Origin of the sequence: Acidovorax sp. NCPPB 3576, assembly GCF_028473605.1 — a bacterium.
In the GTDB taxonomy this organism is placed as follows: domain Bacteria; phylum Pseudomonadota; class Gammaproteobacteria; order Burkholderiales; family Burkholderiaceae_C; genus Paracidovorax.
Map to the genome: position 1 here is coordinate 3,080,014 of NZ_CP097267.1, position 54,116 is coordinate 3,134,129.

Sequence of the window (54,116 nt, forward strand, 5' to 3'; positions counted from 1 at the left end):
GCAAAAGCCCACCAAGCCGCCGATCCCGCTGGAGGCCAACAACGGCCTCAAGAACGACAACTACACCATCGCCATGGCGCGAACCGGCAACCCGGATTCGGCCACGTCGCAGTTCTTCATCAACGTGAAGGACAACGCCATGCTCAACGCCACCTCCGAAGGCAACGGCTACGCCGTGTTCGGCAAGGTGGTCTCGGGCACCGACGTGGTGGACAAGATCAAGGCCGTGTCCACGGGCAACAAGGGCATGCACCAGAACGTGCCCGCGACGCCCGTCGTCATCACCTCCGCCACCGTGGTCAAGTAAGCCCGTCGGCACGACCACCGCCCCCAAAGAACCCCAAGGAATCCCATGAGCAACCCCCAAGTCGAACTGCACATCGCCGGCCACGGCGTCATCACCCTCGAACTCGATGCCGAAAAGGCGCCGAAGTCCACCGAGAACTTCCTCGCCTACGTGAAGAAGGGCCACTACGACAACACGGTCTTTCACCGCGTGATCCCCGGCTTCATGGTGCAGGGCGGCGGCTTCGAGCCCGGCATGAACCAGAAGGGCACCGACGCTCCGATCGAGAACGAGGCCAACAATGGCCTGAAGAACGCCAACTACACCGTGGCCATGGCCCGCACGAGCGATCCGCACTCGGCCACCGCCCAGTTCTTCATCAACGTGGCCGACAACGGCTTCCTGAACCACACCGCGCCGTCCGCACAGGGCTGGGGCTATGCCGTTTTCGGCAAGGTGGTCAAGGGCACCGAGGTGGTGGATGCCATCAAGGGCGTGAAGACCGGCCGCAAGGGCTTCCATGACGACGTGCCCAAGGACGACGTGATCATCGAGAAGGCCGTCGCCCTGTAATCGCGGCGACCGCGGCGCACCCACCCCCGCCCGCCCCGTGACCACGACCGTGCCCCGGTTCGAGGAGCTTGCCGCTCCTTCGGACTGGCGCACGGTCGAATTCATTTCCGACCTGCACCTGCAGGCCAGCGAGCCCGACACGTTCACCGCCTGGCGGCGCTATCTGCAGACCACCGACGCGAGCGCGGTGTTCATCCTGGGCGACTTGTTCGAAGTCTGGGTGGGCGACGACTGCATCGACGATGCCGAGGGCGCCTTCGAGGCCGAATGCGGCGCCATGCTGCGCGAGGCAACCCGCCAGCGGCCGGTGTTCTTCATGCACGGCAACCGCGATTTCCTCATCGGACCGCGCTTTCTGGCCCGCTGCGGCCTGACGGGGCTGAACGACCCGACGGTGCTGCAGTTCGGCGGCGAACGCACCGTGCTCAGCCACGGCGATCTGCTCTGCCTGGACGACGTGGACTACCAGCGCTTTCGCGCGCAGGCCCGCAGCACGCAATGGCAGCAGCGGTTCCTGTCCCAGCCGCTGGCCGTGCGGCGCGCACAGGCCCGCGGCATCCGCGAGCAGAGCGAGGCGCGCAAGCAGTCCGGCGACGCCGCCTACGCCGATCTGGACGGCCCGGCCACGCAGCAATGGCTGCAGGCCGCAGGCGCCCGCACGCTGATCCACGGCCACACGCACCGCCCCGCCGTGCACGCCGTGGGCCCGGGCCTGCAGCGCGTGGTGCTGAGCGACTGGGACGCGACCGCCCGCCCGCCGCGTGCCGAGGTGCTGCGCCTGTCGCCCGGCCAGGGCTTGGAACGGCTCGCCGCCGTCCCCATGTAGGCAGCATCTTTTTTCCCACCAGGGAGTGCGCAAGCAGGCCCTCCCCCTCTTTCATGCCTGCTCTCTGGAACAAACTCTGGCACCGCGTGCGCGCGGCCGTCGCCCCCGTGCCGGAGATCTCCGCCCCGCTCTGGCTGCAGACCCTGCAGCGCTATCCGTTCCTGTCCGCCCTGCCGCTGCAGGACCAGGCCAAGCTGAGGGCCTTGAGCGCCCTCTTTCTGCAGCGCAAGGAGTTCACCGGCGCGCATGGCCTGGCAGTGACCGATGCCATGGCGGTCGCCATCGCCGCCCAGGCGTGCCTGCCCGTGCTGCACTGGGGCACGCCCGCCCAGGCGCTCGACTGGTACGACGATTTCGTGGGCATCGTGGTGCACCCCGGCGAGGCCGTGGCCCGCCGGCAGTCCACCGACGAGGCCGGCGTGGTGCACGACTACACCGAGGTGCTGCTGGGCGAGGCCATGCACCGGGGCCCGGTCATGCTGAGCTGGCCGGCCGTGGACAGCGCGGGCAGCGGGCAGGACCGGGGCATGAGCGTGGTCATCCACGAGTTCGTGCACAAGCTGGACATGCGCAACGGCAATGCCGACGGCTACCCGCCCCTGCCTCCGGGCTTTCTGGGCACCACCAGCACGCAGGCAGCACGGCAAGCGTGGAGCACGGCATGGCAGCCGGCATACGACGCCTTTCGGGAGCGCGTGATCATCGCCGAGCGCTTTGGCGGCGAGTGGCCCTGGCTGGACGCCTACGGAGCGACCGCCCCGGCCGAGTTCTTCGCCGTGGCGTGCGAGGCGTACTTCGTGGACCGGGCGACGTTCGCCGCCGAGTTCCCGGGCCTGATGCCGACGCTGGACGCGTTCTACCGCCGGGGATTGTGAGTCAAAACCCCTTCACGCCCTAGATTTCATTGCCCTGGTTGCTATCATTTATATAGCAAATGCCACCCTGGCCGGCGCGGGCGCTCACAGCGCGGATTCGAACAGTTCCAGCTGCGGCGGCCCCAGGTACAGATCGCGCTTTTGCCCCGCGCCCGCGTGCGCGGCCCGGAACGCGTCGGAGCGGGTCCACGCCTCGAAATCCGCGCGCGATGCCCAGACGGTGTGCGATGCGAACAGCGTGTGCTCGGGCGTCGTGTCGCCCCGCAGCAGGTGAAAGGCCTGAAAGCCTGGCACCTGCGCCAGGTGGCTGTCGCGCTGGCGCCAGATCTCGACGAACGCTTCCTCACGGCCGGGGGCGATGCGGAAACGGTTCATGGCAACGAACATGGTGGGAAACTCCTCGAAGTGAAACAGCAGGAAGGGGGCCGCATTCAACAGCCGGTGGAAGCGCGGCACGCGCCGGCCGCAGAACGGCAACACCGCCGGCGCGCCCGTGGCGCTTCAGGGCTTGCGCGCCATCTCGCCCGTCGCGACCCGGCGGCGCAGCTCGGCCAGCACGGTTTTCATCCGCCGCTCGTTCTCCACGCCCATGCGCACCAGGATCTTCTGTCCGCTGGACAAAGCCTGTAGCTTCGGGTCGGCGAACTCGTATCGCACCCAGGGGCGCGTCGAAGGCACCTCGCCGGTCACCTTGGTGAGCTGCACCTGCACCGGACCCGTGGGCTCGGGCGCCTGCAGCAGGTTGTCCAGCGTGGCCACCAGGCGGTCGTTGAAGTAGCGGCGCGGAAAGCCCAGTTCTTCATACGCCTGCTGGAACAGCGGGTACAGCCTGGCATACAGCGCGACGGCCTGGTCCTGCGGAATGGCCTCGGCCAGCATGACGAAGGCGCGGTAGCGGCCTGCATTGGTGGCGGCGATCGTCTCGGTGTCGCCGCCCTCGCCATCCACCAGAAACCGCTGCGGCATGGGCTGCACGGGCCACAGGCGGGACGGCGCACTCTGGCGCGACAGGTTGTCCACCGTGGCCACCGCGCGCTGCACGAAACCGTCCATGCGCAGCAGCGTCGCAACCGATTCCGCCCCGACCCATCCCGTGACCGCTTCGGTCAGAGGGCGGTCCGATTCGGCCAGGGTGGGGAGCTTGGCATCGGGCGGCTGCACCGTGTCCATGGGGTTCTGGGGGCCTGAGGCCGCGGATGCGGGCGGCGTGGCGGCCTGGGACGCGGGCTGGCTGGCCACGGGCGGCAACGCCACCGGATCGGACGCCGGGCGCCCCCAGAACCACCAGGCCGCGCCCGCGCCCAGCGCGCCAGCGACCAGCACCCACGGAATCCAGGCGCGCGAAGCCTGCTGCGCGGGCCGCAACTCCACCGTGTCACGTTCAGGCATGAATGCCTCCTTTTCTCGGGTTTCGGGAAAGCCGCGGTAGAAAGACAAGACGCCCCCGCGGCCGCCCATCGATTGGAAGCGATGGACTCCGCCGGGCCGTAACGCCGTGTGACGGGACCGGACACCGATGGCATCGGCATGTCTTGGCACCGCGCGGTGGCCGGTGGAAGCCGGCCGGGGTCCATGCCAGGGACGGAGGGCCTGCAGCCCACCACCCGCCAGCCCTTCAGCGAGCGGCGTGCGGCTGCGGGTGTTCCAGGCCGCCCAGCCACCCCATGGCATCGGTCAGTTCGGCCTGCCGGATCTCATGCGCGCCGGGGTATTCGCGGTAGGTCAGGTCCAGTGAAAGCCCTTGGGCATGGTCGCGGATGGCGTGCGCGTGGGCCAGGGGAATCACGTTGTCCTGCACGCCGTGGCTCACCCAGAGCAGCTTGCCGCGCATGGCCTCGGCGGCGGCTGCAAAAGGCATTGCCTGGGGCAGCAACCGGCTGTGCCACACCATGGCGGCGTGCAGCAGTTCCGGCCGGGTGAACAGCAGGGACAAAGCCATGATGCCGCCCTGGCTGAATCCGCCCAGCACCACCCGCTCGGGCGGCACACCCAGTTGCAACGCGGCGGCTTCGACGGTCAGCGCCACCAGCGAACGGCTGGCCGCCTCCTGGGGTTCGTTGATGGAGCGGCTACCATCGGGCAGCACGGAAAACTCGAACCACGCGTGCGCTCCCGGACCCATGGTGTGCGGCGCGCGCAGGCTCACGACATGGAAGTGCGAGGGAACGTGAGGCGCCAGGCCGAACAGGTCACCCTCATTGCTGCCCACGCCGTGCATGAGCACGAGCAGCCAGGGCGAGGCGGTGTGGGGCGCGGCGGGGCGGTTCAAAAAGGGAAGCGGCAGATCAAGCATCGATAGGCGTCAGAGGGCATTTCTGCGGGGTTGCTAAAGGGGCCGAAGTCACGCCAGCTGACGAAAGTGCACGAACAGCGGGGCGCTGGTGGGAAATGCAAAGCAACAAAGCACGGGAGGCACAGCACCACTGCGTTTTCGTTTCGCTCGATGCACGGGTCCGTTCCCCATCAGGCATGAAGATTTTTCGGTTGCGCACAGATGGGGTTGCTGTCGGCCGTTCCAAGCCCTGGGAAGCCCAATCAGGGAACGAAAGAGGCGTCCAAATGGTTTCCGAACGTAGTCCACCGTTGGATGGCAGCCTGCGCACCGGAGCGCCCCGCGGGTTAACCCGCACAGACCGGTGATCGCCCGTCAGTCTCGCACCGGACCGCGCAATGCCTTGATGCCCGAGCGCACGCTCTTGGATTCCAGGCGCCGCTGTTTCGACCCGTAAGTCGGCTTGGTGGCGCGGCGGGTGCGCGGCGGCTGCGCCACGCTGGCCACCAGGGCCTGCAGGCGCTGCAGCCCGTCGAGGCGGTTGGCTTCCTGGCTGCGGTATTGCTGCGCCTTGATGACCAGCACGCCCTCCTGCGTGATCCGGCTGTCGCGCAGGGCGAGCAGGCGCTCCTTCACGCCATCGGGCAATGACGACGCCGCAATGTCGAAGCGCAGATGCACCGCGCTCGACACCTTGTTGACGTTCTGCCCGCCAGCGCCCTGCGCGCGCATGGCGGTGATCTCGACCTCGCGCTCGTCCACCTGGGGAACGAAGGCGCCTGCCGGTGCGTTCATCGGCCCGCCCGGTCTGCGGACGCGGGCTGCGCACCGTCTGCCAGCGCAGCCAGCAATGCCGCCATGAAAGCCCGAGGCTGCTCGAACTGCACCCAATGGCCTGCGTCGGGAATGAAATCCAGGCCACGGAAGTCCGGCACCACTGCCTGGAAAGCCGCCTCCAGCTCCACGATCCAGCGCTTGTAGAGCGCATCGTTGCGGCCATAAATGGCGTGCACCGGGCACGTCACCCGGGGCAGCGAACGCGCAAGGATGTCGGTGTGCGCCAGCCGGCGGCGCGGCATTCGGTCGCGCACCACGTTGGCCACATGCAGACGCAGTGCCAAGCCTTCGATGAGCGCAGGGTCTTGCAGCATCAGCACGGCCAGATTGTGGCGATGCACGTCCAGTTGCTGGTCCGCGGGCAGGTGGCGCCAACCCTTCAATTCGAACTGGCGGTTCGGCACCACGCCCATGGCGGGGGCGCCGACAACCACCAACTGCCGGGCGAGTTCAGGGTGATCGGCCAGCAGCAGCCCCGCGACCATGCCGCCGAACGAGAACCCCACCAGATCGCAAGGCTGCGGTCCCCACAGGGCGCGCATGCCAGCGCACAAAGGCTCGACCAAGGCGTCGGCATCGGCACCGACTGGCGGCAGCGCCGAATCACCGAAGCCGGGCAAGTCCGGCACCCAGACCTGATGGCCTGCCGTCATGAGGTCTTCGATATTGCGCACCCAATGGGTCCAGCTGCCACTCCCGCCATGCAGCAGCACCAGCGGCGGCCACTGCGGCGACGCCCGGCCCCACGCGTGCCAGACCAGATCGCCCTCGCCGCAGGGCGTGGTGTGCCGTGTGGCCTGGGCCTGCAGGCGCAGCACTTCGGGCGGAGCACTGCCCGGCGCCGCGGACAAAGCCGATTCGGCGCTCGCGGCAGGTGCAGGTAGCGTCACCATCCAGCCAGGCCGTCGATGGCCAGCGGATAGCCCTGCACGCCAAAGCCACACATCACCGCGCGCGCCGCGCTGGACAAATAGGAGTGGTGGCGGAAGGCCTCGCGTGCGTGCACGTTGCTGATATGCAACTCCACCAGCGGCACCCCGGTGCCCTTGACCGCATCCAGCAGCGCCACGCTGGTATGGGTGTAAGCGGCGGCGTTCAGCACCACGCCGGCCAGCTCGCCCGCACCATGCAGTCGGCCGGCTTCGTGGATCCAGTCCACCAGATCGCCTTCGTGGTTGCTTTGGCGGAACTGCAGCGCAAAGCCATGGCGCTCGCACGCCTGGGCGCACAGCCGCTCCACGTCGGCCAGCGTGTGCACGCCGTACACCGCGGGCTCACGCGTGCCGAGCAGATTCAAATTGGGTCCGTTGAGGACAAAGACGGTTTTCACAGGGCCAGCACTCCAGGCAAGGCGTTGCCGCCGATCGGCGAACGCGAACAAGCCGAATTATGCGTGGCGCTCCAAAAGAAAACGGCCCCAAAAAGGGGCCGTCGCGCTGCAGGTGCAGCCGCCAGAGGGAGAGCGGTCAGCGACCGCCGTAATAACCTCGGTCGCCTCCGTAGTAGCCACGGTCCCGGCCATGCCAGTGGCGGCCACCACCGTAATACCCGTAAGGGGCGACCACCACTGGCGGTGGGGGCGCGTAATAGACCGGCCGTGGCGGTGGGTAGTAAACGGGGGGCGGCGGTGCATAGACCACCGGAGGTGGGCCGTAATAAACGGGACGGGGGGGTGGGTAATACGCTGGCGGTGCCACCACGACGGGGTAGCCGCCGCCTCCGACACCGACCGCCACGCCGGGCGCCCCGATGCCCACAGACCAGGAAATATCGCGTGCCTGGGCGGCACCGGTGCCCGCCAGGAGGGCGAGCGCCACGCCGGCGGTGGCGGCCATGGCTGAGAGAGAGCGGCTGTTCGTCATGGAAATCTCCTTTGGATGGGAGCCACCGCCATCGCGGAACTCCCGTGGATGCTCAACGCATCAGATGACCGAAAGGATGGCACAAACCCCCTGCGATGTTGTTTCTGGACGTAGCGCGCTGTGTTTCACCCGGTAACGCCCCCGGCACCGCCGCCTAGAATGCCGCCATGAGTTCCCCAGCCCCCCTCGACCCCTCCCCCAGCGCCGCGGCCAAGCCCAGCAATTTTCTTCGCCAGATCATCGAGAGCGATCTCGCCAAGGGCACACATGCCCAGGCGCGCTGGGGCGGCACCCCCGGCGATGCGGCCCACCACGCCGCGGGCCAGCCCGACCCGGCCAAGATCCGAACGCGCTTTCCCCCCGAGCCCAACGGCTATCTGCACGTCGGCCATGCCAAGAGCATCTGCCTGAATTTCGGGCTGGCCGCCGACTACGGCGGCGTTTGCCACCTGCGCTTCGACGACACCAACCCGGAGAAGGAAGACCAGGAATACGTGGACGCCATCATCGACGCCGTGCATTGGCTCGGTTTCGACTGGCAGGCCAGCGGCGACGGCAAAGACCACCTGTACTACGCCAGCAACTATTTCGACTTCATGTACCGCGCGGCCGAGTACCTGATCGAAAACGGCAAAGCCTACGTGGACGAGCAGACCCCCGACGAGATGCGCGCCAACCGCGGCGACTTCGGCAAGCCCGGCGTGGACAGCCCCTTCCGCAGCCGCACCGTGGCCGAAAACCTCGCGCGCTTTCGCGAAATGCGCGAGGGCAAGCTGCCCGACGGGGCCGCCGTGCTGCGCGCGAAGATCGACATGGCCTCGCCCAACATCAACCTGCGCGACCCGGCCATCTATCGCATCAAGCACGCCGAGCATCACAACACCGGCAACCAGTGGTGCATCTACCCCATGTACACCTTCGCGCACCCCATCGAGGACGCGCTGGAACACATCACCCACAGCATCTGCACGCTGGAATTCGAAGACCAGCGCCCCTTCTACGACTGGCTGATGGACCGCCTCGTCGAAGGTGGCCTCATCGCCGCGCCGCAGCCGCGCCAGTACGAGTTCGCGCGCCTGAACCTCACCTACGTGGTCACCAGCAAGCGCAAGCTCAAGCACCTGGTGGACAACGGCATCGTGACCGGCTGGGACGATCCCCGCATGCCCACCATCGTCGGTCTGCGCCGCCGGGGCTACACGCCCGAGTCGATCCGCCTGTTCTGCGACCGCATCGGCGTGACCAAGGACTACAGCTGGATCGACTACAGCACGCTGGAAGGCTGCCTGCGCGAAGACCTGGAAACCAAGGCCCACCGCGGCATGGCCGTGCTCAACCCCGTCAAGCTGGTGCTGACCAACTGGGACGAAGTGATGGGCGCCGGCCACCTGGAACCCTGCACCCTGCCCGCCCTGCCCCACCCGCCCGAAGGCACCGAATCGCCCGTGCGCCATTTCACGATCGGCAAGGAGGTGTGGATCGAGCGCGAAGACTTCGAGGAAGTGCCACCCAAGGGCTACAAGCGCCTGTTCCCCGGCAACAAGGTGCGCCTGAAGGGCGGCTACGTGATCGAATGCACGGGCTGCAACAAAGGCGCGGACGGCCAGATCACCGAAGTGCTGGCCACCGTGGTGCCCGACACCAAGAGCGGCACCCCCGGCGCCGACACCGTGAAGGTGAAGGCCGCCATCACCTGGGTCGGCGTGGCCGATGGCGTGCAGGCGCAGGTGCGCATGTACGACCGGCTGTTCACCGATGCGCAGCCGGATGCCGGCGGGAAAGACTTTCTCACGCTGCTGAACCCGGACAGCCTGAAGGTCGTGACGGCCATCGTGGAGCCCTCTTTGGCGAATGCGAAGCCGAACGACCGTTTTCAATTCGAAAGATTTGGTTATTTTGTAGCTGATACCAAACTTCATTCGTTGAAGCAACCTGTCTTTAATCGAATTGCAGGATTGAAAGATAGCTGGGGACGATAGTTCACTTTTCTCAAATCTCTAATATTAAATTCAACTATGAGCAGCGATAAAGAAGACGAGTTTAGTGGCGACCTCCCCGATATGCACCCTCCAAAAGATGTGGTGGCATTCAACGAATTAAGGTCATGCGCAGATTTGTATCGACTTTACAAAGAAGGCACATTGGAGATTCAGCCAGACTTCCAAAGAGAGGTAGTCTGGAAACTGCCAGAGCAAACCGTCTTCATTGATTCTCTCATAAAGCAGTTGCCAATTCCTAGCATGTGCTTTAGCTTAGACTTCAACACGCAAAAATGGCAAGTAGTTGATGGCCTTCAAAGAATGACCAGTATTGTCAATTTTCTTGACGACCAAAAGGAGTGGAGACTTTCACGAAGAAAGGATATTCATTCAAAAATTTCCGGTAGAACAAACTTTGACATTAGAGATGGAAATCAAGATACAGCCATTCTCTACAAAAAAATACAAAACTTAAGCCTCCCAATTACCGTAATTAGATGCGATTTAAAAAAATCAGAGCACGCAGAATATCTATTTACGATCTTTCACAGACTAAATTCCGGCGGATCACGACTTAACCATCAAGAAATACGCAATTGTATTTATTCCGGCGAATTTAATGATTTATTAAAAGATTTAGATAAATCAGCGAAATGGAAATTAATAAAAAATCTTCTTCCAGGAAAAGGAAGCCGATTTAGATCACTAGAATTAATCCTACGGTTTTTCGCTTTGCATCAAAATCAGCATAACTACACAGGCACGATGCCAACATTTTTAAATGGCTTCATGCGTGAGCATCGGTACATTGATAAAAATAAAAAAGACGAATTTCAAAAACTGTTTAACGAGACAGTTGAGACCCTAGTCAAAGCAACAGATAATTCTAAAGAAAAAAAATTTGGATATATTATTTTCGAAGCCGCCTTAATCGGAATTGCCCGGAACAAAGACCGTTTGAAAAAAACAAACGATGTACTACTGGGGACGCTTTTAACAAAACTCATTAATAGTGGGGAATTGGCAACATCTACAAATGACACAAGCTCCAAAGAGTCGGTAAACGAAAGAATAACAAAAGCTCGCAGCGTTTTTGCAAACTAATTATGCTTAGCGACGCAGAATTGCAGGCTTCTTTGAGTTATCACGAGAGTATATACAATTCAGCACCTCACGATTTGCGAATTATGCTCATGAGTTCTAAATCCGCCATCTTAGAAGTGTGCGGCTGGTTAGAACAAGCAATGGATTGCATTGTGATGGAGACCGCACTAAGATGTGCAATCTCCACCAAACGACAAGAAAAAATATCCGCGAGTTATATAAAACCAACATCTGGTTTTTCATATAAACAACATTTTGAAAAAATGATAATTTCAGTTGTTGGATATAGAATATTAGAACAAGCCGAGATTGCAGTTGGCCCTCCTATATTTCTAATGGAATCATCACTGGATTATCTTGTAAAGCTTAGAAATCATTACGCGCACACACATTTCGACATCGCAAATCCGTATCCAAAAGGGCTATCCACAATTCCAAGCCCCACTGTGATGCGAACCCATGCCAACACCGCTTTTAACGGCCTTAATCTGATGGAGATTGAGCTAAAAGCATGTGGCTGTTAATTTTTCCGCTCCACAATCGATTTTCATCACATGTCCGCTCTGCAACTAGGGGCTGGTGTGCAGTCCATTGCCACGCGCGAGAAACAATCTCACCTAAGCCGTATCACTCGCCGTTTACAGCGCTTTGGCCACGCTCTACGGTGGAAGCATCACGCCCGCAGCGGCCCGTCGAGTGGCACTCAGAGCACACACTGCGTACGCGCAAGCGCATTCCGAAAAGCACCCCGACATCGACCGCCTCATGGCCTGGGCTGGTGGAACAGTCAGCTATCGCGCACGGCCAGTCCTGGCCTCCGACACGGCTACCTAAAAACACTCTGGGGGACGTCACTCGATACGTCCAAGCGATAAAAAGGCCGTCCCCCCCCCCCTCCACGGTGGCGTGGTCTCCGACGGCCAATGGCCTCGGCCCCACCATTAATTCGCCGCAGATGCCATTCGCATCTGCTTCAGCCGATAAAGCCGGACCCACTGGAGGCTCGATTGAGACACCCCTACCTTTACTGGGCCAGCGTGGCATGGAAAGCCACCGGCATCCTGGCGCTGGCAGCCTGGCTGAGCGGCTGCTCTGCCGTCGGCACGCTCAACACAGTCACCTCCAAGGGCAGCCACACCGTGCACAACGGCGTGGCCTACGGCAACCTGCCACGCCAGCGGTTGGACGTGTACCAGCCCAAGGCTGCAGCGCCCGCGGCCGGTTGGCCGGTGGCTGTGTTTTTCTACGGGGGCTCGTGGAACAGCGGCGAGCGCGCAGACTACCTGTTCGTCGGCGAGGCCCTTGCGGCGCGGGGTGTGCTCACTTTGGTGACGGACTACCGGCTCTACCCCGACGTGCGCTACCCCGAGTTCCTGAACGACAGCGCGCTCGCAGTCGCCTATGCGCTCGACCACGCGGCGCAGTGGGGCGGCAACCCGAAGCGGGTGTTCGCCATGGGCCACAGCGCGGGCGGCTACAACGCGGCCATGATTGCGCTCGACTCGCGATGGTTAGAGCCAACGGGCCACGCGCCGAGCGAACTGGCCGGGTGGATCGGGCTGGCGGGCCCCTATGACTTCTTCCCGACCGACAACCCGGATGCGCAACCGGTGTTCTTCCACCCCAACTACCCGACCAAGGCCCAGCCCATCGAGTTCGCGCACGCGGCAGCACCGCGCACTTTTCTCGCCGCGCCGGTCAACGACAAGCTGGTCAGCCCCGAACGCAGCACGCAACAGCTCGCGTCCAAGCTGCAGGCCGCTAGCGTGCCGGTCACGCTGAAGTCATATCCACGGGCCAGCCACACGACTCTGATCGGCGGTTTCGCATGGCCGCTGCGGTGGATTGCACCGGTGTTAGACGATGTGGAGGCGTTCATTCAGGCGGCACCGCCGGCTCGGTAGCTATGCCTCTACGGTTTGCACCGCCCTTTTCAGCGGGCCGGGGAATCACTCGAGAAACGATCATCGCTCCCGTCTTGCACCAGCATCCAAGAACGGTCCCAGAACGGCGTTTTGCGCTTGACGGGGTATTTGTGCCTCAGCCACCGAGGGGTTTGAAGAACAGTCACTGACCAACGCTTTCCATCGTCGAAAAAAGAAAAAACGATGGCTTGGTCTGCTTGGGTGACCTGCGGGTTTTTAAAGATGCCCGGGGTGTAGTCGGCAGAGATTTCCAGCGAATCCTCGATATGCAAGGCTGGATTCAGCCAATGGATGAAAAGCGCCTCTTCCTGCGGATTGCCTTCCGTCGTGAAAACCAGATATCCGCGTTCGTCTTCGAACTGCGCTTCCAGAACCCCGCCTTGCAGTTCGACCGTGCGTGCGCTGGGCGCATGCATTAACACGAGGGCTGGCGCTTCTTTTTCAGCCGGGCGGCGATGTTCCAACTGAAAAGCCTGCGACGGTCGGAGCGCCATCAGAAAATCCATCCAAACGAAAGATCGGCCCCCAGCGCACCCAAGGCACCGCCGACGAACACGCCCACCGTGACACAGACAGGCGCTCCCGGGCCACATGCCAGTCCAGCGAGCGCGCCGCCAGCGGCCCCGCCTGCAAACCCGCCACCGATGACCACGCCTTCACGTGCGAAGGCCTTGCCTTTGTCTTCGGCCGAAGCGATGTTGTAGATGGCGGCACCGACCGAGACGAACACCAATGCCCGACCCAATGCGGTGTAACGCATGGCCGCCGCATTGACGGAAGGCCACTGGCGCCCTGCGCTGTCGATGATTTCCAGATACACGAGGTTCTGTTGATTGGACGCCAGTGAGGTGAACGGCTTTCCGAATTTGTCTTTGGCGTACTTTTCGGTCAGGTCGGCCAAGCTCAGGCCCACCTTCTTTAGATTGATCGCTTTGGCGCGGCCGATATCGGTGGATCGCAGTCGCTGGGCTTCAAGAATGTCGTTACGAATGGATTGAACCTGCCGGGCCGCATCGTCGGGCGAAAGTGCTCCTGATGCCACCCGGGCGCGGTACTCCTGCGCCAATTGGCGGGTTTGCTCGATGTAACTCTGCCGCACTTTTCCGTCTTGAATAAAACGCTGGGCGAAGTTGGCTGTGACGGATTCCAACTGAGAAATCGATCCCTCAAGCGCTGTTCTGTCATACACGTCATTCATGGATCACCTCCCTTGCAACTTGCTTAATTGTCACGCAGTGTACTCAAGCCCAAGATGCAACGCCCGAGGAATGGCGTTGTTTATCTGCACCACGCAGCCTACAGCTGTGTCTCCAGCAAACTCGCCACCCGCTCCGCCAGCTTCTCCTTCATCGGCCGATCCAGCCAGTCCTGATACGTCACCCGCCGCGACCGCTTCAGGTCGTCCTCGAACACCACCGTCTGCCGCTGCGCGAAGGGTGCGTCGTACACGTTCAGGTTGGCCTCGTCGTTCAGGCGGAACGAGCGGTTGTCGAAGTTGGTGGAGCCCACCGACACCATGAGCTGGTCCACGATCATGACCTTGCAGTGGTACATGGTGGGCTCGTACTCGTAGATCTCGGCGCCGGCCTGCAGCAGTTCGCCCCAGGTGGCGCGGGAGGCGGCCTTGACGGTTTCGGTGTCGGTGTGTTCGCCGGGCGTGATGAGCCGGATGCGCACGCCGCGCGCCAGGGCGTCCAGCATCAGCTGCCGGGTCAGGTCGTCGGGCACGAAGTAGGCCACCGACAGGTCCAGGCTGCGCTCGGCCGAAGTGATGGCCAGGTGGTACATGAGCTGCATGCTCTCGCTGCCGCTGGAGGGCGAGCTGGAGAACATCTGCGCCTTCTGCGTGCCGCTCTGGGCGATGGCGGGAAAGTATGCCTCGCCGTGCATCACCTTGCCGGTCACCTTGAGCCAGTTGTCCAGGAAGGTGGCCTGCATCTGCGCGACCGCCGGGCCTTTGACCTGGTAGTGCGAATCACGCCAGTGATCGGGGTCTTGCGCGTTGCCGGTCCACGCGGGTGCGATGCCCACGCCGCCGGTGAAGCCCACCAATCCGTCGGTGATGAGCAGCTTGCGGTGCGTGCGGTTGTTCAGGCGGGCCAGGTTGTACCAGTGGGGCTTGTGGAATTTCTCGACCTCCACGCCGGCCGCCTTCATCTCGGTGAAGTAGCTCTCGTCCATCTTGGAGCTGCCCACCCAGTCCAGCAGCACATGCACCTTCACGCCGGCCCGGGCGCGCTCGCTCAGGGCGTCGGCGAACTGCTTGCCGATGTCGCCGGACCAGTAGATGTAGGTTTCGAAGGTGACGCTTTTCTGCGCGGCCCGGATGGCGGCCAGCATGGGCGGAAAGATCTGGTCGCCGTTGAGCAGCTCCACCACCTCGTTGCCGCTGGTGATGCCCGGGCCCAGCAGGCTGCCCATGGCGCGTTCGTACTGCGGGTGGGCGGTGGTGTACAGGCGTGGGATCTGGTGCTGCACCTTCTTCTCGCCGGCGGTGAAGTTCAGCGCGAACAGCACGATGGCGGTGGTGGCCACGAAGGTGAGTGCTACGGTGAGCAGGGTGCGGCCTGTTTTTTTCATGTGCGCGATTGTGGGTGGGCGCCGGGTGCGCGCTTGTAAGCCCACGCCTCCAACTCTGCCGGCGCACGGGGGCCGTGGCATCGCACTGCGCAGGCGTGCCGCCGGCCTGCGGCGTCAGCCGGCTTCGAAGCGGTTGCGGCCGTTGTGCTTGGCGCGGTAGAGCGCCTTGTCGGCCCGCTCCACGGTAGCGGCGTGGGGCTCGCCGGGCACGCGCTCGGCCACGCCGGCGGAGAACGTCACCGCCAGGCCCGGGGCCAGGGTCTCGAAGCCACCGCGCTCCATCTGGCCGCGCAGCCGCTCCAGCACGCGCATCGCACCGCTCTGGCCGGTGCCGGGCATGAGCAGCAGGAACTCTTCCCCGCCCCAGCGCGAGAGCACGTCGCGCCCGCGCACGCCGGCCTGGGCAATCTCGGCGAAGCGCTGGAGCACGGCGTCGCCCACCGCATGCCCGTGCGTGTCGTTCACTTGCTTGAAGTGGTCGATGTCCATCATGGCCATGGCCATCGGCGCCGTGGCGGGCTCGCCCGGCCGGCCGTCCTGCGGCTGCACCGCGGCGCCCACCGTCCAGTGCAGGGTGAGCAGATCGCCCATGGCGCGCCGATTCAGCAGGCCGGTCAGCGCATCGTGCTCGGCGAGCCTGCGGCTCAGCTCCAGCGCCTCGGTGAGTGTCGCCTTCTGCCGGGCCAGACGGCTGCGCAGGCGGCCGATGCGGATGGCCAGCGCGGCCACCGCCGTCACCACGATGAGCGAGAAGGCCCAGTGGATGGCCTCCACGCGCGGGTCGTAGCGCGGCGAATCGCCCGACGTGCGCCACAGCATGACCCCGGTCACGAGCACCAGCCAGTAAGCCATGAGCACGCGCGTCTGCCCCGCCCGCAACTGGAACATGCCGCCCAGCAGGAACAGCGGTGCCAGCAGGCCCAGCAGCGCACCGCGTGCCGGCCCGGTGATGGCATAGGCCCAGCCGAGCGCCGTGACCGCCAGCACTGACTGCAGCATGGAGAGCGACGGATCGTGCGAGGCCAGCCGCCGGCCCTGGCCGCAGCGCACGAGCACGCAGCACAGGAAGCTGGTGCCCAGCGTGAAGGCGGTCAGCGGACAGGCCTGCCTGGCGTCCACCAGCCCCAGCATCACCTCGCCCTGCTGCACCAGGGCGACCAGGCACAGCAGGCCGAACGCCAGCAGGCATTGCGACATGCGGATGCGCACCTGCTTGCTCTGGCCGAACAGCGCCCGATCGATCCGGCCCCGCAGGCCCGGGGGCGGCGGCAGGACGCCATCGGCCGCGCGGCGCGCCGGCGATCCGCCGGGCGGTGGGGAATGGGGGCGGGCGGCGGGCGGCATGGCGCAATTCAGGAGCCGAAGGGGCAAAGGCCGGAGGGCAGCGCCTGCGCCGGTGACGGCGGTGCCAGCGGACCCGGCCAAGGGCCCGCGGCAACCGGATGGCAGGGCGGAAACGGGCATGCGCGGCGCATGCAGGGCATCGTACCGGGGCCGGCGCCGCCCAGCGGCCCTGGCGTGGCCAAGGCAGGGTATCTCCCGAGCCGTCCGCGCCTGCCAGGGCTTCGGGCGAGCGCGGGCGCAGGCGCCGTCGCTAAACTGCCGGCTTCCCCTCCTCCCTTCGCCCGCGCCATGGCAGACCACCGCACTCCCCCCTCCCTTTCTCTGCAGGCCAGCCGGCGCACCGCCCTCGTGGCCACGCTGGGCCTGCTGGCCTGGCAGGGCCCCGCCCACGCGGCCAAGCCCCGGGCCGGCTCGCCTTCGCCGGAGCCCTCTCCAGCCGTCTCGCCCCGTGCATCGCAAGTGCCTGGCGGCGTGGCGCGCCTGTCGCTGGGGCCGGCGGCCACACGGCCGGTGGCGCACGTGGACGAAGGCGCGGGCGACGTGCCGGTGCTCGTGCTGGGCGATGCGATCGAGTGGACGGCCATCGTCGGCATTCCGCTGGCGGCCCAGGCGGGCGCCGCCGGGATCGTGGTGCGGGGTTCGGCCACCGAGGGCGATGCAGCGCGCAAGGTGCCCTACACCGTCGCACCCAAGAAGTACCGCGAGCAGCGCCTGAGCGTAGCGCCGCGCACCGTGGACCTCTCCGCCGAGGACAACGCCCGCTTCGAGCGCGAGCGCGAACACCAGCGGCAGGTGACGGCCGCGTTTTCCACACCGCTGCCCAAGCCGGCCGACCTGCGCATGCACGTCCCGGTGCCAGGCCCCCGGTCCAGCTCGTTCGGGCTGCGGCGCGTGTTCAACGGGCAATCGCGCAATCCGCACAGCGGCATGGACATCGCCGCAGCCAAGGGCACGGCCGTGGTCGCGCCGCTGCCGGGCAGGGTGATCGACACCGGCGAATATTTCTTCAGCGGCGGCACCGTGTGGCTGGACCATGGCGGCGGACTGCTCACCGTCTATGCCCACCTGAGCGCCATCGACGCCAGGGTGGGCGACCAGTTGCAGACCGGCGACCGCCTGGGCGCGGTGGGCGCCACCGGCCGCGTGACCGGGCCCCACCTGCACTGGGGCGTGATGCTCAACCGCACGATGGTGGACCCGGCGCTGTTCCTGCCCGTCTGAACCGGCGCCCGTTGCGCCGGGCCGACGCGGGCAGGTAAAGAACGGGCCGCTTCGCGAAGCGGGCAGCGACAATTTCCGCCTTCGATCCCCTGGCCTTTTTGGGTGATTTCCATGCGATCTTTTCTGGGTGCCGCGCTAGCGGCGATGGCGTTGCTGTGCAGCGGCTGCGCGGTGGTGGCCGTGGGCGATGCCGCGGTGACGGTGGTGGCGACCACCGTGAAGGTCGGCGCCACCGTGGTGGGCGCGGCGGTGGACGTGGGGGCGGCCGGCGTGCGCGCCGTGGCGGGCGGCGGCGACTGAAAGCCTGCGCGAACGCCACGCCCTGTCGTGCCAGTGCCCGCGGCCTTGCCCGCCCACCGCGCTATGCTTGCCGCCCCATGCCGACCCCGCCCCGCTCCCAGCGCGCTCCTGGCCCGTTGCGCTTACCGCGCCCGCCCCGGCCGCCGGCCGCACGCGCTCCCGCCCGATCCCCTGCTGCGGCTGCTGCAGCACCTGCCGCTGCCCCCGGCACGCCCCGGCTCATCCGCTTTCACAAGCCCTATGGCGTGCTGAGCCAGTTCACGCCGGAGGGGCGCTGGCGCGGGCTGCAGGATTTCATCGACCTGCCCGGCGTGTACGTGGCGGGCCGGCTGGATGCCGACAGCGAGGGGCTGTTGCTGCTCACCAGCGATGGCGCACTGCAGGCGCGCATCGCCGACCCGCACTTCAAGATGGAGAAAACCTACTGGGTGCAGGTGGAGGGCATGCCCGGCGAAGCCGCCCTGGCCGCGCTGCGCGACGGCGTGCGGCTGAACGACGGTCCCACGCGCCCGGCCCGGGCGCGCCACATGGAGCCGCCGCCCGCCGTGTGGGAGCGCGACCCGCCCATCCGCGTGCGCCAGCACATTCCCACCAGCTGGATCGAACTGGCGATCCAGGAGGGCCGCAACCGCCAGGTGCGGCGCATGACCGCGGCGGTCGGCCTGCCCACCTTGCGGCTGATCCGCGCCGCCATCGGGCCTTATTCGCTGGACGGGCTGGCGCCGGGGACCTGGCAGGCGGCGACGGTGCCCGCAGAGCCTGGGGGATAGCGCATGAATTGCTATTTAATTGATAGCAATATGCCCTAGATTTCATTGTGCTGGCGGCCTTTTTTCCGAATATTCGAGCCGCTGGCGCTTCGGGCCGGGCAGGCGCAGCACAATCGCTCCCCAAAAAGGAATGGAACCGTGAACGCCCCTGATCTTTCGCTCGAACCCGTGGAGACGCCCGAGGCCGCCAGCGCCGCTGCCGTGCGCGTGTGCCCGCGCTGCAGCCACACCCGCCAGGCCACCGATACCGCACCGGCCTGGCAATGCCCCCGGTGCGAGGTGGCCTACGACAAGGTGCTCCCCACCAGCGTGGCGGCGCGGCAAAAGCCCGAGGGCGCCCGCGCCCGGCCGGCCGCCGCCCCCGGCGACAAGCCCTGGACCCTGATCGTCCTGGCGGGCGGCGTGGTGGTGCTGATGGCGCTGATGGGCTGGAAGTGGAACCACGACAAGGCCCAGGCCGCCGAACGCATCGCCCGCGCCGAAAGCGATGCGCGCGCCCTGCAGATCGCAACGCAGCGGGAAGGCATGGAACAACTGGCCCGGCTCGGTGCGGCCGAGACCCAGTGGCGCCGCGGCCAGGGCCTGGACGTTCTGCCCACCGTGCGGGCCATGGCCCAGCAAGGGCACCTGCGGGCCATGGTGCTGCTGTCGGCCATGCTGGACGAGGGCAACGGCATCCCCAGGGACCATGCCGAGTCCATGCAGTGGCTGAACCGGGCCGCCCACCAGGGCTCCAGCCTGGCAGCGGTGCGGCTGGGCGCCATCTACCAGGAGGGCCGCGGCGGAGAACCCCGCCAGATGTCGCTGACCGAGAACTGGTACCTGCGCGCGGCGCGCCAGGGCGATGCGGCCGGGCTGTACCGGCTGGGCGATCTCTATGCCAACGGCGCGGCCACCGTGGCCCAGCGGCCCGTTGCCGCCTACATGCTGCTGGAACTGGCCGACCGCCTGGGCCGCGGCAACCCGGAAGACCCGCTCACCCTGCCCCGCTACGGGGCTGTGCACCTTCAGCTGCTGGCCCGCAGGATGGGCCCGGTCGATATCGCCGAAGCACGGCGGCGCGCCGATGCGTGGAAGCCCGGGCAGCCGCTGGACCTGTGACTGGACGCGCGTGGGCCCCAAGGCCCGGCGCCGCCGCCCCACCGTCGCTGCCCCGCCGCCCGCTCAACGGCGGCGCCACCACAGCATCAGGCCGAGAAAAACGGCCCCGGTGAGAAGGGGCATCCACGGCATGAGCCGCTCCACCGGGTTGGACGAGCGCATGCCCGACCACACCTCCAGCCGCACCCGGTCCATGCGCAGGTTGCTCACCCCTGCGAACTCCAGCACCGGCGGGACCGTGCGGTCTTCCTTGAAGCTCAAGGGCGCCGCGGCGCCGGCCATCTCCACGACCTGGCCGGCACGCACGCCCCGCGCGGCGACCTGGGGCACGGCACCCACGCGCGATGCGCCATGGATGGACCAGCCCGCCATCCAGCGCGCGCCGACATCCCCGTCGGCCAGCGCCACGCCCGAGACCCGCACCACCAGCGTGTAGGGGTTGCCGCTGCGGGGCAGCACCATCTCCTCGCCCGTCCAGGCCTGGGTCTGGGGCGGTGCGCCTGCGGAGCGGGCCGAATCGGCGGTGTCTTTCCGGTCCTGGAACAGTGCGAACTTCGCCAGCGCTTCGGCCGGCAGTTCCTGGGTTTGCACCAGGCGCTGGCGACAGGGCTGGGGTGCGCCGCTGGCCTGGGCTGGCAGCGACGCCGTACCGAGCGCGCCCAGGCCCGCCAGCGCGATGCCGGCCGCCAGGACCCAGCCACGGCGGCATGCCGCCCGCGCGAAATCGAATGGGGATGTGGATGTGTCGTGCCCCGTTGCCATGCCCTCGTGTCCTTGGTGTCGTGCGATGTCGGCCTTGCGCCGCCAGGTCCGGCGGCGCATGCGGACGGCAGTGTATCCAGTGGTTTCAGGCTGGCCGGCGAAACGCTGCTTTTTTGATAGCACAATGCCCTAGTACTGATTGTCCTGGGAGCATTTTTCACCTTGATCGCCTGCGTTGCAAGTAACCCCATACCGCATACCGAAGGGAAACTCTCAAAACCACGATTCCAGCCGGTCTGTACCCTTATAAATCAATGAGTTACGACGATCAAACTTGCAAATTCGGAGAATTTGAGAGATTCGTCTTGGTGTAGCGCTCAATAAAGAATTCTTCGAGGCCTTCAAAGGTTTTTTGCCGAGTCTGAAGTGTCCTTTATGCAGCAGCTTTAGAGGCCTTTGTCGCAGCGTTACCTCCCTTCCCGATCAAGCCGATTTCCGTCGCACAGATGCCAAGCACTTGACGGTATCGATGGATAAAGGGTACATGGCAAATTTGTAGAAACCCGTGCCCGAAGCGAAGGGAATTATTTGAAAGTTGGCCCAAATGAAATATGCTAGTGTGGCTACGCCAGCCGGCGCGATGGCAACTAAACCTACTGCTCCTATAGATGTCTCCTTGGAACGTATTCTTAAATTCTGTACGGGAAGCCGAGGCTAATCTTGGCAACCCTCCAGTGGTCTGGTATCGGGGCCAGTCGAATGCAGCATGGGGTTTAACTCCAAGCCTACATAGAACTCATGAATGGGTAAGAAAAGAAAGAATGCTATTTGAAGAGTTTAGCAACACTGCCGCAAGGCTTTTCGAAAAACGTGTTAGCGACTGGGAGACCCTATTTGATATGCAACATTATTGGATACCCACTCGTCTATTAGATTGGACGACAGTTCTGGGTGTGGCAATTGCATTTATATTGCATAGCGATTACACCAATGATAATGACAGCTCTTTGTTTTTGCTTGACCCATCAAGTTTAAATCGAAGCAGTGGTAGAAATGAGATTTTACAATTACCAGAAGATAAAGCATTCGATTACAAGGCTATCTACTGGGAAAACAGACCCGTTGCTATTGAGAGGCCACTTGCCGTTCGCCCGGCGCACATAAGCGACAGATTGAGAGCTCAACAGGGAACTTTTACGATCCACGGAAATGATGCGCTAGGGTTTGAAAAAGTCAGCAGCAGCTACCAAAAAATTGTGTTGCCGAAGGATGCGAAGGCGGAAGCGAGGGAATTTTTGCGATGGGCAAACCTGAATGAGTACACCATCTATCCCGACATTGTTGGGATGGCGGAACATATTAAGAGAAAAATTCTTTAAAAGGTCATATGCAGCTAACCAAGAAGGAGCGGGTTTTTCTCGCCAATCAATATAAAATCCTTGCCGCACTTGATCCGGATTCAGCCGGCCATTATGAGGAGTTAATAGAGATTGTAGAGCGTGGCTATGAAATATTTTATTCCGCGATTGACGAATGGTTCAGCGAAGAAATGACGGAGACTGATGGAAAATTTGTTCTCGAAATTCTTGATTTATATAGAGCGATAGAGGATGTCAAGAGAAAAACAAAGAACGCCGAACTGCTCTCTCACCCATTTGCGATTTTTCGCGGATTTGACGGAAATATTGAAACCAATGAAATGGCGTTCTGCCGTTTCCTAATTGGACGCCAAGGAAAATTTGAAGAGCAAAAACAATACATTTCCCACAATGACAATTTAAACAGTCATGCACCTATGAGTTGGAAGTATCACGCCATGCTGAATGAGGCCAATAAGCTCATAGATATTTGGCAAATGGATGCGAAAGATGCGATAAAAATTTTGAATGCCGAACGGCTGGTTTAAAAAGGTCAATTAAATGCCGACATTTTCCCAGCTTTGGGCGAATCATCCGATTATCAATGGAGATGCACCTTTACTCGATAAAGGCGTGTATGCCAATCAATGTGCCATCAATGTTTCGGCAGCCCTCCTAAACTCTGGCGTGAGCATGAGATCATTTCGTGGCGCATGGTCTTGGCAGAAAAATAAGCCGAAGTACGCCATCCGGGCAGAGGAGCTTGCTAGTTGGCTTGCCAGTGGGGCAGCGCCTCTACCCGCAACGTTAACCAAATATAGTGATGAAGAAGTAAAAAACGTCTTTGATAAAATTGCAAATAAGCAGGGCATCATATTTTTTAAGGACTACTATGGTCCAGGCATGTCTGGCGATCATATCGACTTTTATAACGGCAGTAGGCTCACGGAGCGAACCTCCTGGCTTCGCATTCATACCGGCATTTCGATTAGTGGCTTTTGGAGCGACTTTACAAAATCTAAAGCCGTGTGGCTTTGGGAGTTGCCATGAAGCGTTTTATTTATGCATTCTGCGGGGCACTTTGTGCAGGCGTTCTTTCCTTTTTATTGGTGAATGCCTTCTCACAATGGTATGGCCCTCGTTATATAAAATCCGATTCGGACATTAATTCCGCTTTTCTTTGGTCTTTGATCTTCATGGTATTTTGTTTAATTCTTGGAGCCCTATTTGGATATCGCCAAGGCCGTGCCCGCCGGGTTTGAGTGCGGGGTTGTTTCAAGATCTGCCATTCAAACTATCGGCGATGGCATTCAATGGAGTCTCGCAAAACCCGATCCCAGCCACTCTGCACCCTTATCAATCAACGAGTTACGGTGCTCGAACTTGCAAATTCGGAGGTTTTGAGAGGTTCCCCGAAGTTATGCCCACTCTCTGTGGGCCGTTCTGTGGACAACCCCAGGGACAACCCGCCGGATCGGCGCAGGCAGTGGCTTGCAGCCCGGTGCCTGCATTTTGGGCAGTGGCGGCCGGGCGCGGCCGGCGCCTTTCCGGGGTGCGGCTATAGTGCGCGGCCTGCGCGGCCCCTGCGTCCCGCCTTCATTGCATCCCCTCCCCCGCTCCGATCCCCAGTGCCCATCGCCACCCTGCTCTGCCTGGTCGTCGCCGTCAGCGACGGCGACACCCTCACCGCCCGCTGCGGCGACCGCCGCCCGATCCAGGTGCGCCTGGCCGCCATCGACGCACCCGAGCGCCGGCAAGCCTTCGGCCCCCCGTCCCGCCAGAACCTCGCCCGCCTGTGCCTGCGACAGAAAGCCACGCTGCAGACCGTGGCCCGCGATGCCTACGGACGCACCGTGGCGCATGTGCGCTGCGGCCAGGGCGATGCGGCCACGGCCCAGGTGCGCGCCGGGCTCGCCTGGGTGTACACGCCGCGCGCTGCCGCCTACCCGCAGTTGGCGGCGCTGCAGCGCCAGGCCCAGGCCAGCCACACCGGGCTGTGGTCGCAAAAGCGCCCGCGCGCGCCCTGGGACTACCGGCGACAGCACCCGCGCGGATAAACCGGTAGCATGCGGCGCTGACTTTCCCACCGTTGGAGCCGCCTGCCGCGTCCGCCCGTCCGTTCGACCGCTGGCCGGGCAAGCTCCGGACAGCCACCCTCCAGCCCCCAGCGCCGTGCCCGACCTTCCCACCGCCTCCCCCGCTCCCCCCGTTCCCGCCGTTCCCGCCATTCCCGCCACCGAAAGCGTGTACCGGCACCGAGGCTTCCTGGCCTTTCTGATCGCCCGCCTGGTGGCCGTGTTCGCCACCCAGGTGCAGGCGGTGGTCGTCGCCTGGCAGGTGTACGACCTCACGCGCGAGCCCATCGCCCTGGCCTACGTGGGCCTGGCGCAGTTCCTGCCCATGCTGTGCCTGCTGCTGCCGGCCGGCGACCTGATCGACCGGGCGAGCCGCAGGCACATCCTGGCCGCGAGCTGGTCGGTGGGCGCGGTGTGCAGCGCCCTGCTGTGGTGGCTGTCGGGGCACGGCACGGCGGGCGTGGCGGGCATCTATGCGGCGCTGGTGCTGTTCGGCTGCTCGCGGGCGTTCTCGGGACCGGCGCTGCAAAGCCTGCTGCCGCAGATCGTGCCGCGCGCCCAGCTGGCGCAGGCCATGGCCACCAACAGCATGCTGATGCGCCTGGCCAGCATCACCGGCCCGCTGATCGGCGGGTTGCTGTATGCCACCGGCGGCGCCTCGCTCACCTACCCCGTGTGCTGCGCGGGCTTCGCGCTGGGCGCGCTGCTGCTGTCGCGCGTGACGGTGGCGTATGCCGCGCCGCCCTCGCCGACGCAGGGCCGCATGTGGGACCGCTTCGGCGCGGGCATCCACTTCATCCGCACGCGCCCGATCATCCTGGGCACGATCTCGCTGGACCTGTTCGCCGTGCTGCTGGGCGGCGTGGTGGCGCTGCTGCCCATCTACGCGCACGAGGTGCTGCACGTGGGACCGCAGGGCCTGGGCGCGCTGCGCAGCGCCATCGCCATCGGCGAGGTGGGCGCGGGGCTCTTCCTGACGCTGCGGCCCTTCAACCGCCATGTGGGGCGGCGCATGTTCATCGCCGTGGCGATCTTCGGCGCGGCCAACCTGGTGTTCTCGCTGTCGCACTGGTTCCTGCTGTCGTTCCTGGCCTTGATGGTGGCCGGCGCGGCCGACATGGTGAGCGTGTACATCCGCGGCGCGCTGGTGCAGTTTTCCACGCCCGATGCCATGCGCGGGCGGGTGAACGCGGTCAACATGCTGTTCATCGGCTCGTCCAACGAGCTGGGCGAGTTCCGCGCCGGCACCAGCGCCGCCTGGCTGGGGGCCGTGCCGGCCGCGGTGGCAGGCGGGCTGTGCACCCTGGCGGTGGTAGGCGCCTGGACGCTCCTGTTCAAGCCCCTGCGCGAGGTGGACCGCTTCGAGGAAGCGAGCGAGGAACGCCAACGCCGCTGACACGGCGGATCCAGGCGGTTGACAGCGGTTACCAAAAAGTCCGCGGCCCGTCCATTTGCTCATATTTTTATAGCAACATGCCCTAGTACCTATTGCGCTGCGGGCGGTTTTGGCTTCAAGTTTTTTGTGGCCGCTGCGGATACATCTGTATCCCGGGCGTAAAACCCCGGCGGCCCCCCTTGCCGCGCCGGGCGCTGCGCTGCACCATGGGCACCGTTTTCCCCATGGAGCCCTGCCATGACCCCCTTGCCCTCCGCTTCGACCGCCCTGCCACTCACCCGCAGGCACTGGCTGGGATGGACCGCCTTGTCGCTCGCCGCCACCAGCGGCGGCGCCTGGGCCGCCGGCAGTCCGGGGGGCGCGCCACCCGGGCTGGACGACGCCGGCAGCGTGCGCCTGCTGGACCGCCTTTCGTGGGGGGCCACGGCCGCATCGCAGCAGGCGCTGGCCGAAGCCGGCACGGCGGGCTACCTGGCCGCGCAATTGCGTTCCGCTCCCGCGGCACTGCCGCCCGAGGCACAGGCCCAGATCAACGCCATGGCCATCACCCGCACCCCCATGGAAGTGCTGGCCATCGACATGCAGGGCCGCCAGCAGGCCATCAAGGACCTGCCCGACGAGGATGCGCGCAAGGCCGCGCAGGAGACCTACCAGCGCGACATGCGGGCCCTGCAGCGCGAGGCCGAGCGCCGCTTCGTGCTGCGGGCCGTGTACTCGCCCGCACAGCTGCAGGAGAAGATGACCTGGTTCTGGATGAACCACTTCAGCGTCTTCGCCGGCAAGGCCGACATCCGCGCCATGGTGGGCGACTACGAGGACCGCGCCATCCGCCCGCATGCGCTGGGGCGCTTTCGGGACTTGCTCGGCGCCACCGTGCGCCACCCGGCCATGCTGCGCTACCTGGACAACGCGCAGAACGCCGCCAACCGCATCAACGAAAACTACGCCCGCGAGCTGATGGAGCTGCACACCCTGGGAGTGGATGGCGGCTATAGCCAGCGCGACGTGCAGGAGATGGCGCGCGTGCTCACCGGCCACGGCGTGTCGCTGCGCCCGCTGGGCGAGCCGCCCCCCAAACTGAAAGCCGAGTGGACGCGCCAGTACGTGCGCCACGGCCTGTACGAGTTCCATCCCCAGCGCCACGACTGGGGCCCCAAGGAGCTGCTGGGCCAGCCGCTGCAGGGCCAGGGCATGGCCGAGCTGGACGAGGCGCTCGACCGCCTGGCCCGGGCACCGGCCACGGCGCGCTTCGTGTCGCGCAAGCTCGCCATCTACCTGGTGGGCGACGCGCCGCCGCCCGCGCTGCTGGAGGCCATGGCCGAGTCGTTCACCCGCAGCGACGGCCACATTGCCGCCGTGCTGCAGACGCTGTTCGCCAGCGCGCCGTTCCAGGCCTCGCTGGGCAAGCGGCTGCGCGACCCGGTGCAGTACGTGATGGCCGGGCTGCGCATGGGCTACGCCGACCGCGTGCTGGCCAACCCCGACCCGGCCCTGTCGTGGCTGCAGCGCCTGGCCGAGCCGCTGTATGGCCGCGCCACGCCCGACGGCTACCCGCTGGATTCGGCCGCCTGGACCAGCTCGGGCCAGATGGCCGTGCGGTTCGAGGTGGCGCGCGCGCTGGCCGGCGCGGGCGCCGCCGGGCTCTACCGGCCCGAGGGCGCGCCGCCCCCGCGCGTGGTGCCTCCCGCGCTGGCCCAGAGCGCCTACTACCGCGCGCTGGAGCCGCAACTGGCCCCCGCCACCCGCGTGGCGCTGGCGCGCGCGGCCTCGCCGCTGGAATGGAACACGTTCCTGCTCAGCGCGCCGGAGTTCATGTACGCCTGAGCGGCATGGCCGCGCCGCGCGGCCTGCCACCAGGCTTTCCCCAGAACGGTTCCCGCACGGAAATTCCATTGCTGAAAGGCAGCGCCATGACGCACTTCTTCACACCCCGCCGCTCCAGCGCTTCAGGCACCGGCCCGGCCCCCACCCGCCGCCAAGCCCTGCAGGCCCTGGCCGCGCTCGCCACGCCGGGCGTGCTGCAGGCCAGCCTCGCGGCCACCCCGCAGGCGGTGGATGCACGCTTTTTACTCGTCTTCCTGCGCGGCGGCTACGACTGCGCCAGCCTGCTGGTGCCCACCTCCAGCAGCTACTACTACGAGACGCGGCCCAACATCGCCATCGCCCGGCCGGGCGAGGCCGGCGGTGCCCTGCCGCTCACGGCCGACTGGGGCCTGCACCCGGCGCTGGCCGGCTCGCTGATGCCGCTGTACCAAAAGAACCAGGTGGCCTTCGTTCCGTTTTCGGGCACCGAAGACCTCACGCGCAGCCACTTCGACACGCAGGACAGCATCGAGCTGGGCCAGCCCGTGGGCGGCCGGCACGATTACCGCTCGGGCTTTCTCAACCGCCTGGCCACCGAGCTGGGCGCGCAGCCGCGCTGGCACGACCACCTGTCGCCCATGGCCTTCACCGACACGCTGCCGCTGGTGCTGCGCGGCGGCTACGACGTGCCCAACACCGCCCTGGGCGCCGCGGGCGCGGCCAAGCCCGGCATCGACGACCGGCAGGCCGGCCTGATCGCCTCGATGTACGGCGGCACGCCGCTGGCCGCTGCGGTGGCCGAGGGCTTCCAGACGCGCGACGAGGTGGCGCGCACCATGCAGGGCGAGATGGACGCGGCCAGCCGCAACGCCCTGAGCACCAAGGGCTTCGAAGGCACGGCGCGCCGCATGGCCCGGCTGATGCAGTCGCGCTACAACCTGGGGTTCGTGGACGTGGGCGGGTGGGACACGCACGTGGGCCAGGGCAACGCCACGGGCGCGCTGGCCAACCGCTTCGACGAACTGGGCCGGGGCCTGGCGGCCTTCGCCGACGAGATGGGGCCGGCGTGGAACCGCACCACGGTCGTCGTGGTCAGTGAGTTCGGCCGCACCTTCCGCGAGAACGGCAACCGCGGCACCGACCACGGCCACGGCAGCGTGATGTGGGTGCTGGGCGGCGGCGTATCGGGCGGGCGCATCGCGGGCGAGCAGCAGGCGCTGACGGCCACCACGCTGTTCCAGAACCGCGACTACCCGGTGCTGAACGACTACCGCGCCGTGCTGGGCGGCCTGTTCGCCCGCACCTACGGACTGTCGCCCGCGGCCCTGGCCCGCGTGTTCCCGCAGACCCGGCCGAAGGATTTGAAGCTGGTGTGAGCGCAGGCGGAAGCTGATGGTTGGGACCGGCTTCGCATTTCCAGCCCTTGCATCGCAAAGCGCACGTGCACCGGCTTGCACAGTTCCTAGAATTTTCCATCGGCCATCCAGTGCCGCTGGCCTGCATGGCTGCGGCATGGCTCCACTTCAATGGAAAAACATGGGACTTTGTGGATCTTCATTGCGAAGCAACTCTTCGCCTCGGCACGCCTACGTGTCCAGCACGCCTGCATCCCCAGCCGCAACGCCGGCGGCCTCCGACGTGGAGTCGCCGGCAATCTCGCCGCGATCCAGGGCGTCATCACCGGGCGGTGGGCTGGCACCCCGTGCATCCCTGGCGAACCAGGCGGCCACTCCTTCCATGTTGCGCGAAGAAGCATTGCGACTGCAACGCTCCGGCTATTGTGCTACCCCGTCCAGCGCTGCGGCCTTTCTTGAATCCATGCCCAAAGGCTCTGCCTACCAGGACCTTCAGGGGCCTGCGTTGGGCCGCTACATGGGTGCGCTTGCCGAAGATGTGGACGCGCTGGCCTCCCACAGCCGGCTCGGCATGCCAGTGGCCAGGGCTTGCGCCAGCGATGCCATGATGTCGGCGGTCGCTTACGGCTCCATCGGAACGCAACTCAGCCTGTCCGACCGGACTACGCTTTTGCATACGCTTTATGGCATGCGCGAGGCGGCGCGCGCGCAAGAAGAACTCAAGCCCTGCCTGCAGGGCGTGCCTGCGTTCAGAGGCATGGCGGCCCAGGAGGCATGGCGCATGGTTCTGGACCATGCCGCCTGGACCGAAGGGCCTGCGGCTGGCCTGCGCTACGAGAACGAGCCCGGCTACATGGGCGGCATGCTGGACGGTTTGCGCAAAATGCTGGTGCACCAGCGGCAGGGCCGGGAACTCGATACCGAAATGCTGGTAGATCTGCATGATGCGTGCACGGCTGGTGTATTCCGCCGGGGTGCGCTGGACCAGAACGTCCATGACGTGGATGACATTCCTTCATTCAAACCGCTGGCAGCTTCTCCCACCCGTGTGGAAGGACAACTGCCGTCCGGACTCCGCCACTGCGAGGATGTCGAATTCCATCTGGACGCAGACGTCGGCAACGTCAGCTCGGAGGGATTGAAGGAGCTACTGAAGAACGAACGTGCCATGCCGGCAGACCAGCGCAATGGCCTGTGGCTCGTCGACAGGAATGATCGCAGTGAGCGGCACCGCCTCACAGCCGCGCATCAATGGCACCCGGGCACCCATCTGGTGCGCTTGGCGACCCCTGCCCTGGACCGTAGCGACAATGCCGAGAAGGCATCGCTGATCCTGCGCGAATACCGCACGGACGTCGCCAAGGCATCTTCCGAAAAGGAAAAGTTGCGGGCCATCGCACGCTGCGCGCAGCGACTGGAGCAGGCCCACCTCTTCATGGACGGCAACGCACGGACTACGGGCTTCCTGGTCGTCAACAAGCTCCTGCTGGAAAACGGACTCGCACCCACGCTGATCGCTGATCCCAACCACTTCGACGGTCTTTCGGCCAACGAACTCGCAAAGGACATCCAGCGGGGACAAACCTTGTTCAAGCGCTACTGTGTCGCGGCTTCATGAGCGCATTGCGGCCAAGCGGAGACGGCCGCATACCCTGCATTGCAAGAAGTGCCAGTGCCCGCTCGCCGCGCCACGGCGTTCCTTGAGCATGGGTTCATCCGCCTGTGGAGCCAAACGTCCCCGACAGCAGCTCGGGCAGGCGCTCCGCCCCCATGCGGAAACCGCAGGCCTGCGCATGGCCGCCGCCGCCCATGCTCTCGGCCAGCACCGAGCAGTCGAAGTTGCGCTGCGAGCGCAGGCCCACCTTCACCTTGCCCTCCTTGCTGACGATCCACATCAGCGCGAACGTGCCGCACTGCTTGGACAGCATCTCGCCGATCAGGCTGTGGAAGGCGCCCGGGGCGTTGACCATCAGGCCCTGCTTGCCGTTGAAGGTGACCGGCTGCGCCCCGCCCGCCACGTCGGCGGCCAGGTGGCGAAACTTCTCGTCCATGGCATTGCCGCGCGCGACGAAGGCGGCGGACTGCTCGGGCGTGAATTGGGCGATGGCTTCCCAGCGCGCGAAGTCGAAGGGCTCCATGTCCAGCGCGGCCAGGTAGCCGGCGCTCTCGGGGTAGGCCCAGGCCCAGATGTCGCGGTCTTCCACGTAGCGCACCAGGTCGGGCAGCGGCGTGTCGGGGTAGAAAAATTCCCACGCCAGCCGCGCGCCGGACTTGTCCATGTCGAAATGCACCACGCCGCAGCGGCAGGCAAAGCCGGTGAGTTTTTCGGCAGCGCTCTTGTGGTGGTCCAGCATGACCAGCTTGGCGGCGCGTTCGTCGATGGCGCCCAGGATGTCCGGCGCGAAAGAGAAGTCGAGGATGTACACCGCCCGGCCCTCGAGCGCGGGCAGGTCGTCCACCGACTGCACCTGCCCGTGCGACAGGCCCACGCATTCGGCCTGGCCGCCGTAGTAGCGCCAGGCGGCCAGCGCGGCCCCGAAGCCATCGGCGCAACGGCCGTGGTACAGGATCAGGGGGTTGGGATCGTTCTTGTCCGGGTGCACCAGCAGTTGCAGGGGCAGGAGGGTTTTCTTCGTGGGGATCGTCATGGGGCGCATTGTCGGGCACCGGGCCTGGGCACTGGTGCGGAGCACCCGGGGCGGGGGCTTGGCAGCGGGAGCGGTTTGGCTGTCCAATGCCCCTGGGCCGGCGCCCGGTGCCATGCAGGCCCGCTGCCGGATGTACGACCGATCCGCAAGGAGTTTTCGATGCGCAAGCTGTCACTCTGCGTCCTGGCGCTGCTCCTGGCCGGCTGCGCCACGCGCGGCGCGGACAGCCTCTCGCTCGGCGCGCCCGGCAGCGCGGGTTATCCCGCCGACCCCGCCCGCCAATCGGCCGACCTGGCCGACTGCCAGCGCTACGCCAGCCAGATCGGGGTGGCGAGCGAGACCGTGGACGGCCTGGTCGCCGGCGCCGTACTGGCCGCCACCGTGGTCTGGGCGCTGGGCGGAAGCCGTAACGCGGTGCAGGATTCGGCGCTGATCGGCGGGGCGCTCGGCGCCACGCAGGGTGTGCAGGCGCTGGAGCGGCGCCAGGGCATCGTCGCCAACTGCATGGCCGGGCGCGGGTACGCCGGCAGCACCTACCCCGCCGTGGCCGCCGTGCCGGAGCCCAACCAGCCCGCCCGTTCTGCACACGCGGACTACACGCCCCTGCCCGCCCGCGCCATCGGCACCGACACGTTCAACGCCGAGCGCCTCGCGCGCGACCAGTCCTGCACCGCCACGCCCATGGCCTGGCTGGCCGCCAAGGGGCCGGGCTTCGAGACCTACACCGTGCCCTGCAGCAACGGCGACGCCCTGGCGATCCGCTGCGAATTCGGGCAGTGCCGCGTGCTGCGCTGACGGGCTGCCGATGGCCTGACGACTGACTGACCGACTGACCGAGCGAACGTGCCTGCCGGTGGAGTCGGCCGCCCGGATGGCGTCGGTTTGCGCGATGCACGGCATGCCCCCTATCCCTCGGAGCGGCGCTTCGCCCACCGAAGCACGGGGGTGATGGCGGCCGCCACGCCCAGCACCATGGCAAGGCCCAGCCAGGTCCATTCCAAGCCATCGCCGAAGTTTGCCGCGGCGGCGGCCAAAGGAGCGCCCAGCGCCAGTCCGCCAAAGAAGGCGGCAGACAGCCAGCCGGACGCCACGGCCGTGGCACCGAACGTGGCGTGCCGCACGACCATGCCCATGGCGATGGCGTTCAAGGCCGCCGCGCTGATGCCCATCAGCCCTGCCGCGCCCCACAGCGGCCATTGCCGCACGGGGTCCGCCAGAAGCACGCCGCCCGCCGATGCGGCGGCGATCACCAATAGGGCCAGGATCAACCAGGACTCGTCCCGAAGCCGCGCAGCCCATGGGGTCAGTACCACGCGCGAGACCAACCCGGTTGCGGCGAAGACCGCCACCAGATGGCCCGCCTGTGCCAGGGGCCACCCCTGGGCAGCCGCGTGCGCAGGCAAGGACACGATGAATGCAGACAGTGCGGCACCCACGCACCACTGGATGCCCATCAACACGGCCAGCGCGAAGTTCGGCCGCGGTGGGGCCATCGGCGGCGCCGGCCCGGCCGCGTGCTGCCGCGTCACGGCGGGAACGAACAGGGCCAGCAGCAGGCTCAGAGGGGCCATGAGACCGAGCGTCCAACGCCAGCCCCAATGGGCTGCCAGCACGGGCAAGGCCAGCCCCGCGAACAATGCGGCCACCTGCACGCCTGCCTGTTTGAGCCCCACCATGCGCGGCCTCTGACTGGGGGCCACCTGCTGCGCAATGAGCAGGTTCGTGACCGGGTTGCACAGGGCCTGCGCCACGCCGCCGACAGCGACTGCGCAGGCCAGCGCAGTCAGGCCGGGCACCCACGCCATCGTGGTGTAGACCAGCGCCACGGCCAGAAACAGCACCACCAGCCCACGGCGGGCGCCCAGCCGTGCCGTCCAGGTTCCCGCCCAGGGGGACAGCGCCGCGGCCACGCCGAAGGTCGCAGCGGTGACCCATCCCAGTGACCCGGGCGCCACGCCCAGATCGCGGCCCAGCATGGGGCCGAGCGTTCCAACGGCGTACAGCACCAGCATGGGCAACGCCATGGCGGCCGTCAGGACGGCTGCCAGCCCGCAGGTGCCGGAGCGCAGATCGGCGCCCGTGGCCTTCGACTCGGAGGCCGTGCCGGCGAGAGGGTGCATGCCAGGCCCTTTCATGAAGCGGCGGCTTCGAGGTCGATCAACTGGCGGCCCACGGAGCTGATCAGGGCTTCGTCGGCGCCATCCAGGATGCGCGTGGCCCGCGCTGAGCGAAAGATGCCCGACAACGGGGTGAGCGCACTCAAGCCTTCTGCGCCGAAGACCTGTATGGCGGAATCCGCTGCCAGTCCCAGGGCGCGGGCAGCAGCCACCTTGGCGAGATTCGCTGGCAGATCGCACCGGCGGCCGGCGTCGAATTCCTCGGCTGCGGCATGCACCAGCGCGCGCGCGCTGGTCAGCGCCAGGTGGACCTCGAAGACATGCCGCCGCACGAGCTGTTTGTCCGGCAGTGCCGCCATCGTTCCGCGCGGACTGCGGATGCGCTCGCACAGCAGATCGAAGCAACGCTGGCCCAGGCCCAGCCAGTGGCTGGAGCGCAGCAGCCGGCCCAATACCAGCCGCTGCCGCATCAGCGCCATGCCCCGGTGCGGCTCGCCGAGCACGTGATCGGCCGAGACACGCACGTTCGTGAACGAGATCTCGCACTGCCCCTGGTGCCGCCCGAGGATGTCCAGTTCGCGCTCCACCCTGAAACCGGGTGCATCGGTGGGCACCACGATCATCGACAGCGCCTGCTCTGCGGGACCATCCGGCAGCGTGCGGGCCACGACGGTGACGAAGGCAGCGCGGCCCGCGCGGCAGATGAACCACTTGCGCCCGTCGATGTGCCAGTGCCCATCGCGCAGCGTGGCCGACGTCTGGATGGTCGATGGCATCGAGCCGATGCCTTGCGGCTCGGACATGGCGTAGGCCGGCGTGGCTTGCCCCGCGGCGAGCGGCGCAAGATAGCGCTCGCGGACCAGGGGACTGCCATGCAGAAAAAGCATGTGCGCATCGACGGCGGCCTCGCTGCCGAAGACCATCGGGCCATGTTCCGATCGGCCTTCCGCCTCTGCAACAGGGACGTAGGCGGCGAGCGAGCTCACGCGCCCGCCCAGCGCGGGGGGATAGTAAGACCCCCACAACCGGGCACGCCGGGCGGCCGCGACCAGCTCGGCGGCCTTGCCTGCGGCGGCCGAATCGTCTTGATCCAGAAGGCCCTCGGCCGGAATGACGTGGGCATCGATCCATTGCCGCACTTCGCATGCCAGCGTGTTCGATAACCGTGCTTGTTCGCTCATGCGGGTCCTTTCGTGTCAGCGAGCAATCCGGAAACCCGGTCCGTTGCCCAGTTCAGCGACTTCGGCAGTCAGCACCTTCTTGTCCACCTTGCCTGCCGGACTCAGCGGCAGTTGGCGGTAGTAGCGCAGATACTCCGGCAGCTTGTTGTTTTCCAGCCCCTGCTCGCGCAGGTAGGCATTGATCTCGTTCAGGCTTGGCCGCGGCGCACCGTCGCGCATCGTCAGGCACAGGCACACCCTCTGGCCCATGTCGGCATCGGGCACGGGCACACAGGCAGCGCTCACCACATCGGGGTGGCCCGTCGCCAGCGTTTCGATCTGCACGGTGCTGATGTTGGAGCCGCCGCGGATGACGATGTCCTTCTTGCGCCCGGTGAGCAGCAGGTATCCGTCGGCATCGAAGCGCCCCAGGTCGCCGGTATAGACCCAGCCGTCGGCATCTCTGTAGCGCTGATCGAGTTCCGGCGCGTTGACGTACTGCATGGGGCTGAGCGGGCCGCGCGCCGTGATTTCACCGATATCACCGGCGCCGACCTCCCGGCCCGCCGCATCGACGAGGCGGATCGCGCACACGCTGTCGTTGGGCTTGCCGACGCTGCGCAGCACCAGCTCCAGCGGTTCGTCCAGCGTGTTGTGGCAATTCACGCCATCGGCCGAGCCATAGAGGCTGATGAAGCCGCAGCCGAATGCCTCGACACAGCGGCGGATGCTCGCACTGTCGATCACCGAGCCGCCGCTGACCATTGCCACCAGGCTGGACTTGTCGATGCGCGCCAGCAGCGGATCGGCCGCCATGCGCTGCAGCATGGTAGGGACCCCCAGGACGTGGGTGGGCTTCAGGCTGGCGATGGCTTCGATCGCGTTGGCGGTGTCGAAACGGGGAATCAACGCGATCGATCCCCCCAGCCAGGACAGCACGCCAAAAGTGGCGGTCGAGCCGAAGGAGGAGCCCAGCGGCACGAGATACAAGCCCCGAAATCCTTGCTCCTGGGGATGCAGCCGCTGCAGGAAACGCCCACGGCCGCCGAGCAGCGCATTGTGCGAATACGCGACCAGCTTGGGCTCGGACTCCGTGCCCGATGACACCAGCAGGCGCACGGGCGCGTTGGGATCCACGGCAGGCAGCGACACGGGATCGATGGCAGGGCCCTCCAGCATGTCGTCGAACGTGGACCACCCCTCGCGGCATCCGCCATCCAGCACGAGAACGCGCAGCGACAGCAGGCTGGACCGCAGCGATTCGACCAGCTCGCACAGGTCCACATCGCCATGGCTGGGCGGGACGATGACGGCGCGCGCCTGGCAGCGCCGCAGCAGCGACTCCATGTCGAGCCGGCCGCGGCCCGGCGGCAGCGGCGCCACGATCGCTCCCAGCGCAGCGACGGCCAGGTCGATGGCGCAACTGCGCCAGGAATTCGCCAGTTGGTAGGCAACGACGTCGCCGGGCACGATGCCGCGCTTGCGCAGGCTTGCCGCCAGGCGATGCGCGGCGTCCAGCAGCATGCCGTAACTGACGCTGCCCGTCGGCGACACCACGGCCGGCCTGTCGGGCTGGCGCAGGGCATGGGCTGCGAACATCTCGTACACCGAGCGGTCGGGATACCAGCCACGAAGGCTCCATTCGCGGCGCAACGATGCGGGAACGAGATCGATGATTCCGGATGCGCTCATGACCACCTCCAGGGAGACTGCACTTGGACATAGGAGGCTGGCCGCAGCGCGCGGGCCAGCCGGGGGTTTTCGGGCAACAGGGCGAGGTCTTCGGCCACCGCGATGGCCGGCACGCCGATGCGGGACAGCAAGCGTTCGGCGTCGCCCAGCGTCAACGCCCCCAGCCAGCCGGGCAGCGCGCCTCGAACCACGGCGGCGGACGCTGTTCGCGGCAGGCCGGCGGCCTCGGCCAGGCGGCCCAGCGCCGCGTCGTCGGGGCATTCCACGGCGATCTGTCCGTCTTTCACGGGGATCACGGCCTGAAGCAGGGGACCGCAGTCCGTTGCCGTCTCGTCCCCTTCCCAGCACGCCTGCAACTCGCGGGCACACAACAGGGTCGCGGCGCCCAGCAGCGAGGTATCGACGCGGCAACCCGACGGGCTCAACTGCCGGCGCAGCAGCGCGGCCGTGACACCCTGCGCGGCGACAACGCCCCCCAGCACATCCAGCACGGTGAAAAGAGATCCCCCGCGCGTGCCGGCGGCCTGCGCGACGACCGATGCGGCGCCGGAGTAGGCCTGGGCCATGAAATCAGTGCCTGGCAAACCCGGAGCAGGGCCTTCGCTACCCCAGCCGCCGGCATAGGCATAGACCAGTGCCGGATTCACCCGATGGAGGTCGCCATCGTCCAGGCCCAGTTCCAAAGCCTTGCCGGGTGCCCAGTTGTGCAAGAACACGTCCGCATCGCGGGCCAGCTCCAGCACGGCCGAGCGGCCCGCAGCGGTCCGGATGTCTATCTCTCGCACCGTCTTCAAGCGGTTCAACGCATCGAAGCGTGCCGACACCTCCCCGGCCATCGGCGGCATGCCGCGCAGCGGGTCCCCGCCCGGAGGCTCGATGCGGACCACCCGTGCGCCCAGCAGCGCGAGCAGATGGCCTGCCAGCGGTCCCTGGATGCGGCGGCACGATTCGATGATCGTCAGCCCGCTGAGCGGCAGTGATTGCGGCGACGGCAGCGGCCGGACTGCGGGTGGGCCAGGGTTCGTGGAGAATCGCCACGGCCCTTGCATCCAGAGGTCGCGGGCCCCGGGGTCCTGCGCACGTGCGGCCAGTGGCCTGACCGGACAGACCGCCATGCCGGCCTGCGCGCAACGCGCCGCGATGTCCGCGTAGGGCAAGCCGGCCAGTAGCTGCATCATGCTTGCCGGCATCGGCGACACGGCCTTGGCGTAGCGCAGCAGGAAGCCCTTCCAACCCTGCGCAGCCACGGCGGGCTCGATGCCCAGCGCTCCCCAGAAATTGCGCCAAGGCTCCGCATCCAGCGATTCGATTTCGAACACCACCCCATCGGCCGACAGGAAAGGCGGCCGATCCTGCGGCGAATGGCTGCCTGGCGACAACCTCTCCGGCGCATCGGACGCAGTGGCCCCGGCGAGGTATTGCCCGATGCACAGCAGCGCCACACCGGCCAGCGACACCTCCACCCGCGTGCTGGAGGCGCCGCGCAATTGACCCAGCGCGGCCGCCATCGCCCCTTGCAAGGCGAGCGCGGAGGTCGCGGTGCCGACGCAGTGCAGGCCGAGTGCGCGGCTGCCGCCGCTGGAGCGGCCATGCACCGCCATCAAGCCGCTGCCCGCCTGTGCCAGGAATTCGCTGCCACCGATGGCGTGGCTGCCGTCGGCCCAGGCGTGGACGGTGGCCGTCACGGCCCGCGCACCGGGTGCGACGAGATCGAATCGCAAGGCATGGTCACGCTCTGGCGAAGCGGCAGGCGCCCCATCGCACGCGATACCCAGCCGATCGGCCTGGAACCGGAGAGAGCGCACGAACGGCCCCCAGCCGCCTGTCGCGCCCGTGGCCATGCGGCCCAGGCCACAACCGGCCAGCCATGGCGTGGCCGCGGCTTTCAGCATGGGCGTGCCCCGCTGCCGCCTGCGACGGCCGGCAGGATGGTCAGCGAGTCGCCGGGGCTGACCGGCGTGGACAGATCGGCCGCAAAGCGGATGTCTTCATCGTTCACATAGATGTTCATGAAGCGATGCACCCGTCCGTTGGCGACCAGGCGATCCTTGATTCCGGGATACCGAAGGTCGATCGAGTCGATGACCTCGATCACGCTTCGGCCCGAGCACTCAACGCGCTTGTGGTCCTGCGTGAGGGGACGCAGCAGTGTGGGAATGTGGACAGTGACAGTCATGGAAATGGTTTCCTTCAGCGAGGCGGGCAATCGGAAATGACAAGCGCTTCCTCCGTGATCCGGCCCGAGACGATGCGAAAACTGCGCATCTCCGGGCTTTGTGGGTCCACAGTGGAAACAATGAGGTAGTGGGTGGCCGGGTCTGCGGCAAAGGCCACGTCGTCGCGGCTCGGGTAGGCGCGCGACGCGGTGTGCGAGTGATAAAGCACATGCGGCATCTCGCCGCGCTCGTCCAGTTCGCGCCAGACGGAGAGTTGCTCGCGCGAATCGAAGCGAAATGCATCGGTGGCGTTCGATGCATTGCGCAACGGCACCAGTCGCACGGGCGCCCCACCGGGCGGGCCGGCGATCAGCCCGCAGGCTTCGACCGGATGGTGGGCCAGCGCATGGCGCACCATGGCATCGGCCAGTTCATGGCTCAGCAGCAACATCGGGCGTTCAGTACCTGGGCAGCGACGGGTCCACCTGATCGACCCACGCCAGGATGCCGCCTTCGAGATGGCGCACGCGGGCATAGCCACGTTCGCGCAAGGCAAGCAGCGCCTGGCGCGATCGAACGCCAGACTTGCAGTGCAGCACGATGGGCGTCTGCGGGGACAGCGCAGCCAGCCACGCATCCACAGCGATCGACCCTTTGGGCACGTGCACCGATCCGGGAATGTTGACGATGTGGCGCTCCGAAGCCTCGCGCACGTCGATCAGCACGGGAGGCGAGTGGCCCTCCAGCAGCACCTTGAGTTCCGCCGCCGTGATGGCGGGAACCTCGCCGGATGGCGCCGTGCCAAAGCCGCAGAACGCCGGATAGTCGATGAGCCGGGTGATGCGCGTTCTCTGCGGATCACGGCGTATCGGCATGCAGCGCCAGGCCATGTCCAGCGCGTCATAGACCATGAGACGGCCGAGCAGGGACTCGCCCAGCCCGGTGATGAGCTTGATGGCCTCGGTGGCCATGACCGACCCGATGGATGCGCACAGCACGCCCAGCACGCCCCCTTCGGCGCACGAAGGCGCAAGCTCTGGAGGGGGTGGCTCGGGATACAGGTCACGGTAGTTCAGGCCCGAGCCGCCGGGGGCGTCCTCCCAGAACACTGACGCCTGGCCCTCGAAGCGGTAGATCGAGCCCCAGACGCAAGGCTTGCCGGCCAATACGCAGGCATCGTTGACCAGGTAGCGCGTGGCGAAGTTGTCGGTGCCATCGATCACCAGGTCGTAACCATCGAGGATCTCCAGCGCGTTGTGCGCCTCCAGCCGTTGGACATGCAGCTGTATGTTCACCAGCGGATTGAGTTCCCGAAGCGCTCGCGCGGCGCTTTGCGCCTTCGGCTGCCCGAGGTCGGACATGCCGTGGATCACCTGGCGCTGCAGGTTCGACACCTCCAACGAATCGAATTCGACGATGCCGATGCAGCCGACGCCGGCTGCGGCCAGGTACAGCAGCACCGGCGAGCCCAGCCCGCCGGCGCCGATCACGAGCACGCGGGCGGTCTTCAAGCGTCGCTGCCCGTCCAGCCCCACGTCCGGCAGCAGGAGATGGCGGCTGTAGCGGCTGATCTCGTCCGGTGTCAGTTCAGCCCGCGGCGCGACCAAGGGAGGCAGCATCATGGCTTGGCTCCCTTGGCGTCGATCCCGGTACGGGAAGAGGAGGCTTCATGCCCGGAATGCTGTCCTGCCGCGTCCATGCGGACCAGACCGTCGAAGGTGGAAAACTGCGCCCTTCGTGCAGCGGGTATGGCGCTCTCGGCCTGGGCCAGGGCAGCACTGAGCTGTTTTGCCCTGGCCTCTCCCATTCCGGTGGATTCCAGCAACTTCGCCTCTTTCAGGCCGTCGCCGCCACAGGCCGCGACCGACCACCGGCCGGCCTTGTCACGGGCCATCAGGGCGCGCCCGCCGCGCGTGCCTTGCGTCCACCCTGCAATGGCGTTCCCACCCGCCACCACCACGGGACCCACTTCCACAGGTGCGTTCGGCTTGTTCCAGGTCGAGAGAATGACCTGGCGAATGGCGGCTTCGTCCGGCGATTCGCCGGCCATGCACGTCAACGCATTCAGGAACAGAACGAGGGCCATGGCGATCCTGCCAGGCCAGAGACGGATGATTGTCATGGGTGGAATTCCTTGGGTAGTGAGGTGAAGGGAATGAGTGGGGTGAACATCGATCACAGGCTCAGGGTCACGCCCAGCTGCGCGGATCGGCCGGGCATCGGATAGCCGCTGCGGTACGCGTACCTGCGATCAGCGAGGTTCTCCAGCGCGATGAAGACCTCGCCGCGAGGACCCAGCAGGCTCGGCAGGGCGTAGGCCACGCGCAGGTTGACGACGGCGAAGCCGCCGACGCGGGAGGTGTTGCTCGATCCGTCGGATCGATCGCGGTTGAGCGTGAACATTTCGCTCTGGGCCTGCGCATCCAAGCTGGTGCGCCACGCCCGGTGCTGCCAGTTCGTTCCCAGGGACAGTACGCGGCGCGGTGCATAGGGAAGATCGCTGCGGCTCGGATTGAGCAGGGTCAGCCCGGCGAACAATGACCAGGATTTGTCCATCGAATACTGCGCCGCCAGTTCAACGCCCTTGATGCGGTAGTCGCCCAGGTTGGTGAGGCCAGGCACCGCCACGGCCGGTGGAAAAGCGAAAACGTAGCGCTGGCTCAGGCGGCTCTCAAAGACCGCCAGGTCAACGCTGCTGCCCGGACGAGGCGACCAGCGCACACCCACCTCCACGTGGTTCATGCGCTCGGGCTGCAGGCCGCGCCAACTGGTCGGCGCGCCGGCCAGTGGCGGCACGATGGCATTGAGCAATGCGGCATCGAGACCGGGATGGTTCAGCCCGCGAGAGACGTTGGCGCGCAACGACAGCGAATCACCCCGGTCGATCACCAATCCCGCATGGGGGGCACTGGAGTGCCCATAGACGCTGTGGTCATAAAGGCGCACGCCGATCGAAGGCGTTGCCTTCCAGTCGTTGCCCAGCATCACCGACTGGCTGACTGCGACATGCGGGGATGTCAGGCGCAGCGAAACGCCGTCGAACGCGGTGAAGCCACCGAACGCAAGGCTACCGCTCATGCGGTCCAGGTCGACCCCTGCGACGATCTCGCCACCCGTCCACGGCTGCAGGGTTTCCATCCACCGCAGTCCGCTGAGGCGAAATTTGCTGAGGGCATCGGCTTGGTTCGGGTTGTCGTGCCAGTTGCCTTGACCGCTGTTGTCGTAGATCTGCAGCGAACCGCGGGCATGCGCATGCTCGTGGGCGACCGAGAAGGCCGCAAAGCCGCCACGCGTATCGAATTTTCCGGTCTTCGTGGCGGGGAGTCCCTCCTGGCCGGGATCGGACACCTTGTTGTCCGCATAAAGCAGGCTCAGTCCCGCGGACCACTGTGGTGTCAATCGGTAGTCGATCCGCCCCATCACGTTGGACAGCCTGCCATCGCCATCCGGGCGACTGCCGTTGGATCGCGCCTCGCCCTGGGTCAGGGACAAACCGAAATCCCCTTGCCGCACCTGCAAGCTGGCCTGTTCGATCGTGGTGGAAAAACTGCCTGCGCTCAGGCGAGCATCCGCGGAAACGCCTTCGCGCATGGCGCGCTTGGGACTCACGTCGATCGCAGCGAAGGTATTGCCGAAGGTCTGTGGCTGCGGCCCCTTGTAGACCGTGATGCGGTCGATGCCATTCACCGGGATCAGGTCCAGCAGCGGATGATTCCAGACGCCCATATAGAACGGAATACCGTCGATGTAGGTCTTGATCTCGCTGCCCGGACGGCTGGCCCCGAGCCCGCGCACGAAGACAGCGCCCCCTTCGTCCCCGCCGAATGATCCCACCGGGTTGAATCGGGAAACGGACACGCCCGGCGTACGCCGCAAGGCAGAGGACAGGTCCAGGGCGTTGAGGTCGCGGATCTGCGCGGCCGTGACTTCGGTGGTCAGGCTGCCGAAGGCATCCGTGCGGTTGTCTTCGATGACAGGGCTGCCAACGACCACCACGGCCGGCAATGTGGAGGTGTCGTTGTCGGTCTGTGCGAAAGCCGCACCACAGCAGGCAAGCGACGCCGACAGCGAGATCACGTGAGGACGCAGTAAAGGATGTATTTTTTCCATGGCTTGGAAGGAGAACGGGTGTCGGGGTTGCCTTCGCGTTTTGCAGCGCCGGTGACCACGACGGGTCAGGGGTTCATGCACATCCGGCCGGCCCTCGGCAATGGGCCCGGCGCTTCGGCGCAACAACGCGCGAAACAGCCTGGCCAAAAAAGGGCAAGCAAAGATGGATGGTTCAGCGCTGCGTGGCGCTGCGGGCACGGTCCGCAGGCGAATGGCTGGCGAAACTCACGCCAAGCCAATGCCGCTTTAGTTGCCGAAGATCACGAAAGGAATGGAGGGCCGCGAGGCGGCAGCGGCGCGCCCAGAAGCGCCGTGATGTGCGCCGACACAAAAGGGTGCCGCGCATTGGCAGAGGGCTGGGGCAGCGCCAGCTTGTAGTGGGCCGGCGTTGCGGGCAGTGCGGCAGGCAGGCACAGGGAACAATCCAGCGCATGGTGTGCGCCCTGTTCGGCTTCGCCGCTGTCATCGACGAAAACGAGCTTCGTGCTCCCGCCATCGGAGCAAATCAGTTCCATCGCCTTGGGCTGGACCAGGGGGGAGGCCACAGCGATGCCCAGCGTCAATACGAACCACGCCAGGATCAGGCGTGCAAGCATTGAGGAGGTGCGCAGGGCATGCATGGCCGATGATTATCCTTGAGTCCCGGCAGGACTGGCGGATAAAAGTGTTTGATCGGCGTCAGTCTGGCAGAACACGCGTTGCCGCAGACCTCCGCACGAAGGATGTGCCCCGATGCCGCATTCAACGCATGGGTCCATGCTTTTGCGATTTCAGGCAGTTCCGCAGATTATTTCCAGCGCTGGCGACCGAGGACTCGGCCCTGCAAGACGGGATCGCGGGCTCAAAGCGCGGGGCGCATCCGTTCGGCCAGCTCGCCCTGGCCGCGCGCCTGCAGCGTGTCGGCGGCGCCGGCGATATCGCGCGGCTCGCGGTTCTGGCTGAGCTTGAATTTACCCACCAGCGAGGTCAGCGCGATCTCGATGCCCACGATGTGCTGCAGCAGGCCGTTGATGAACTCGGGCGACGAGTCGCCCATCTTCCACGGCCTGGGCTCGGCCGCCTCCTGCTGGCGCGTCAGGCGCGCCACGATGCGGCGCACGAAGCGCTCGTCGTCGTGCACGCTCAGCACGCCGTGGGCGTGCACCACCTCGTAGTTCCACGTGGGCACCAGGCGGTGCGACTCGTGCTTGCTCGGATACCAGTTGGGCGAAATGTAGGCCTGCGGGCCATGGAACACCACCATGACCGGCGTGCCCGTGGGGCAGCGCTGCCACAGCGGATTGGCGCGGGCCACATGGGCCGACAGCAGGCCGCAAGGGCCCTCGTCCGGGTCGAACTCGAACGGCAAATGATCGGCATCCAGGCCACCCGGTCCCTGCGTGACCAGGGTGCCCAGAGGGTGCTCGCGAATCACGTGCTGCAGCGGCTCGGGCCGGGTTTCGGCGAAATGCGGTGGAATGTACATGGGTGCGGCTTGGTCAGGGGGAGCGTTACCCGGGACTGTCGCGCACAACCGGCACAATACGAAGGGCCAGTTTTCGATCATTTCGATGGACCAGTTTCAAATCCCCTTTCATCCCGGCACCGGCCGCCGCATCTACGACCTGCTGCGCGCGCAGATCGCCGACGGAACGCTGGCCGCGGGCGCGCGGGCCCCGTCCACGCGGGCGCTGGCCGCCGACCTGGGCGTGTCGCGCACCACGGTCACCGCGGCCTATGAGCAACTGGCGGCGGAGGGCTTCTTGATCACCGCCGTGGGGCGGGCGGCCCGCGTCGCCAGTCCGCCCGCTGCGGTGGTCCCGCCGCCCTCCGCCGCCGGCCGCCGTGGCAAGGCGGCGTTGGCGCTGTCCGCCTTCGGCCGGCGGCTGGCGGGCATGGACCTGCCGGGTCTGCCCCACACGGAGCCCGCCCGCATCGACTTTCTGTACGGCGCGGTGGCCTCGCGCGACTTTCCCGCGCTGGCCTGGCGCCGCGCCTACCAGGGCGCGTTGCTGCGCCACCAGCACAGCCTGCGCTACATCCCGCCCGAAGGCGATGCCGCCCTGCGCCGCGCACTGCAAGGCTATCTGCGGCGCGCACGGGGGCTGGCCTGCGATGCCGATCAGATCGTGGTGGTACACGGATCGCAGCAGGGCATCGACCTGTGCGCGCGCCTGCTGCTGGACGCGGGCGATGCGTTTGTCTTCGAAGAACCGGGCTACCTCATGGCACGCCGCTGCTTCGAGGCCACCGGCGCCCGGCTGCGCGCCGTGCCGGTGGACGCACACGGCCTCGATACGGCCCGCCTGCCCGGCGACGGCCAGGTGCGCCTGGCCTACGTGACGCCCTCGCACCAGTTCCCATTGGGCGGCGTGCTGCCCATCGGCCGGCGCGTGGAGCTGCTGCAATGGGCACAGCGCCACCGCGCCTGGATCGTCGAGGACGACTACGACGGCGAGTTCCGCTACGGCCAGCGCCCCATCGACGCGCTTCAGTCCATCGACACCGATGGCCGGGTGATCTACATGGGCACGTTTTCCAAGGCGCTGTCGCCGCAGCTTCGCCTGGGCTACCTGGTGCTGCCCACGGCCCTGGTGGCGGTGTTCCGCCAGGCCAAGCGCATGGCCGACCGGCATGCGCCGGTGCTGGAGCAGCGCACGCTGGCATCGCTGATCGACAGCGGCGCGTACGAGCGCCATGTGCGGCGCACCCGGCGCGAGCACGAACGCCGCCGCGCCGCGCTGGCCGATTCCGTTGCGCGCTACCTGCCACCCAGTGCCGAGCTGGCGGGCACAGCGGCGGGCCTGCATGGCGTGCTGTGGCTGCCGTTCATCCGGCCGCAGGACGAGGCCGCCCTGGCCGCCGCCGCGCGCGCGCAAGGCGTGGGCATCTACCCGGTGTCGCCGCTGTTCGCCAATGCGCAGCGTGGCCGGCGGGCGCGCCCCGGCGGGTGGGTGCTGGGGTATGCCAGCCTCACGGTGGCACAGATCGACGAGGGCATCCAGATCCTGGCGGGCGTGATCGCGGCATGGGTTGCGGGCGCGCCGGCTGCGGCGCAGCGGCGTTGACTGGGGCGCACGGTGGGTCCGGTTATCCTGCGCGCCCGCGCTGTCACGAACGCGCTTCATGGCCTTCGGCCAGTCTTGGCCCTCGACCCTCCCATTTTTTCGGACTGCATGCACCCTCTGCACATCCTCTGGCGAGATGAACACCTCGTCGCCGTGTACAAGCCCGCCGGCTGGCTCGTGCACCGCACCGGGCTGGACGCGGGCGAGACGCGCTTCGTCATACAGGCGCTGCGCGACCAGCTCGGGCAGCACGTGTACCCGGTGCACCGGCTCGACAAGGGCACCTGCGGCGTGCTGGTGATGGCGCTGCACCCGGCGGTGGCGCGCACGCTGTCGCAAGCCTTCGAGCACCACGCGGTGCGCAAGCGCTACCTTGCCCTGGTGCGCGGCTGGATGCCCGATGCGACAGAGGTGCACCATGCCCTGCGCCCCGACGATGCGCCGCCGGATGCCCCCGTGCAGTCGGCCCACACCTCGCTGCGGTGCCTTGCTCGGCTGGAACTGCCCGAGGCAGCAGACCCCCGCTTTCCCGGCACGCGCGCCTCGCTGGTGGAGTCCTTGCCCACCACGGGGCGGCGCCACCAGATCCGTCGCCACCTCAAGCACCTGGCGCACCCCATCCTGGGCGATGCCACGCACGGCAAGGGCCCGCTCAACCGCTGGTGGGCCGAGCGGCTGGGCCGCCAGCGGCTGTGGCTGCACGCCTGGCACCTGGGCCTTGCGCACCCGGCCACAGGCGAATGGCTGGCGCTGGAAAGCGGGCTGCCCGACCCGTGGGCGACCGGCCCTGCAGCCGCCGCCACGGGGTCGGACATCGCCAGCGACGCGCTCGACTGGCAGCAACGGGTGCTTGCCCTGCCCTGGCAACCGCTGGGATGATCGCCCCGGCGCCGGCCGCGTCCTACCCGCGGTGTCGCCCGCGGCTGCTGGCTGGGGCCGGGCGCGGCACCGACATTGATCGGCGGCCTGCACCAACGATCCAGCGTGCAGCGCCCCGATCCACTTTTTCATGAGGTATTTCCGGATGATCCCAACACGGCCCCATCCCCGGCCCTTTTCACGGCCCTTTCCACGGCACTTTTCGCAGCCCTCTCCCCGCCCATTGCGCGGAGCCCTTCCATGACGGGCTGGTGGGAGCAGATCGCCACCACCGTGGCCTCCGAGTTTTCCGACCTGACCGACCTGGGCCAAGCCACGCGCATCGTGGTGCGCCTGGGCATCGCCGGCCTGCTGGGCGGCCTGCTGGGCTGGGAGCGCGAGAACAAAGGCAAGGCGGCCGGCGTGCGCACGCACATGCTGGTGTCGATGGGTGCGGCGATGTTCGTGCTGGTGGCGCAGCAGGCCGGCATCAGCGCGGGGGACAACAGCCGCGTGCTGCAGGGCATCGTGGCCGGCGTGGGCTTTCTGGGCGCCGGCACCATCCTCAAGGGCGACGGCGAAAGCCAGGTCAAGGGCCTGACCACGGCCGCCGGCATCTGGCTCACCGCCGCCATCGGCGTGGCGGCCGGCCTGGGGCTGGAGGCCACGGCAGTGCTCAGCACGCTGCTGGCGCTGGCGATCTTCAGCGCCGTGCCGCTGCTGCAGCGACTGACGACACGCGACAGCCACCCAGACACGAAATAGCGGGCCGCGTGGCGTGTACCATCGCGCCACGGTTCCATCCGGGGACCTGAAACGGAGCACTCCATGGCCAAAGGCGAACAGCGCAGCAACAAGATGGCGAAGAAACCCAAGAAGGACACTTCGCCCCCCAAGGAAGGGAGCGGTTCCGACCGCCCCATGCCCCCCGTCACTGCAGTGGTGCCGCGTGGCAAGTTGAAGAACAAGTAACAAGCAACGGAAAAAGTGGGAAGGCGGGAAAAGGCCTTGCGGCCCGACACGCCGACAACGGCCTGCCCTGGTTCTACAGGGCAGGCCGTTGTTTCTTCTTCTTGGGCGCCGGCCAGATCCACTGCGGCATGGCGGGTGCCTCGGGCGCGGCGGCAGGTGCGGCAGCCGCTTCGAAATGCGGCCCCGGCCCGGCCTGGGCCAGCAGGTCCTGGGCATTGCGCAGCGGGCAGTCCTTGAGCGACAGGCAGCCGCAACCGATGCAGCCGTCGAGTTGGTCCCGCAACTGCGTCAGCATGCGGATGCGGTCTTCCAGATCGTTCTTCCACGCGGCGGACATGCGCCGCCAGTCGGCCGCGGTGGGTGTGCGCCCTTGCGGCAACGCCTGCAGCGCATCGGCAATGCCCGACAGCGGCACGCCCATGCGCTGGGCCACCTTGATGACCGCCACGCGCCGCAGCACCGAGCGCGGATAGCGCCGCTGGTTGCCGGTGCTGCGCACGCTGGCGATGAGCCCCTTGGATTCGTAGAAATGCAGCGCCGACACGGCCAGGCCGCTGCGCGTGGCGACTTCGCCGACTGTCAGCTCGGGCATGGGGCCGAGTGTGGATGGGGACGCCGGCTGGGGCCGGGCGCTGGACGCGCGAACCGATTTTTCAGAGGGCATGTCGATGGCCGAAACGGGAGGTGACTGGAAAGCGGAAGGGATTGACCTCAAGTTTAGTTGAGGTTTGATACTGCCCCCTTTCCACTCCATTGCTCGCCGGCCCATGTCCCAACCCACCGCTTTCGCCCCATCCGCTGCAGCCCCATCGCACGATCACGGCCCGGCCGCCGCAGCCTACATTCCCCCGCCGGGCGGGCAGCGCGCCACCCCGCTCGCCATGGCCGTCATCAACCCGGCCGGCCTGTACGACCCGCAACCCAACGGCTATTCGCACCTGGCCGTGGTGCAAGGCGCCGCGCGCACGGTGCATGTGGCCGGCCAGGGCGGAGAGGATGCCCAGGGCCATCTGGCGGAAGGCTTCGCGCAGCAAGTGGCCCAGGCCCTGGCCAATCTGCGCACCGCGCTCGCCGCCGCCGGCGCGCAGTCGCGGGACGTGGCCAAGCTCACGGTGCTGATCGTGGACCACAGCGAGCAACGCCTGCACACCTTCGGCCAGGCACTCATGGCGATGTGGGCCGGCGCCCCCACGCCGGCCTGCACCCTGATCCCCGTGCCGCGCCTGGCGCTGGACGGCATGCTGTTCGAGATCGACGCCCTCGCCTACGTCCCCGCTGGCTGACTGGCGGCCAGCCTTCGCCATCTCCTTGCTTATCCCGCCCCTGAGAAACCCCTTCCGCATGCCAACCCCCGCCCTGCCCGTTCCCTCTTCCAGCGCCCCTGCCGCGGCTGGCCTGTCCACCCCCGTGCTGCTGTTGATGGCGGTGGCCTGCGGCCTGTGCGCGGGCGCCAACTATTTCAACCAGCCCCTGCTGCACTCCATCGCGGTGCACCTGCAGGTGTCCGAGAGCACGGCCGCGCTGACCGTCACCATCGCGCAGGTGGCGTATGCGTGCGGGCTGTTGCTGCTGGTACCGCTGGGCGACAAGCTGGAGCGACGGCGGCTGATCGCCACGCTCATGGTGCTGGCGGCGGTGGGGCTTTTTCTGAGCGGCTTTGCCGAGGGCTTTGCGCTGCTGGCGCTGGGCACGCTCATGACCGGGCTGTTCTCGGTGGCGGCGCAGGTCCTGGTGCCCATGGCGGCGGCGCTGGCCGCGCCGGGGCGCAGCGGGCAGGCCGTGGGCCTGGTGATGAGCGGGCTGCTCACCGGCATCCTGGCGGCGCGCAGCGTGGCCGGGCTGTTGTCCGGCCTGGGCGGATGGAACCTGGTGTACCGCGTGGGCGGCGTGGCCGTGCTGCTGGTGGCGGTGGCCCTGTGGTTCGCCCTGCCCACGCTGCGCAACCCCAATCCACCGAGCTACGGACAGGTCTTGCGCTCGCTGGGCACGCTGGCCCTGCGGCACCCCCGGCTGCGCAGCCGTGCGCTGCTGGGCGGGCTGTCGTTCGCTTCGGTGAGCGTGCTGTTCTCCACCATGGCCCTGATGCTGGCCGGCCCGGCCCACCGCATGAGCGACGCGCACATCGGGCTGGTGGGCCTCGCGGGCGTGGCCGGCGCGCTCATGGCCAACGTGGCCGGCCGCCTGGCGGACCGGGGACGCGAGCAGCTCACCACCCGCGTGTCGGTGCTGCTGGTGCTGGCCAGCTGGGCGGCGCTGTGGCTCGGGGGCACGTCCATCGTGTGGTTCCTGGTGGGCATGCTGGTGATCGACCTGGCGCTGCAGGGCGTGCACATCAGCAACCAGAACGTGATCTACCAGTTGGCGCCCGAGGCCCGCTCGCGCCTCAACGCGGTGTACATGACCACGTATTTCACGGGGGCGGCGCTGGGCTCGGCGCTCGGCTCCGCCGCCTGGCAGCGGGGTGGGTGGAGCGCGGCCTGCCTGGCGGGGCTGGGCATTGCAGCCCTCAATGCGGTCGCCATGGTGTACGACGCAGGGCTGGCGCGGCGCGCAGCGGGCCGGGGTTCGGCAATGCCTGCCGCAATGCCTACCGAGCAGTGACCATCGGGGCGCCGGCCTGCCGCTCTTGCATGCGGTGCCCCGGCGGCCATGGGTTCCTTCTACCGGCGCCTGATGCGCCGCAACAATTCGGGAACGGGTCCGACACGCGGCCTGCGATGGCTGCCATGTAATGGGCTTCAGCCGCCCGGCCGTCCGGCACGGGGCGGCGGACAGCCAACCAAACCACCCGAGGAGGAACCTTCCATGAAGCAACACGCCACCATCCGCGGAGAAGTCACCTACCGCGAAGGCGACGGGATGCCGATCGCCATCCCCGAGGGCCCGGTCGAACTCGCCCACGCCCCCGACAGCGTGACGCTGAGCTGGACGGCGGACAACGATGCCGCCGGCCTGGCCGCCATGCCCCGCGACCAGTACGAGCTGTATGTGAACGACGGCAAGATCCTGCCCCAGGAAGGCCACGCCGAAGAAGACCACGTGGCCCCTGCCAGCGCATAGGCGCGCCGGCCGCGGCGATGGCTCCGGCCATCCGCTGCGGTCAAAAAAACTCAGGGCACGGGGCGGGTGAGGTACACCGCCTCGCGGCCCACGATGGGCGCACGGGTGGGCATCATCACCGTGCAGCCGTCGCACAGCGCACGGATCTCCTGCGCGCCGTCGGTGGCGATCAGCTCGCCCTCGGCAAACACCTCGAACCCCACCAGCGGCCGCGTGAAGCGGAACTCCGGCGTTGTCACCATGCAGGTCTTGAGCAGTTCGTAGCGGCGTTGCGGCCCCGGCGCAGGCCGCTCGCGCTCGATGAGCCCGAAGTGCCCCAGAAAATCCAGCGCCGCCGTGGTGGCCACCTCGCCCGCCGAGCGCAAAAAATGCTGCCCGCATTCCACCACCAGCCCCGTGCCCGCACCGCCCACCTCGCCCAGGCGACCGTGCTGGATCAGCGGCGTGCCCGATCCCAGCCCGCTGGGCATGAGCAGGTGCACGCCCGGCCGGCCGATGGCGCAGGCCACCTCGGCGTTGCGCGCGAACGCGGGGTACACCCAGAAGGGTTCCACGTCCTGGCTGGTGGAATGAATATCCAGAATGTGATCGGCCGCGGCCACCACCGGGCGCAGCTCTCGGGCGCGGCGCATCTCGATGCTGTCCAGGCTGCCGTCCAGCTCGGCGGCCGACCACACGCGGTTGAGGTTGTGGTCGATCTGGCGGCTGTCGAACGGCCGGCTGCGGTCGAACGATTCGTACGCCTGCATATTGGCGAAGCTGATGGTGAGCGTGCCCTTCAACGGGCGCACGCCGCTGTCCAGCAGGTGCGTGGCGGCCACCATGCCGCAGATCTCGTTGCCATGCGTGAGCGCATTGATGAGCACGTGCGGCCCGGGCTCGCCCGAGGCGAAACGGTGCACGTAGGGGATGCCGGTGCTGCCCTCGCGGTAGGCGGACAGGTCGCGGGGCAGGACTTCGAACAGGGGCGGGGTCAGGGTCATCGCGGTGCGGCGGAGGGCGCCATCGGCTGCGGCCGCCCGTCCGGTGTGAAGGTGTGGGAAGCCAGCCATCGTAGCGGCACTGGCGGGCCTTTGCAGCGCGCAGCGCGGTATCCAACCCGCCGCGCCGGGCACCGGAACGGGGCTCTTGTACGATCGCCAGCACCGGCCCCGGCCATCGTGGCCGCCTGCGCAACCCATCCCCCTGTTCATGACCTCGCACTCCGTCACGTGGCTCCCGCTCGCGCAAGCGCATGCGCTTTGGCCCGACGGCTGGCGCGAGGCACTGGCCAGGGCGCACGGCACGGCCCCGCCGCTTGCGGACGCCAGCATGGTGTGCTGCGTGGAGGGCCCTCTTTCGCTGCCCGAACTGGCATGGGATGGGGATGCGCACTGGCCGCCCGGCGCCCTGGCGGATGCCTTGGCCCTCCCTGCCGGCACCCACGCGCCTGAGCTGCTGCTGGTGCGCGGTGACCTGCACGTGGCGGGCGCCGTCACCGCCCTCGCATCGCCCCCCGGCGCGGCGGCCCCGGCCCTGGTGGTGTGCGGCAACGCACACTGGGGGCACGCGGTGCTGGAAAACACGCCGGTGGCCATCACCGGCCATTTGCAGGTGGACGGCCTGCTGTGGGGCAGCGGCACCGATCCGGCCGAGGCAGGTGCAACAGGCCCCGGCCTGGAAGTCGGCGGCACGCTCGGCGCGCAGGTGGCGCTGTTCACCAGCGGCTACGGCCTGCGCACGGGCGGCGAACGACTGCTGGCCTATCGCTTCGGCACCGAGTTCGGCGACCAAGACCTCACCGCCTTTTCAGCGGAGCCACTGGCCGCCGTCTTCGATCCCGCATGCCTGCACGGCCTGGCCGTGGGCGAGGACGGCGGCCTGGGCGCCCTGCCCGACCGCACCGCCGTGCGGCTCGCCCTGCACGCCGGCCAGCCTGTGCTGCGCAGCCCCGACGCCATCGCCGCCGATCTGGCCAGCGACACGGCACTCTGCCAGGACGGCGCGCTGCACGCCAGCCACCTGCGCCAGTTGCTGCGCTCCCGCCTGCTCGATGCCGCCCACAAGAAAGCCACCGGCTGGTTCGGCCAGACCGACTTCATGCTGTGCCGCCAGCACGTGGACGACGAGGGCGACACCTACGGCGACGGCCTGTTCATGACCGTGTGGAAGACCTGGGACTTTCACCTGTCCATCGACGACGGCACCGCACGCCAGGGCTGGTGGCAGCGGCTGACGGCCCGCCTGCGCTCCGCACCGCCGCCGCCTCGCAGCGATGGCCTGGCCCTGATGCACCGGCGCTATGCAGGGGGCGTTCCCGGCCCCTGGGAACCGCTGGCCGAAGATGGCGACCCGGCCGCGATCCAGGCATGCCTGCTGGCATGGCGCGGTGTGCTCGGTTACGCCCGCAAGGCCGTGGCCCAGGCCCGCGCCGGGCATCCCGTGTGGCGCCGGCTGCAAGCCGCGCTGACCCCTGCGCGCATCGAGGCGCTGGCGCAATTGCCCGTGTTCACCGAGCAATACAACGACTGGTGGGGCACCGAGCGCAATGGCTGGTGGGAGGGTGACGTTTGGGTGGGCGTGCGCCAGCCGTGCATGCACGAGGGCGAGCCCTGGGGCCTGGCCCTCAAGCTGAGTTGGCGCAACGGCACCGAGGCGCCGGGCGACGCGCCCGATGACGCACACGCCGCCTACCAACTGGAGATCGAGGCCGCCGCCCCTGGCGCGCCGCCGGCCGTGCGCATCACCTGCGCCCAGCGCCAGTCCGAGCCACGCCGGCCTCTGCCACTCCACGCCGTGGACCACGCGGCGCGCCTGCTGCGCTGGTTCACGGTGCTGGAGAAGCGCCTGCATGCGGCGCACGGTGACACCGCGCAGGGCCATGAAACCCCTTGATTTGCTATTTATTTAATAGCAAAACAGACAGGCGATACTAGGGCATGGGCCTGTTTTGAATCAAAACCGGCACGCCAGGGCCACCAGCGGCACGGAACACGGTCCGGGCCTCAATCCCCGCCGCCGTCCCCGCCCCCATCGCTGTCGCCGTCGCTCTCCTGCGCCTGCGGATCGCCCTGCCCATTGCCATCGTCGCCGCCCCGGCTGCCGCGCTTGCGGCCCCGGGCTTCCTTCTTGGCGGCGCGCAGGGCCTCCTGCCGGGCGCCCTCGGCCTGCCAGACCTCGAACTCCTCGGGCGTCTCCAGCGTGATGCGGCCCAGGATGGCGGTGCGAAAGTCCGTCATCACCAGCTCGGCCGCCTTCTGCAGGTTGACGCGCCCGCCGGCCATGATGGCGCCGCGCTTGCGGGCCACGGCCTCCAGGATCTCTTCGTCCTGCAGGTCGCCCACGGCGCCCGCGGGCAGGCCCAGCTTGTAGCGCGCCTCCATCAGCGGGACGTAGTGCTGCTTGAGGTAGCCGATCAGCTCCAGCGCCACCTCTTCCTCGTCGTAGGCATTGCGGCCGATGGCGCCGCTGGCGGCCAGCTTGAAGCCGCTTTCGGGCACGGTGATGCGCGGCCACAGCATGCCGGGCGTGTCCCAGAGGTAGAAGTCGTCGGCCAGCGTGATGCGCTGCTCCAGCTTGGTGATGCCGGCTTCGTCGCCCGTCTTGGCCTGGCTTTTCTTGCTGAGCGTGTTGATGAGCGTGGACTTGCCCACGTTGGGAATACCGCAGATCAGCACGCGCATCGGCTTGGCCATGCCGCCGCGCTGGGGTGCCAGCTGGTGGCAGGCCTCGATGAGGCGCCGGGCCGGCGCGGGCTCGGAGGCATCGAGCGC

Annotated in this window: 58 protein-coding genes (2 of these 58 only partly in view); 31 read left to right on the forward strand and 27 right to left on the reverse strand. The window is 66.8% G+C overall.

What is annotated here, in order from left to right; genetic code table 11:
* The 4 genes in view from M5C98_RS14100 to M5C98_RS14115 are tightly spaced (at most 53 nt apart) and all read left to right on the forward strand, a layout consistent with a single transcriptional unit that may run on beyond the window.
* Nucleotides 1-307 carry the 3' portion of a peptidylprolyl isomerase gene (locus M5C98_RS14100; protein ID WP_272548056.1) on the forward strand. It extends 278 nt beyond the left edge of the window, so the window shows 307 of its 585 coding nt (coding positions 279-585); the start codon falls outside the window, past its left edge; it ends in the stop codon at nt 305-307.
* A 45-nt stretch (nt 308-352) separates the two neighbouring features.
* Nucleotides 353-859, forward strand: coding sequence for a peptidylprolyl isomerase (locus M5C98_RS14105; protein ID WP_272548057.1), 507 nt, complete (start codon nt 353-355; stop codon nt 857-859).
* Between the two features lie 37 nt (nt 860-896).
* Nucleotides 897-1,685 carry a UDP-2,3-diacylglucosamine diphosphatase gene (locus M5C98_RS14110; protein WP_272548058.1) on the forward strand — a complete coding sequence of 263 codons (789 nt, stop codon included), beginning with the start codon at nt 897-899 and terminating at the stop codon, nt 1,683-1,685.
* A 53-nt stretch (nt 1,686-1,738) separates the two neighbouring features.
* Nucleotides 1,739-2,560 (forward strand): zinc-dependent peptidase, encoded by an 822-nt coding sequence (locus M5C98_RS14115; protein ID WP_272548059.1) that lies wholly within the window; start codon nt 1,739-1,741, stop codon nt 2,558-2,560.
* An 84-nt stretch (nt 2,561-2,644) separates the two neighbouring features.
* On the opposite strand, the gene M5C98_RS14120 is transcribed toward M5C98_RS14115, so the two are convergent.
* The 7 genes from M5C98_RS14120 to M5C98_RS14150 all read right to left on the reverse strand — a co-directional run bounded on the left by M5C98_RS14120 (nt 2,645) and on the right by M5C98_RS14150 (nt 7,531).
* On the reverse strand, nt 2,645-2,947 hold the full coding sequence (locus M5C98_RS14120; protein ID WP_272548061.1) for an antibiotic biosynthesis monooxygenase family protein: 303 nt from the start codon (nt 2,945-2,947) through the stop codon (nt 2,645-2,647).
* Nucleotides 2,948-3,061: 114 nt separating this feature from the next.
* Entirely contained in the window at nt 3,062-3,949 is an 888-nt protein-coding gene (locus tag M5C98_RS14125) for a DUF3014 domain-containing protein (protein WP_272548062.1), read from the reverse strand.
* 226 nt (nt 3,950-4,175) lie between these two features.
* Nucleotides 4,176-4,853: an alpha/beta hydrolase gene (locus M5C98_RS14130; protein WP_272548063.1), complete on the reverse strand. Its 678-nt coding sequence runs from the start codon at nt 4,851-4,853 to the stop codon at nt 4,176-4,178.
* Nucleotides 4,854-5,207: 354 nt separating this feature from the next.
* The gene (gene arfB, locus M5C98_RS14135; protein WP_272548064.1) at nt 5,208-5,627 is read right to left on the reverse strand and encodes an alternative ribosome rescue aminoacyl-tRNA hydrolase ArfB; all 420 of its coding nucleotides are present in this window, start codon (nt 5,625-5,627) and stop codon (nt 5,208-5,210) included.
* The gene (locus M5C98_RS14140; protein WP_272548065.1) at nt 5,624-6,562 is read right to left on the reverse strand and encodes an alpha/beta fold hydrolase; all 939 of its coding nucleotides are present in this window, start codon (nt 6,560-6,562) and stop codon (nt 5,624-5,626) included. The genes arfB and M5C98_RS14140 overlap by 4 nt, the downstream gene beginning before the upstream one ends.
* On the reverse strand, nt 6,556-6,999 hold the full coding sequence (aroQ, locus tag M5C98_RS14145; protein ID WP_272548066.1) for a type II 3-dehydroquinate dehydratase: 444 nt from the start codon (nt 6,997-6,999) through the stop codon (nt 6,556-6,558). Before aroQ ends, M5C98_RS14140 begins: the two co-directional genes overlap by 7 nt.
* Nucleotides 7,000-7,135: 136 nt before the next feature.
* Nucleotides 7,136-7,531, reverse strand: coding sequence for a hypothetical protein (locus M5C98_RS14150; RefSeq protein ID WP_272548068.1), 396 nt, complete (start codon nt 7,529-7,531; stop codon nt 7,136-7,138).
* 167 nt (nt 7,532-7,698) lie between these two features.
* On the opposite strand from M5C98_RS14150, the gene M5C98_RS14155 reads away from it, so the two are divergent.
* The 5 genes from M5C98_RS14155 to M5C98_RS14175 all read left to right on the forward strand — a co-directional run bounded on the left by M5C98_RS14155 (nt 7,699) and on the right by M5C98_RS14175 (nt 12,518).
* The gene (locus M5C98_RS14155; RefSeq protein ID WP_272548070.1) at nt 7,699-9,510 is read left to right on the forward strand and encodes a glutamine--tRNA ligase/YqeY domain fusion protein; all 1,812 of its coding nucleotides are present in this window, start codon (nt 7,699-7,701) and stop codon (nt 9,508-9,510) included.
* Between the two features lie 36 nt (nt 9,511-9,546).
* On the forward strand, nt 9,547-10,614 hold the full coding sequence (locus tag M5C98_RS14160; RefSeq protein ID WP_272548071.1) for a DUF262 domain-containing protein: 1,068 nt from the start codon (nt 9,547-9,549) through the stop codon (nt 10,612-10,614).
* 89 nt (nt 10,615-10,703) lie between these two features.
* Entirely contained in the window at nt 10,704-11,138 is a 435-nt protein-coding gene (locus M5C98_RS14165) for a hypothetical protein (protein ID WP_272548072.1), read from the forward strand.
* A 124-nt stretch (nt 11,139-11,262) separates the two neighbouring features.
* Nucleotides 11,263-11,448 (forward strand): DUF2322 family protein, encoded by a 186-nt coding sequence (locus tag M5C98_RS14170; protein WP_272548073.1) that lies wholly within the window; start codon nt 11,263-11,265, stop codon nt 11,446-11,448.
* A gap of 173 nt (nt 11,449-11,621) precedes the next feature.
* Nucleotides 11,622-12,518 carry an alpha/beta hydrolase gene (locus M5C98_RS14175; protein WP_272548074.1) on the forward strand — a complete coding sequence of 299 codons (897 nt, stop codon included), beginning with the start codon at nt 11,622-11,624 and terminating at the stop codon, nt 12,516-12,518.
* 29 nt (nt 12,519-12,547) lie between these two features.
* Here the strand turns inward: M5C98_RS14175 and M5C98_RS14180 are convergent, their stop codons facing one another.
* From M5C98_RS14180 to M5C98_RS14195, 4 genes are all read right to left on the reverse strand, one after another.
* Nucleotides 12,548-13,033: a hypothetical protein gene (locus M5C98_RS14180; RefSeq protein WP_272548075.1), complete on the reverse strand. Its 486-nt coding sequence runs from the start codon at nt 13,031-13,033 to the stop codon at nt 12,548-12,550.
* On the reverse strand, nt 13,033-13,737 hold the full coding sequence (locus M5C98_RS14185; protein WP_272548076.1) for a hypothetical protein: 705 nt from the start codon (nt 13,735-13,737) through the stop codon (nt 13,033-13,035). Before M5C98_RS14185 ends, M5C98_RS14180 begins: the two co-directional genes overlap by 1 nt.
* A gap of 98 nt (nt 13,738-13,835) precedes the next feature.
* Nucleotides 13,836-15,119, reverse strand: a complete 1,284-nt coding sequence (locus tag M5C98_RS14190) for a phospholipase D-like domain-containing protein (RefSeq protein ID WP_272548078.1) — start codon at nt 15,117-15,119, stop codon at nt 13,836-13,838.
* A gap of 114 nt (nt 15,120-15,233) precedes the next feature.
* Nucleotides 15,234-16,463 (reverse strand): GGDEF domain-containing protein, encoded by a 1,230-nt coding sequence (locus M5C98_RS14195; RefSeq protein ID WP_272548080.1) that lies wholly within the window; start codon nt 16,461-16,463, stop codon nt 15,234-15,236.
* 288 nt (nt 16,464-16,751) lie between these two features.
* Here M5C98_RS14195 and M5C98_RS14200 point away from each other — a divergent pair, with 288 nt between their 5' ends.
* The 4 genes from M5C98_RS14200 (at nt 16,752) to M5C98_RS14215 (ending at nt 19,855) form a co-directional block, all read left to right on the forward strand.
* Nucleotides 16,752-17,684 carry a M23 family metallopeptidase gene (locus M5C98_RS14200; RefSeq protein ID WP_272548081.1) on the forward strand — a complete coding sequence of 311 codons (933 nt, stop codon included), beginning with the start codon at nt 16,752-16,754 and terminating at the stop codon, nt 17,682-17,684.
* 111 nt (nt 17,685-17,795) lie between these two features.
* Nucleotides 17,796-17,984: a hypothetical protein gene (locus M5C98_RS14205; RefSeq protein WP_272548082.1), complete on the forward strand. Its 189-nt coding sequence runs from the start codon at nt 17,796-17,798 to the stop codon at nt 17,982-17,984.
* A gap of 77 nt (nt 17,985-18,061) precedes the next feature.
* A complete protein-coding gene (locus M5C98_RS14210; RefSeq protein WP_272548083.1) occupies nt 18,062-18,754 on the forward strand; it encodes a pseudouridine synthase in 693 nt (230 codons plus the stop codon).
* 138 nt (nt 18,755-18,892) lie between these two features.
* Nucleotides 18,893-19,855: a tetratricopeptide repeat protein gene (locus tag M5C98_RS14215; protein WP_272548084.1), complete on the forward strand. Its 963-nt coding sequence runs from the start codon at nt 18,893-18,895 to the stop codon at nt 19,853-19,855.
* Between the two features lie 63 nt (nt 19,856-19,918).
* Here M5C98_RS14215 and M5C98_RS14220 read toward each other — a convergent pair whose 3' ends face one another.
* Nucleotides 19,919-20,617 (reverse strand): hypothetical protein, encoded by a 699-nt coding sequence (locus M5C98_RS14220; protein ID WP_272548086.1) that lies wholly within the window; start codon nt 20,615-20,617, stop codon nt 19,919-19,921.
* A gap of 608 nt (nt 20,618-21,225) precedes the next feature.
* Here M5C98_RS14220 and M5C98_RS14225 point away from each other — a divergent pair.
* The 9 genes from M5C98_RS14225 (at nt 21,226) to M5C98_RS14265 (ending at nt 30,162) form a co-directional block, all read left to right on the forward strand.
* A complete protein-coding gene (locus tag M5C98_RS14225; protein ID WP_272548088.1) occupies nt 21,226-21,936 on the forward strand; it encodes an FRG domain-containing protein in 711 nt (236 codons plus the stop codon).
* An 8-nt stretch (nt 21,937-21,944) separates the two neighbouring features.
* The gene (locus tag M5C98_RS14230; protein ID WP_272548089.1) at nt 21,945-22,463 is read left to right on the forward strand and encodes a YfbU family protein; all 519 of its coding nucleotides are present in this window, start codon (nt 21,945-21,947) and stop codon (nt 22,461-22,463) included.
* A 13-nt stretch (nt 22,464-22,476) separates the two neighbouring features.
* Nucleotides 22,477-22,965 (forward strand): type VI secretion system amidase effector protein Tae4, encoded by a 489-nt coding sequence (locus M5C98_RS14235; RefSeq protein ID WP_272548090.1) that lies wholly within the window; start codon nt 22,477-22,479, stop codon nt 22,963-22,965.
* Nucleotides 22,962-23,177, forward strand: coding sequence for a hypothetical protein (locus tag M5C98_RS14240; protein ID WP_272548091.1), 216 nt, complete (start codon nt 22,962-22,964; stop codon nt 23,175-23,177). Before M5C98_RS14235 ends, M5C98_RS14240 begins: the two co-directional genes overlap by 4 nt.
* Before the next feature lie 366 nt (nt 23,178-23,543).
* Nucleotides 23,544-23,972 carry a thermonuclease family protein gene (locus M5C98_RS14245; protein ID WP_272548092.1) on the forward strand — a complete coding sequence of 143 codons (429 nt, stop codon included), beginning with the start codon at nt 23,544-23,546 and terminating at the stop codon, nt 23,970-23,972.
* A 115-nt stretch (nt 23,973-24,087) separates the two neighbouring features.
* Entirely contained in the window at nt 24,088-25,386 is a 1,299-nt protein-coding gene (locus M5C98_RS14250; protein WP_442867183.1) for an MFS transporter, read from the forward strand.
* Between the two features lie 237 nt (nt 25,387-25,623).
* Nucleotides 25,624-27,210 carry a DUF1800 domain-containing protein gene (locus tag M5C98_RS14255; RefSeq protein WP_272548093.1) on the forward strand — a complete coding sequence of 529 codons (1,587 nt, stop codon included), beginning with the start codon at nt 25,624-25,626 and terminating at the stop codon, nt 27,208-27,210.
* An 86-nt stretch (nt 27,211-27,296) separates the two neighbouring features.
* The gene (locus M5C98_RS14260) at nt 27,297-28,565 is read left to right on the forward strand and encodes a DUF1501 domain-containing protein (RefSeq protein WP_272548095.1); all 1,269 of its coding nucleotides are present in this window, start codon (nt 27,297-27,299) and stop codon (nt 28,563-28,565) included.
* 361 nt (nt 28,566-28,926) lie between these two features.
* Nucleotides 28,927-30,162 (forward strand): Fic family protein, encoded by a 1,236-nt coding sequence (locus M5C98_RS14265; protein WP_272548096.1) that lies wholly within the window; start codon nt 28,927-28,929, stop codon nt 30,160-30,162.
* 94 nt (nt 30,163-30,256) lie between these two features.
* Here the strand turns inward: M5C98_RS14265 and M5C98_RS14270 are convergent, their stop codons facing one another.
* Entirely contained in the window at nt 30,257-31,192 is a 936-nt protein-coding gene (locus M5C98_RS14270; RefSeq protein ID WP_272548097.1) for a DHH family phosphoesterase, read from the reverse strand.
* A gap of 159 nt (nt 31,193-31,351) precedes the next feature.
* Here M5C98_RS14270 and M5C98_RS14275 point away from each other — a divergent pair, with 159 nt between their 5' ends.
* Nucleotides 31,352-31,987 carry a glycine zipper family protein gene (locus M5C98_RS14275; protein WP_272548099.1) on the forward strand — a complete coding sequence of 212 codons (636 nt, stop codon included), beginning with the start codon at nt 31,352-31,354 and terminating at the stop codon, nt 31,985-31,987.
* Nucleotides 31,988-32,097: 110 nt separating this feature from the next.
* On the opposite strand, the gene M5C98_RS14280 is transcribed toward M5C98_RS14275, so the two are convergent.
* From M5C98_RS14280 to M5C98_RS14330, 11 genes are all read right to left on the reverse strand, one after another.
* A complete protein-coding gene (locus M5C98_RS14280; protein ID WP_272548100.1) occupies nt 32,098-33,312 on the reverse strand; it encodes an MFS transporter in 1,215 nt (404 codons plus the stop codon).
* A gap of 11 nt (nt 33,313-33,323) precedes the next feature.
* Nucleotides 33,324-34,490 (reverse strand): acyl-CoA dehydrogenase family protein, encoded by a 1,167-nt coding sequence (locus M5C98_RS14285; RefSeq protein ID WP_272548101.1) that lies wholly within the window; start codon nt 34,488-34,490, stop codon nt 33,324-33,326.
* Nucleotides 34,491-34,505: 15 nt separating this feature from the next.
* Nucleotides 34,506-36,161: a class I adenylate-forming enzyme family protein gene (locus M5C98_RS14290; RefSeq protein WP_272548103.1), complete on the reverse strand. Its 1,656-nt coding sequence runs from the start codon at nt 36,159-36,161 to the stop codon at nt 34,506-34,508.
* Entirely contained in the window at nt 36,158-38,053 is a 1,896-nt protein-coding gene (locus M5C98_RS14295) for a CoA transferase (RefSeq protein ID WP_272548104.1), read from the reverse strand. The genes M5C98_RS14290 and M5C98_RS14295 overlap by 4 nt, the downstream gene beginning before the upstream one ends.
* Nucleotides 38,047-38,337, reverse strand: a complete 291-nt coding sequence (locus tag M5C98_RS14300; RefSeq protein ID WP_272548105.1) for a MoaD/ThiS family protein — start codon at nt 38,335-38,337, stop codon at nt 38,047-38,049. The genes M5C98_RS14295 and M5C98_RS14300 overlap by 7 nt, the downstream gene beginning before the upstream one ends.
* A 14-nt stretch (nt 38,338-38,351) precedes the next feature.
* Entirely contained in the window at nt 38,352-38,768 is a 417-nt protein-coding gene (locus M5C98_RS14305) for a M67 family metallopeptidase (protein WP_272548106.1), read from the reverse strand.
* Between the two features lie 7 nt (nt 38,769-38,775).
* Entirely contained in the window at nt 38,776-39,939 is a 1,164-nt protein-coding gene (moeB, locus tag M5C98_RS14310; RefSeq protein WP_272548107.1) for a molybdopterin-synthase adenylyltransferase MoeB, read from the reverse strand.
* Entirely contained in the window at nt 39,936-40,439 is a 504-nt protein-coding gene (locus M5C98_RS14315) for a copper uptake system-associated protein (RefSeq protein ID WP_272548108.1), read from the reverse strand. Before M5C98_RS14315 ends, moeB begins: the two co-directional genes overlap by 4 nt.
* 53 nt (nt 40,440-40,492) lie before the next feature.
* A complete protein-coding gene (locus M5C98_RS14320; RefSeq protein WP_272548109.1) occupies nt 40,493-42,508 on the reverse strand; it encodes a TonB-dependent receptor in 2,016 nt (671 codons plus the stop codon).
* Between the two features lie 179 nt (nt 42,509-42,687).
* Entirely contained in the window at nt 42,688-43,047 is a 360-nt protein-coding gene (locus tag M5C98_RS14325) for a DUF2946 family protein (RefSeq protein ID WP_272548110.1), read from the reverse strand.
* Between the two features lie 221 nt (nt 43,048-43,268).
* The gene (locus M5C98_RS14330; protein ID WP_272548111.1) at nt 43,269-43,892 is read right to left on the reverse strand and encodes an FMN-binding negative transcriptional regulator; all 624 of its coding nucleotides are present in this window, start codon (nt 43,890-43,892) and stop codon (nt 43,269-43,271) included.
* Nucleotides 43,893-43,977: 85 nt separating this feature from the next.
* On the opposite strand from M5C98_RS14330, the gene pdxR reads away from it, so the two are divergent.
* The 4 genes from pdxR (at nt 43,978) to M5C98_RS14350 (ending at nt 47,304) form a co-directional block, all read left to right on the forward strand.
* A complete protein-coding gene (gene pdxR / locus M5C98_RS14335) occupies nt 43,978-45,474 on the forward strand; it encodes a MocR-like pyridoxine biosynthesis transcription factor PdxR (RefSeq protein ID WP_272548112.1) in 1,497 nt (498 codons plus the stop codon).
* Nucleotides 45,475-45,582: 108 nt separating this feature from the next.
* Entirely contained in the window at nt 45,583-46,353 is a 771-nt protein-coding gene (locus tag M5C98_RS14340; RefSeq protein WP_272548113.1) for a pseudouridine synthase, read from the forward strand.
* 240 nt (nt 46,354-46,593) lie between these two features.
* Nucleotides 46,594-47,097 (forward strand): MgtC/SapB family protein, encoded by a 504-nt coding sequence (locus M5C98_RS14345; protein WP_272548114.1) that lies wholly within the window; start codon nt 46,594-46,596, stop codon nt 47,095-47,097.
* A 63-nt stretch (nt 47,098-47,160) separates the two neighbouring features.
* On the forward strand, nt 47,161-47,304 hold the full coding sequence (locus tag M5C98_RS14350; RefSeq protein ID WP_272548115.1) for a hypothetical protein: 144 nt from the start codon (nt 47,161-47,163) through the stop codon (nt 47,302-47,304).
* 73 nt (nt 47,305-47,377) lie between these two features.
* Here M5C98_RS14350 and soxR read toward each other — a convergent pair whose 3' ends face one another.
* Nucleotides 47,378-47,896 (reverse strand): redox-sensitive transcriptional activator SoxR, encoded by a 519-nt coding sequence (gene soxR, locus M5C98_RS14355; protein ID WP_272548116.1) that lies wholly within the window; start codon nt 47,894-47,896, stop codon nt 47,378-47,380.
* 289 nt (nt 47,897-48,185) lie between these two features.
* Between soxR and M5C98_RS14360 the strand changes: the two genes are divergently transcribed.
* The 3 genes from M5C98_RS14360 to M5C98_RS14370 all read left to right on the forward strand — a co-directional run bounded on the left by M5C98_RS14360 (nt 48,186) and on the right by M5C98_RS14370 (nt 50,364).
* The gene (locus M5C98_RS14360; protein ID WP_272553287.1) at nt 48,186-48,587 is read left to right on the forward strand and encodes a RidA family protein; all 402 of its coding nucleotides are present in this window, start codon (nt 48,186-48,188) and stop codon (nt 48,585-48,587) included.
* Between the two features lie 58 nt (nt 48,588-48,645).
* Nucleotides 48,646-49,905: an MFS transporter gene (locus M5C98_RS14365; protein WP_272548117.1), complete on the forward strand. Its 1,260-nt coding sequence runs from the start codon at nt 48,646-48,648 to the stop codon at nt 49,903-49,905.
* Between the two features lie 204 nt (nt 49,906-50,109).
* On the forward strand, nt 50,110-50,364 hold the full coding sequence (locus tag M5C98_RS14370; RefSeq protein WP_272548118.1) for a hypothetical protein: 255 nt from the start codon (nt 50,110-50,112) through the stop codon (nt 50,362-50,364).
* Between the two features lie 50 nt (nt 50,365-50,414).
* Here the strand turns inward: M5C98_RS14370 and M5C98_RS14375 are convergent, their stop codons facing one another.
* A complete protein-coding gene (locus M5C98_RS14375; RefSeq protein WP_272548119.1) occupies nt 50,415-51,347 on the reverse strand; it encodes a succinylglutamate desuccinylase/aspartoacylase domain-containing protein in 933 nt (310 codons plus the stop codon).
* Nucleotides 51,348-51,555: 208 nt separating this feature from the next.
* On the opposite strand from M5C98_RS14375, the gene M5C98_RS14380 reads away from it, so the two are divergent.
* The gene (locus M5C98_RS14380; protein WP_272548120.1) at nt 51,556-53,238 is read left to right on the forward strand and encodes a hypothetical protein; all 1,683 of its coding nucleotides are present in this window, start codon (nt 51,556-51,558) and stop codon (nt 53,236-53,238) included.
* A 110-nt stretch (nt 53,239-53,348) separates the two neighbouring features.
* On the opposite strand, the gene ylqF is transcribed toward M5C98_RS14380, so the two are convergent.
* Nucleotides 53,349-54,116 carry the 3' portion of a ribosome biogenesis GTPase YlqF gene (gene ylqF / locus M5C98_RS14385; RefSeq protein ID WP_272548121.1) on the reverse strand. Its footprint extends 252 nt past the window's final position, so 768 of the gene's 1,020 nt are visible here — the last part of the coding sequence; its start codon lies off the right edge, out of view; its stop codon occupies nt 53,349-53,351.

What these genes read in the sequence shown, in the direction of transcription:
- M5C98_RS14105 (WP_272548057.1), top strand. Translation starts at nt 353, where the DNA reads ATGAGCAACCCCCAAGTCGAACTGCACATCGCCGGCCACGGCGTCATC.
- M5C98_RS14115 (WP_272548059.1), top strand. Translation starts at nt 1,739, where the DNA reads ATGCCTGCTCTCTGGAACAAACTCTGGCACCGCGTGCGCGCGGCCGTC.
- M5C98_RS14120 (WP_272548061.1), bottom strand. Translation starts at nt 2,947, where the DNA reads ATGTTCGTTGCCATGAACCGTTTCCGCATCGCCCCCGGCCGTGAGGAA.
- M5C98_RS14125 (WP_272548062.1), bottom strand. Translation starts at nt 3,949, where the DNA reads ATGCCTGAACGTGACACGGTGGAGTTGCGGCCCGCGCAGCAGGCTTCG.
- M5C98_RS14130 (WP_272548063.1), bottom strand. Translation starts at nt 4,853, where the DNA reads ATGCTTGATCTGCCGCTTCCCTTTTTGAACCGCCCCGCCGCGCCCCAC.
- arfB (WP_272548064.1), bottom strand. Translation starts at nt 5,627, where the DNA reads ATGAACGCACCGGCAGGCGCCTTCGTTCCCCAGGTGGACGAGCGCGAG.
- M5C98_RS14140 (WP_272548065.1), bottom strand. Translation starts at nt 6,562, where the DNA reads ATGGTGACGCTACCTGCACCTGCCGCGAGCGCCGAATCGGCTTTGTCC.
- M5C98_RS14150 (WP_272548068.1), bottom strand. Translation starts at nt 7,531, where the DNA reads ATGACGAACAGCCGCTCTCTCTCAGCCATGGCCGCCACCGCCGGCGTG.
- M5C98_RS14155 (WP_272548070.1), top strand. Translation starts at nt 7,699, where the DNA reads ATGAGTTCCCCAGCCCCCCTCGACCCCTCCCCCAGCGCCGCGGCCAAG.
- M5C98_RS14160 (WP_272548071.1), top strand. Translation starts at nt 9,547, where the DNA reads ATGAGCAGCGATAAAGAAGACGAGTTTAGTGGCGACCTCCCCGATATG.
- M5C98_RS14165 (WP_272548072.1), top strand. Translation starts at nt 10,704, where the DNA reads ATGAGTTCTAAATCCGCCATCTTAGAAGTGTGCGGCTGGTTAGAACAA.
- M5C98_RS14180 (WP_272548075.1), bottom strand. Translation starts at nt 13,033, where the DNA reads ATGGCGCTCCGACCGTCGCAGGCTTTTCAGTTGGAACATCGCCGCCCG.
- M5C98_RS14185 (WP_272548076.1), bottom strand. Translation starts at nt 13,737, where the DNA reads ATGAATGACGTGTATGACAGAACAGCGCTTGAGGGATCGATTTCTCAG.
- M5C98_RS14190 (WP_272548078.1), bottom strand. Translation starts at nt 15,119, where the DNA reads ATGAAAAAAACAGGCCGCACCCTGCTCACCGTAGCACTCACCTTCGTG.
- M5C98_RS14195 (WP_272548080.1), bottom strand. Translation starts at nt 16,463, where the DNA reads ATGCCGCCCGCCGCCCGCCCCCATTCCCCACCGCCCGGCGGATCGCCG.
- M5C98_RS14200 (WP_272548081.1), top strand. Translation starts at nt 16,752, where the DNA reads ATGGCAGACCACCGCACTCCCCCCTCCCTTTCTCTGCAGGCCAGCCGG.
- M5C98_RS14205 (WP_272548082.1), top strand. Translation starts at nt 17,796, where the DNA reads ATGCGATCTTTTCTGGGTGCCGCGCTAGCGGCGATGGCGTTGCTGTGC.
- M5C98_RS14210 (WP_272548083.1), top strand. Translation starts at nt 18,062, where the DNA reads ATGCCGACCCCGCCCCGCTCCCAGCGCGCTCCTGGCCCGTTGCGCTTA.
- M5C98_RS14220 (WP_272548086.1), bottom strand. Translation starts at nt 20,617, where the DNA reads ATGGCAACGGGGCACGACACATCCACATCCCCATTCGATTTCGCGCGG.
- M5C98_RS14225 (WP_272548088.1), top strand. Translation starts at nt 21,226, where the DNA reads ATGTCTCCTTGGAACGTATTCTTAAATTCTGTACGGGAAGCCGAGGCT.
- M5C98_RS14230 (WP_272548089.1), top strand. Translation starts at nt 21,945, where the DNA reads ATGCAGCTAACCAAGAAGGAGCGGGTTTTTCTCGCCAATCAATATAAA.
- M5C98_RS14235 (WP_272548090.1), top strand. Translation starts at nt 22,477, where the DNA reads ATGCCGACATTTTCCCAGCTTTGGGCGAATCATCCGATTATCAATGGA.
- M5C98_RS14240 (WP_272548091.1), top strand. Translation starts at nt 22,962, where the DNA reads ATGAAGCGTTTTATTTATGCATTCTGCGGGGCACTTTGTGCAGGCGTT.
- M5C98_RS14255 (WP_272548093.1), top strand. Translation starts at nt 25,624, where the DNA reads ATGACCCCCTTGCCCTCCGCTTCGACCGCCCTGCCACTCACCCGCAGG.
- M5C98_RS14260 (WP_272548095.1), top strand. Translation starts at nt 27,297, where the DNA reads ATGACGCACTTCTTCACACCCCGCCGCTCCAGCGCTTCAGGCACCGGC.
- M5C98_RS14265 (WP_272548096.1), top strand. Translation starts at nt 28,927, where the DNA reads ATGTTGCGCGAAGAAGCATTGCGACTGCAACGCTCCGGCTATTGTGCT.
- M5C98_RS14270 (WP_272548097.1), bottom strand. Translation starts at nt 31,192, where the DNA reads ATGACGATCCCCACGAAGAAAACCCTCCTGCCCCTGCAACTGCTGGTG.
- M5C98_RS14275 (WP_272548099.1), top strand. Translation starts at nt 31,352, where the DNA reads ATGCGCAAGCTGTCACTCTGCGTCCTGGCGCTGCTCCTGGCCGGCTGC.
- M5C98_RS14280 (WP_272548100.1), bottom strand. Translation starts at nt 33,312, where the DNA reads ATGCACCCTCTCGCCGGCACGGCCTCCGAGTCGAAGGCCACGGGCGCC.
- M5C98_RS14285 (WP_272548101.1), bottom strand. Translation starts at nt 34,490, where the DNA reads ATGAGCGAACAAGCACGGTTATCGAACACGCTGGCATGCGAAGTGCGG.
- M5C98_RS14290 (WP_272548103.1), bottom strand. Translation starts at nt 36,161, where the DNA reads ATGAGCGCATCCGGAATCATCGATCTCGTTCCCGCATCGTTGCGCCGC.
- M5C98_RS14295 (WP_272548104.1), bottom strand. Translation starts at nt 38,053, where the DNA reads ATGCTGAAAGCCGCGGCCACGCCATGGCTGGCCGGTTGTGGCCTGGGC.
- M5C98_RS14300 (WP_272548105.1), bottom strand. Translation starts at nt 38,337, where the DNA reads ATGACTGTCACTGTCCACATTCCCACACTGCTGCGTCCCCTCACGCAG.
- M5C98_RS14305 (WP_272548106.1), bottom strand. Translation starts at nt 38,768, where the DNA reads ATGTTGCTGCTGAGCCATGAACTGGCCGATGCCATGGTGCGCCATGCG.
- moeB (WP_272548107.1), bottom strand. Translation starts at nt 39,939, where the DNA reads ATGATGCTGCCTCCCTTGGTCGCGCCGCGGGCTGAACTGACACCGGAC.
- M5C98_RS14315 (WP_272548108.1), bottom strand. Translation starts at nt 40,439, where the DNA reads ATGACAATCATCCGTCTCTGGCCTGGCAGGATCGCCATGGCCCTCGTT.
- M5C98_RS14325 (WP_272548110.1), bottom strand. Translation starts at nt 43,047, where the DNA reads ATGCATGCCCTGCGCACCTCCTCAATGCTTGCACGCCTGATCCTGGCG.
- M5C98_RS14330 (WP_272548111.1), bottom strand. Translation starts at nt 43,892, where the DNA reads ATGTACATTCCACCGCATTTCGCCGAAACCCGGCCCGAGCCGCTGCAG.
- pdxR (WP_272548112.1), top strand. Translation starts at nt 43,978, where the DNA reads ATGGACCAGTTTCAAATCCCCTTTCATCCCGGCACCGGCCGCCGCATC.
- M5C98_RS14340 (WP_272548113.1), top strand. Translation starts at nt 45,583, where the DNA reads ATGCACCCTCTGCACATCCTCTGGCGAGATGAACACCTCGTCGCCGTG.
- M5C98_RS14345 (WP_272548114.1), top strand. Translation starts at nt 46,594, where the DNA reads ATGACGGGCTGGTGGGAGCAGATCGCCACCACCGTGGCCTCCGAGTTT.
- M5C98_RS14350 (WP_272548115.1), top strand. Translation starts at nt 47,161, where the DNA reads ATGGCCAAAGGCGAACAGCGCAGCAACAAGATGGCGAAGAAACCCAAG.
- soxR (WP_272548116.1), bottom strand. Translation starts at nt 47,896, where the DNA reads ATGCCCGAGCTGACAGTCGGCGAAGTCGCCACGCGCAGCGGCCTGGCC.
- M5C98_RS14360 (WP_272553287.1), top strand. Translation starts at nt 48,186, where the DNA reads ATGGCCGTCATCAACCCGGCCGGCCTGTACGACCCGCAACCCAACGGC.
- M5C98_RS14365 (WP_272548117.1), top strand. Translation starts at nt 48,646, where the DNA reads ATGCCAACCCCCGCCCTGCCCGTTCCCTCTTCCAGCGCCCCTGCCGCG.
- M5C98_RS14370 (WP_272548118.1), top strand. Translation starts at nt 50,110, where the DNA reads ATGAAGCAACACGCCACCATCCGCGGAGAAGTCACCTACCGCGAAGGC.
- M5C98_RS14375 (WP_272548119.1), bottom strand. Translation starts at nt 51,347, where the DNA reads ATGACCCTGACCCCGCCCCTGTTCGAAGTCCTGCCCCGCGACCTGTCC.
- M5C98_RS14380 (WP_272548120.1), top strand. Translation starts at nt 51,556, where the DNA reads ATGACCTCGCACTCCGTCACGTGGCTCCCGCTCGCGCAAGCGCATGCG.